At 65.3% G+C, this 50,754-nt stretch carries 45 protein-coding genes, 3 tRNA genes and 7 pseudogenes (1 of these 55 cut by a window edge); 33 read left to right on the top strand and 22 right to left on the bottom strand.

Going from position 1 to position 50,754, the window contains the following annotated elements:
* The 8 genes and pseudogenes from DC31_RS08110 to DC31_RS08140 form a co-directional block, all read left to right on the top strand.
* Nucleotides 1-472 (top strand): annotated as a pseudogene (locus DC31_RS08110) (acetate/propionate family kinase) (it extends 748 nt beyond the left edge of the window).
* A 73-nt stretch (nt 473-545) separates the two neighbouring features.
* Nucleotides 546-1,039: pseudogene (locus tag DC31_RS08115) on the top strand (NAD(P)-binding oxidoreductase).
* 108 nt (nt 1,040-1,147) lie between these two features.
* Nucleotides 1,148-1,894, top strand: a complete 747-nt coding sequence (locus tag DC31_RS08120; protein WP_036278778.1) for an HAD family hydrolase — start codon at nt 1,148-1,150, stop codon at nt 1,892-1,894.
* A pseudogene (locus tag DC31_RS08125) lies at nt 1,891-4,415 on the top strand (glycoside hydrolase family 65 protein). Before DC31_RS08120 ends, DC31_RS08125 begins: the two are co-directional and overlap by 4 nt.
* A gap of 54 nt (nt 4,416-4,469) precedes the next feature.
* Nucleotides 4,470-6,524, top strand: a complete 2,055-nt coding sequence (locus tag DC31_RS08130) for a DNA polymerase III subunit gamma and tau (protein WP_036278780.1) — start codon at nt 4,470-4,472, stop codon at nt 6,522-6,524.
* Entirely contained in the window at nt 6,524-7,117 is a 594-nt protein-coding gene (gene recR, locus DC31_RS08135) for a recombination mediator RecR (protein ID WP_036278781.1), read from the top strand. Before DC31_RS08130 ends, recR begins: the two co-directional genes overlap by 1 nt.
* Before the next feature lie 79 nt (nt 7,118-7,196).
* Nucleotides 7,197-7,376: pseudogene (locus DC31_RS19360) on the top strand (EamA family transporter); the annotation flags it as partial.
* A gap of 74 nt (nt 7,377-7,450) precedes the next feature.
* Entirely contained in the window at nt 7,451-8,125 is a 675-nt protein-coding gene (locus DC31_RS08140; RefSeq protein ID WP_235201399.1) for a DMT family transporter, read from the top strand.
* Here DC31_RS08140 and DC31_RS08145 read toward each other — a convergent pair.
* Complete coding sequence (locus DC31_RS08145) at nt 8,061-8,540, bottom strand: DUF2871 domain-containing protein (RefSeq protein ID WP_081813781.1); 480 nt, start codon at nt 8,538-8,540, stop codon at nt 8,061-8,063. The two genes, DC31_RS08140 and DC31_RS08145, sit on opposite strands and share 65 nt — an antisense overlap.
* A gap of 133 nt (nt 8,541-8,673) precedes the next feature.
* Here DC31_RS08145 and DC31_RS08150 point away from each other — a divergent pair, with 133 nt between their 5' ends.
* From DC31_RS08150 to DC31_RS08185, 9 genes and pseudogenes are all read left to right on the top strand, one after another.
* A complete protein-coding gene (locus DC31_RS08150; RefSeq protein ID WP_051606609.1) occupies nt 8,674-9,846 on the top strand; it encodes a sensor histidine kinase in 1,173 nt (390 codons plus the stop codon).
* Nucleotides 9,843-10,337 (top strand): response regulator transcription factor, encoded by a 495-nt coding sequence (locus tag DC31_RS19365; protein ID WP_327036843.1) that lies wholly within the window; start codon nt 9,843-9,845, stop codon nt 10,335-10,337. Before DC31_RS08150 ends, DC31_RS19365 begins: the two co-directional genes overlap by 4 nt.
* Before the next feature lie 29 nt (nt 10,338-10,366).
* Nucleotides 10,367-10,459, top strand: a complete 93-nt coding sequence (locus tag DC31_RS20265) for a hypothetical protein (RefSeq protein ID WP_327036844.1) — start codon at nt 10,367-10,369, stop codon at nt 10,457-10,459.
* A gap of 87 nt (nt 10,460-10,546) precedes the next feature.
* Complete coding sequence (locus DC31_RS08160) at nt 10,547-11,833, top strand: aspartate kinase (protein ID WP_036278942.1); 1,287 nt, start codon at nt 10,547-10,549, stop codon at nt 11,831-11,833.
* 33 nt (nt 11,834-11,866) lie between these two features.
* Nucleotides 11,867-12,936 (top strand): annotated as a pseudogene (locus DC31_RS08165) (aspartate-semialdehyde dehydrogenase).
* 90 nt (nt 12,937-13,026) lie between these two features.
* Nucleotides 13,027-14,454, top strand: coding sequence for a malate dehydrogenase (quinone) (gene mqo, locus DC31_RS08170; protein WP_235201410.1), 1,428 nt, complete (start codon nt 13,027-13,029; stop codon nt 14,452-14,454).
* Between the two features lie 9 nt (nt 14,455-14,463).
* Nucleotides 14,464-15,117: a thymidine kinase gene (locus tag DC31_RS08175; protein ID WP_036278785.1), complete on the top strand. Its 654-nt coding sequence runs from the start codon at nt 14,464-14,466 to the stop codon at nt 15,115-15,117.
* A 67-nt stretch (nt 15,118-15,184) separates the two neighbouring features.
* Complete coding sequence (locus DC31_RS08180) at nt 15,185-15,913, top strand: FadR/GntR family transcriptional regulator (RefSeq protein ID WP_036278787.1); 729 nt, start codon at nt 15,185-15,187, stop codon at nt 15,911-15,913.
* A 53-nt stretch (nt 15,914-15,966) separates the two neighbouring features.
* Complete coding sequence (locus tag DC31_RS08185) at nt 15,967-17,247, top strand: alpha-hydroxy acid oxidase (protein ID WP_036278789.1); 1,281 nt, start codon at nt 15,967-15,969, stop codon at nt 17,245-17,247.
* Nucleotides 17,248-17,261: 14 nt separating this feature from the next.
* Here DC31_RS08185 and DC31_RS08190 read toward each other — a convergent pair whose 3' ends face one another.
* From DC31_RS08190 to DC31_RS08205, 5 genes are all read right to left on the bottom strand, one after another.
* Entirely contained in the window at nt 17,262-18,017 is a 756-nt protein-coding gene (locus DC31_RS08190) for an HAD-IIB family hydrolase (RefSeq protein ID WP_152545373.1), read from the bottom strand.
* Between the two features lie 59 nt (nt 18,018-18,076).
* A tRNA-Pro gene (locus DC31_RS08195) sits at nt 18,077-18,150 on the bottom strand.
* 61 nt (nt 18,151-18,211) lie between these two features.
* A complete protein-coding gene (locus DC31_RS08200; protein ID WP_235201400.1) occupies nt 18,212-19,153 on the bottom strand; it encodes a metallophosphoesterase in 942 nt (313 codons plus the stop codon).
* A complete protein-coding gene (locus DC31_RS19370) occupies nt 19,150-19,890 on the bottom strand; it encodes a PASTA domain-containing protein (RefSeq protein ID WP_235201401.1) in 741 nt (246 codons plus the stop codon). The genes DC31_RS08200 and DC31_RS19370 overlap by 4 nt, the downstream gene beginning before the upstream one ends.
* Nucleotides 19,874-21,706, bottom strand: coding sequence for a transglycosylase domain-containing protein (locus DC31_RS08205; protein WP_235201402.1), 1,833 nt, complete (start codon nt 21,704-21,706; stop codon nt 19,874-19,876). Before DC31_RS08205 ends, DC31_RS19370 begins: the two co-directional genes overlap by 17 nt.
* Nucleotides 21,707-21,786: 80 nt before the next feature.
* Between DC31_RS08205 and DC31_RS08210 the strand changes: the two genes are divergently transcribed.
* Nucleotides 21,787-22,011, top strand: a complete 225-nt coding sequence (locus DC31_RS08210) for a DUF4177 domain-containing protein (protein ID WP_036278793.1) — start codon at nt 21,787-21,789, stop codon at nt 22,009-22,011.
* Nucleotides 22,008-22,466, top strand: a complete 459-nt coding sequence (locus tag DC31_RS08215) for a RidA family protein (protein ID WP_036278794.1) — start codon at nt 22,008-22,010, stop codon at nt 22,464-22,466. Before DC31_RS08210 ends, DC31_RS08215 begins: the two co-directional genes overlap by 4 nt.
* A 72-nt stretch (nt 22,467-22,538) precedes the next feature.
* Here DC31_RS08215 and acs read toward each other — a convergent pair whose 3' ends face one another.
* Nucleotides 22,539-24,506: an acetate--CoA ligase gene (gene acs / locus DC31_RS08220; protein ID WP_036278796.1), complete on the bottom strand. Its 1,968-nt coding sequence runs from the start codon at nt 24,504-24,506 to the stop codon at nt 22,539-22,541.
* A gap of 350 nt (nt 24,507-24,856) precedes the next feature.
* On the opposite strand from acs, the gene DC31_RS08225 reads away from it, so the two are divergent.
* From DC31_RS08225 to DC31_RS08285, 13 genes are all read left to right on the top strand, one after another.
* The gene (locus DC31_RS08225; protein WP_081813773.1) at nt 24,857-25,861 is read left to right on the top strand and encodes a TadA family conjugal transfer-associated ATPase; all 1,005 of its coding nucleotides are present in this window, start codon (nt 24,857-24,859) and stop codon (nt 25,859-25,861) included.
* On the top strand, nt 25,855-26,763 hold the full coding sequence (locus tag DC31_RS08230; RefSeq protein WP_235201403.1) for a type II secretion system F family protein: 909 nt from the start codon (nt 25,855-25,857) through the stop codon (nt 26,761-26,763). Before DC31_RS08225 ends, DC31_RS08230 begins: the two co-directional genes overlap by 7 nt.
* A gap of 28 nt (nt 26,764-26,791) precedes the next feature.
* Nucleotides 26,792-26,989, top strand: coding sequence for a DUF4244 domain-containing protein (locus tag DC31_RS08235; protein WP_036278797.1), 198 nt, complete (start codon nt 26,792-26,794; stop codon nt 26,987-26,989).
* A complete protein-coding gene (locus DC31_RS08240) occupies nt 26,986-27,339 on the top strand; it encodes a TadE family type IV pilus minor pilin (protein ID WP_036278798.1) in 354 nt (117 codons plus the stop codon). The genes DC31_RS08235 and DC31_RS08240 overlap by 4 nt, the downstream gene beginning before the upstream one ends.
* Nucleotides 27,339-27,668, top strand: coding sequence for a hypothetical protein (locus DC31_RS08245; protein ID WP_036278800.1), 330 nt, complete (start codon nt 27,339-27,341; stop codon nt 27,666-27,668). The genes DC31_RS08240 and DC31_RS08245 overlap by 1 nt, the downstream gene beginning before the upstream one ends.
* A gap of 89 nt (nt 27,669-27,757) precedes the next feature.
* Nucleotides 27,758-30,598: a type I DNA topoisomerase gene (gene topA / locus DC31_RS08250; protein WP_036278948.1), complete on the top strand. Its 2,841-nt coding sequence runs from the start codon at nt 27,758-27,760 to the stop codon at nt 30,596-30,598.
* Entirely contained in the window at nt 30,595-31,221 is a 627-nt protein-coding gene (gene tmk / locus DC31_RS08255; RefSeq protein ID WP_036278803.1) for a dTMP kinase, read from the top strand. Before topA ends, tmk begins: the two co-directional genes overlap by 4 nt.
* Before the next feature lie 40 nt (nt 31,222-31,261).
* Nucleotides 31,262-32,419 carry a DNA polymerase III subunit delta' gene (locus tag DC31_RS08260; protein ID WP_036278805.1) on the top strand — a complete coding sequence of 386 codons (1,158 nt, stop codon included), beginning with the start codon at nt 31,262-31,264 and terminating at the stop codon, nt 32,417-32,419.
* The gene (locus tag DC31_RS08265) at nt 32,416-33,981 is read left to right on the top strand and encodes an alpha/beta hydrolase (protein ID WP_036278807.1); all 1,566 of its coding nucleotides are present in this window, start codon (nt 32,416-32,418) and stop codon (nt 33,979-33,981) included. Before DC31_RS08260 ends, DC31_RS08265 begins: the two co-directional genes overlap by 4 nt.
* Nucleotides 33,982-34,044: 63 nt before the next feature.
* Nucleotides 34,045-34,120: transfer RNA gene (locus tag DC31_RS08270), tRNA-Thr, on the top strand.
* 62 nt (nt 34,121-34,182) lie between these two features.
* Entirely contained in the window at nt 34,183-34,782 is a 600-nt protein-coding gene (locus DC31_RS08275; RefSeq protein WP_036278809.1) for an isochorismatase family protein, read from the top strand.
* Entirely contained in the window at nt 34,779-35,318 is a 540-nt protein-coding gene (locus DC31_RS08280) for a DUF1697 domain-containing protein (RefSeq protein WP_036278811.1), read from the top strand. The genes DC31_RS08275 and DC31_RS08280 overlap by 4 nt, the downstream gene beginning before the upstream one ends.
* Nucleotides 35,315-35,779: a YigZ family protein gene (locus tag DC31_RS08285; RefSeq protein ID WP_036278813.1), complete on the top strand. Its 465-nt coding sequence runs from the start codon at nt 35,315-35,317 to the stop codon at nt 35,777-35,779. Before DC31_RS08280 ends, DC31_RS08285 begins: the two co-directional genes overlap by 4 nt.
* 18 nt (nt 35,780-35,797) lie before the next feature.
* Here the strand turns inward: DC31_RS08285 and DC31_RS08290 are convergent, their stop codons facing one another.
* Nucleotides 35,798-36,694, bottom strand: coding sequence for a L,D-transpeptidase (locus DC31_RS08290; protein WP_235201404.1), 897 nt, complete (start codon nt 36,692-36,694; stop codon nt 35,798-35,800).
* Between the two features lie 163 nt (nt 36,695-36,857).
* Here DC31_RS08290 and DC31_RS08295 point away from each other — a divergent pair.
* Nucleotides 36,858-36,930, top strand: a tRNA-Lys gene (locus tag DC31_RS08295).
* Between the two features lie 15 nt (nt 36,931-36,945).
* On the opposite strand, the gene DC31_RS08300 is transcribed toward DC31_RS08295, so the two are convergent.
* The 14 genes and pseudogenes from DC31_RS08300 to DC31_RS08355 all read right to left on the bottom strand — a co-directional run bounded on the left by DC31_RS08300 (nt 36,946) and on the right by DC31_RS08355 (nt 50,490).
* Complete coding sequence (locus DC31_RS08300; protein ID WP_235201405.1) at nt 36,946-38,154, bottom strand: recombinase family protein; 1,209 nt, start codon at nt 38,152-38,154, stop codon at nt 36,946-36,948.
* Nucleotides 38,094-38,588: a recombinase family protein gene (locus tag DC31_RS19375; protein WP_235201406.1), complete on the bottom strand. Its 495-nt coding sequence runs from the start codon at nt 38,586-38,588 to the stop codon at nt 38,094-38,096. Before DC31_RS19375 ends, DC31_RS08300 begins: the two co-directional genes overlap by 61 nt.
* Nucleotides 38,589-38,751: 163 nt before the next feature.
* Entirely contained in the window at nt 38,752-38,943 is a 192-nt protein-coding gene (locus tag DC31_RS08305) for a hypothetical protein (RefSeq protein ID WP_036278814.1), read from the bottom strand.
* Complete coding sequence (locus tag DC31_RS08310; RefSeq protein ID WP_036278816.1) at nt 38,940-39,545, bottom strand: hypothetical protein; 606 nt, start codon at nt 39,543-39,545, stop codon at nt 38,940-38,942. The genes DC31_RS08305 and DC31_RS08310 overlap by 4 nt, the downstream gene beginning before the upstream one ends.
* A gap of 9 nt (nt 39,546-39,554) precedes the next feature.
* Nucleotides 39,555-40,019 carry a single-stranded DNA-binding protein gene (locus tag DC31_RS08315; protein WP_036278818.1) on the bottom strand — a complete coding sequence of 155 codons (465 nt, stop codon included), beginning with the start codon at nt 40,017-40,019 and terminating at the stop codon, nt 39,555-39,557.
* Between the two features lie 50 nt (nt 40,020-40,069).
* The gene (locus DC31_RS08320) at nt 40,070-41,884 is read right to left on the bottom strand and encodes a type IV secretory system conjugative DNA transfer family protein (protein WP_036278820.1); all 1,815 of its coding nucleotides are present in this window, start codon (nt 41,882-41,884) and stop codon (nt 40,070-40,072) included.
* Nucleotides 41,881-42,474, bottom strand: a complete 594-nt coding sequence (locus DC31_RS08325) for a hypothetical protein (RefSeq protein WP_051606615.1) — start codon at nt 42,472-42,474, stop codon at nt 41,881-41,883. Before DC31_RS08325 ends, DC31_RS08320 begins: the two co-directional genes overlap by 4 nt.
* A gap of 157 nt (nt 42,475-42,631) precedes the next feature.
* Nucleotides 42,632-43,705 (bottom strand): hypothetical protein, encoded by a 1,074-nt coding sequence (locus DC31_RS08330; RefSeq protein ID WP_036278822.1) that lies wholly within the window; start codon nt 43,703-43,705, stop codon nt 42,632-42,634.
* Nucleotides 43,680-45,641 (bottom strand): hypothetical protein, encoded by a 1,962-nt coding sequence (locus DC31_RS08335; RefSeq protein WP_036278824.1) that lies wholly within the window; start codon nt 45,639-45,641, stop codon nt 43,680-43,682. Before DC31_RS08335 ends, DC31_RS08330 begins: the two co-directional genes overlap by 26 nt.
* A 69-nt stretch (nt 45,642-45,710) precedes the next feature.
* The gene (locus tag DC31_RS08340) at nt 45,711-46,724 is read right to left on the bottom strand and encodes a DNA-processing protein DprA (protein WP_036278952.1); all 1,014 of its coding nucleotides are present in this window, start codon (nt 46,722-46,724) and stop codon (nt 45,711-45,713) included.
* 180 nt (nt 46,725-46,904) lie between these two features.
* Nucleotides 46,905-48,349, bottom strand: a pseudogene (locus DC31_RS08345) (ATP-binding protein).
* Nucleotides 48,243-48,845: a hypothetical protein gene (locus DC31_RS19380; RefSeq protein WP_327036845.1), complete on the bottom strand. Its 603-nt coding sequence runs from the start codon at nt 48,843-48,845 to the stop codon at nt 48,243-48,245. The pseudogene DC31_RS08345 and the gene DC31_RS19380 overlap by 107 nt, the downstream one beginning before the upstream one ends.
* A 25-nt stretch (nt 48,846-48,870) precedes the next feature.
* A complete protein-coding gene (locus DC31_RS20270; RefSeq protein ID WP_051606620.1) occupies nt 48,871-49,155 on the bottom strand; it encodes a hypothetical protein in 285 nt (94 codons plus the stop codon).
* A 16-nt stretch (nt 49,156-49,171) separates the two neighbouring features.
* Nucleotides 49,172-50,490 (bottom strand): annotated as a pseudogene (locus DC31_RS08355) (SCO6880 family protein).
* Nucleotides 50,491-50,754 lie beyond the last annotated feature (264 nt).

The following is a 50,754-nucleotide window of genomic DNA, read 5'->3' on the forward strand; positions in this document are numbered from 1 at the left end:
CCGCTCCGGCGATATCGACCCGGCAGCGCTCGTACACATCTCTCGCGTCGCGGGCTACACGATCGATGAGATCGATGGCTTGCTGAATACACGCAGCGGTCTGAAGGGGCTCGCCGGACGCAGCGACATGCGTGACATCCTCGCCGGTGTCGATGCGGGCGAAGAAGCAGCGACCCTCGCATTCAACGTATACGTTCACCGCCTCCGCGCCTACGCTGGCGCGTACATCGCCCAGCTCGGCGGGGTCGATGTGATCTCGTTCACGGCCGGCGTCGGCGAAAACGCCGCACGGGTACGCGCAGACGCCATGGCAACTCTGGGGTTCCTCGGCGTGGAGATCGACCCAGCACGTAACGAAGCCCGCGGCCACGGCATCCGGCGCATCTCCGCAGAATCGTCATCCGTGGAGGTGCTCGTGGTGCCTACAGATGAGGAGCTCGAGATCGCCCGGCAGGCGCTCAGCCTCGTCTGAATCGGAGGACAGCATGAAGATCATCATCTTCGGGGCGACCGGCGGCGTCGGCCAGCATGCGATGCGGCGGGCGATGCAGGCAGACCATCAGGTGACGGCGTTCGTTCGCACACCTGAAAAACTCGAACTGCCGAGCACGACGCGGTCATCACCGCGCTCGCCTCGTCTCGTGCGCTGAAGAAGTCTGACGAACTTGAGCGCATGGCGCGAAATATTGTCAGCGGCATGCGAAAGGGCAGCGTGGACCGGGTCGCTTACTGCGGCTCGATGGGGGTCGATGACGAACTCACCGGTGTCATCGGAAAGGGCGTGGCTCTGGTCCTGCGCCACGCTCTCGCCGATCACCGTGCGGCGCTCGATCTTTATGAGTCCGCGAGGATGAACCTCACGGTCGCACGTCCGACCTCCTTGGGCAATGGCGCGTTTGTTCCGGATTACGTGGAGACATTCACGGGAATGCCAGCGATGGCGCGTCCGATTCCGCGTGCGTGCGTGGCGGATTTCCTGGTGAAAGCGCTCGAGCAACCCGAGATCTACGGCAACACCTCGGTGGGTCTCTCAATCTGAGAGGTGCGACCTTGGCCGGGGGCTTACCCCGGGGTGCGTTGCGCCATTACGCTTGCATGGTGGCACGGAGAGGTGCCGGATTCTTTGTTTCTCTCCCTGGAGGACTGCGTGCCTGAAACCCTGCCCGACCTTCGTACTTTCGATGGCATCCTTTTCGACCTCGATGGCGTGCTGACGCCGACCGCCGAGGTGCACATGCGTGCCTGGGCGGTCGTCTTCGATGACGTCTTCGCGAAGTGGGGCATTGAGCCCTCATACACAGATGCCGACTACTTCGCCTACGTCGACGGCAAGCGACGCTATGACGGTGTCGCGAGCCTGCTGCGCAACCGCAACGTCGAAATCCCCTGGGGCGACCCCTCGGATCCCGCGGAGGCCGAGACCGTGTGCGGCATCGGCAATCGGAAGAATGCGGCATTTGCTACTGCGCTTCGCGCGGGGGGCGTAGCCCCGTTCCCTGGCTCACTTGCGCTGCTGGGGGTGCTTCGCGGCGCGGGCGTGCCGATGGGTGTCGTATCGAGCTCTTCGAATGCCGAAGAAGTGCTGGCGACCGCCGGCATCCGTGAGTTCTTTACCGTCGTCGTCGACGGCAAGGTCGCTGCCCACGAAAACCTCGCCTCCAAGCCCGCGCCGGACATGTTCCGTGCCGGCGCCGAATTGCTGGGCGTTGACGTCACTCGGAGCGCTGCGGTGGAGGATGCTGTCGCCGGCGTTACCTCCGCAGCATCCGCCGGTTATGCCACTGTCGTCGGCGTCGACCGGGGCGCTGGCGCCGACATGCTTCGCGAGGCCGGTGCGACCTGTATCGTCGATGATCTTGCCCGTTTGCTTGTTGACCCTTCGGAGACCGCATGATCGATCGCGACCGTTTCCCCGTTGACCCGTGGCGTCTCACCGAGACGCACTACACCGAAGACGGTGTTTCCGAGACGCTGTTCGGCGTCGGGAACGGCTACCTCGGACTGCGTGGCAACCACATCGAGGGCCGCGGTGCGCACGAGCACGGCACCTTTATCAACGGACTGCACGAGACCTGGCAGATCCGCCACGCCGAGCAGGCGTACGGATTCGCCGAGGTCGGTCAGACGATCGTCAACGCCCCGGATGCGAAGATCATGCGCGTCTACGTCGACGATGAGCCCATCTCGTTCGACGAAGCAGAAGTAAACGAATACACGCGTACCCTCGACATGCGCACCGGCGTGCTCTCGCGCAGCTTCGTGTGGGACACACCATCCGGCAAGCGCATTCGGATGCGCGATGAACGCCTGGTGAGCTTCGAAGAGCGTCATCTCGCAATCCTGCGGCTCGAGGTCACCGTCGAAAACTCGGATGCGCCCGTCACGATCAGCTGCCAACTGCTGAACCGTCAGGACGGCGGCAACGTATACGGCGGTACACCGGAGGTCGCGAAGAAGACAGCGGGTGCGGCGGCGTTCGATCCTCGCAAGACGGAGAAGATCGCTGAGCGCGTCCTGCAGCCGGCCGAGTACTGGCAGGACGGGCTGCGATCCGCGTTGTCGTACCAGACCACCGACTCGGGGATGACGGTGGCAGTCATCGCCGACCACATCGTCGAGACCGACAATGAGTTCAGTGCACGCACGTTGATCGAACCGGACGTCGCGAAGAACGTCTTCCGGGTGCAGGCCAAGGCCGGCGTGCCGATCCGCATCACGAAACTGGTGAGCTATCACAGCTCGCGCGGTGTACCCGCACGCGAGCTCGTGGACCGCTGTCGTCGTTCGCTCGACCGGGTGCGCGTCGAAAGCGTCGATGCGCAGTTCGACCGTCAGCGCGAGTGGCTCGAGGCGTTCTGGGAGCGTTCGGATGTCGTCATTGAGGGGCATGACGACCTGCAGCAGGCGACTCGCTGGTGCCTATTCCAGCTCGCCCAGGCATCGGCTCGCGCGGATGGCACAGGGGTGCCAGCGAAGGGCGTCTCGGGTTCGGGCTATAGCGGCCACTACTTCTGGGACACCGAGATCTACGTGTTGCCGTTCCTCACTTACACGAGCCCGCAGTGGGCACGCAACGCGCTGCGGGCGCGCGTGCTCATGCTGCCCGCTTCGCGTCGACGTGCCTCGCAGCTCAATGAGGCGGGCGCCTGTTCCCCTGGCGCACCATCAACGGTGAAGAAGCGTCGGCCTATTACGCCGCCGGCACCGCGCAGTACCACATCAACGCCGACATCAGCTTCGCACTCGGCAAATACGTGCGCGCCACCGGCGATGAAGACTTCTTGCGCCGCGAAGGCGTCGACATCGCTGTGGAGACCGCGCGGCTGTGGGCGACCTTAGGGTTCTGGCGTACCTCGAACGGTCACACTCCCCATGGCGCGCATCCTGGCGAAGGGGATTCCTTCCACATCCACGGAGTCACGGGGCCCGACGAGTACACCACCGTCGTCAACGACAACCTCTTCACGAACGTCATGGCGCGGTACAACCTCCGTTACGCCGCACGGGTGGTACGCGAGATTCAGGAGAACAACCCGCGCGCCTATTCCAGCCTGGTAGAGCGCACCGGCCTCGGGGCTGGCGAGCCGGATGCCTGGGATCGTGCCGCCGAGGCGATGCACATTCCGTACAGCGAAAGCCTCGGCATCCACCCGCAGGATGCGATGTTCCTGGAGCGCGAGATCTGGGACCTCGAGAACACCCCGGATGCACAGCGCCCGCTGCTGCTGCATTTTCACCCGCTCGTGATTTACCGGTTCCAGGTGCTCAAGCAGGCGGATGTCGTGCTGGCGCTTTTCCTGCAGGGAAACCACTTCACCGCCGAAGAGAAGCGCGCAGACTTCGACTACTACGACCCGCTGACGACCGGAGACTCGACGCTGTCAGCCGTCGTGCAGTCGATTCTCGCGGCCGAGGTCGGATATCAGGACCTCGCGCGCGAGTACTTCGAGCAGTCGCTGTTCGTCGACCTCGGCGACCTGCATCACAACGCCTCCGACGGAGTGCATGTGGCCTCGGCCGGTGGCGTGTGGACGGCGCTCGTGTGCGGCTTCGGCGGCATGCGCGACCATGGCGGCGAACTGAGCTTCGACCCGCGCCTGCCCACGGACTGGCCATCGCTTTCGTACCCGCTCCAGTGGCACGGCACCACTCTGCAGGTGACTCTCACGCGCGACGAGTTGCGCGTCGTAGCGAAGGCCGGCAACCCCGTCACCTTCACCGTTCGCGGCGTCGAATACACCGCTTCGGAGGGCGAAGACGCAGTTGCCACGCTCGCAGATCAGGGGCCCGTGGTTTCGGGGCGACCGACTCTGCGCCAGTTCGAGGATGCTCGACGCGATGACGGCACTCGGCTCTCGGCATCCGTGCCGGTGGTGACGAGTACGTTCCCCGTGATCAGCGTCTTCGAGGACTGAGGTCGTGGCGGGTGTAACGGTCGAAGTGTCGGCGGTACGTCGTAGGCTGGTGAAGTGACCACAGCCCTCTACCGCCGCTACCGCCCCGAGAACTTCGGCGAGATGATCGGGCAGTCGCAGGTGACCGAACCGCTGATGACGGCGCTGCGCAGTGATCGAGTCGGGCACGCATATCTTTTCTCCGGTCCTCGCGGCTGTGGCAAGACGACTTCCGCACGTATCCTCGCGCGTTGCTTGAACTGCGCTGAGGGCCCGACAGACACCCCGTGCGGCGTGTGCCCGAGCTGTGTCGAGCTGGCGCGCGGCGGCGGCGGTTCGCTCGACGTGGTCGAAATCGACGCTGCCAGCCACAACGGCGTCGACGATGCTCGCGATCTGCGCGAGCGAGCGACTTTCGCCCCGAGCCGCGACCGCTTCAAGATTTTCATCCTCGACGAGGCGCACATGGTGACCCCGCAGGGCTTCAACGCGCTGTTGAAGCTCGTTGAAGAGCCGCCGCCGCACATCAAGTTCATCTTCGCGACCACCGAGCCAGATAAAGTGCTCGGCACTATTCGCTCGCGCACGCACCACTATCCGTTCCGCCTCGTGCCGCCCGCGGCGATGCTCGAATACGTCGAGAAGCTCTCCGCAGAAGAAGGCGTGAAGGTCGCGCAGGGCGTGCTCCCACTCGTCGTGCGCGCGGGGGGCGGCTCGCCTCGCGACACGCTCTCGCTGCTCGACCAGCTCATCGCCGGCTCTGACGGCGACTCCGTGGCATACGAACGGGCCGTCTCCCTGCTCGGCTACACGCACGGGGCGTTGTTGGATGAGATCGTCGACGCACTCGCAATTGGCGATGCGGCAGCAGCTTTCCCTGCGATCGATCGAGTCGTGCAGAGCGGGCAAGATCCTCGGCGCTTCGTCGACGACCTGCTCGAGCGCCTGCGCGACCTCATCGTGATCGCTGCTGTCGGTGACGGTGCATCCGCCGTGCTGCGCGGTCTCGCCGAAGACGAACTGACTCGCATGCGCGCGCAGGCCACGGCATATGGCGCCGCCCGACTCTCGCGCACGGCTGATGTCGTGAGCGCTGCGCTGGATGACATGACCGGGGCAACCTCGCCGCGCCTGCATCTCGAGCTCATGATCGCCCGAGTGCTGAACGCCGCGGGCGCTGCCGTACCCGTGCAGGCGCCAATTGCTCCTGCTCCTGCTGTTGTTCCTGCACCTGCGGTTCCTGCGCCGGCGACAGCGCCAGAACCTGCTCCTTTGGCAGAGCCAGAGCCCGCCCCGGTTCTCATCGCTGAGCCGACGCCCGCCCCAGTGGAAGAGCCTGCGCAGGCACCCGAACCGAGTGGGCCCGTCGACTTCGAACGAATCCGTTCGTCCTGGCCCGCCATCCTGAAGCGGCTCGAGGGCCTCAGCCGCACAACATGGCTGCTGGTCACGACCGTGCAGCCACTCGATTTCAACGCCGACACCGAGGTGCTCACGCTGGGTTTTGCCACGCCGGCAGACGTCACCAGGTTCAAGGGGCCGACACCAGGCCCGGGACCGTCCGATCACCTCCGCATGGTGATCGAGCACGAGGTCGGCGTGCGGGTGAAGTACCTCCCCGCACCGTTGCCGCCGGCGGCGTTATCCGAAGCGGCAGCTCCCGCTCCTGTCCGCACGGCACCCCGGAGTCCCGCGCCGCAACAGGCCGCGCCAACGGCATCCGTCTCGGAGTGGGCGGTCGCCTCGATCCCCACTTCCGACGAGGCGCCGACGCCGCAACCGCAGTTCCCAGTCGATGAGGAGCCCGCAGAGGTCGAGGCTGCCGCGTCTGCCCCGCAGCCGCCGAGCGACGGGGCGATCGACAACGACGCGCCTCCGCTCCCGGGCGATGATGATGCCCCCGACATCGACGAAGAGCCTCCCTACGATGCGCCAGCGTTGCAGAGCACACCTCAGGCCGTTGCACAGCAACCGACACCCGCGCTAGTCGCCGAAGTGCGCCCAGCGCCTTCGCTCGCTGAGCGCTCGTCCGGTGGCGTACAGCGCTACGGTGAAGCGGTGATCCGCCAGGTGCTCGGTGCGACGTTTGTGCGCGAAGAGCCCTATGAGCCGCCGACGAGGTTTGCCTGATGTACGACGGCATTGTTCAGGAACTCATTGATGAATTTGGTCGTCTCCCGGGGATCGGCCCGAAGTCGGCGCAGCGCATCACTTTTCACATTCTGCAGACGCCGACGTTCGACGTCGCCCGTCTTTCCGAGCTGCTCTCCGAGGTGCGTCTTCGTGTGCGCTTCTGCGAGATCTGCGGCAACGTCTCCGAACAAGATCGCTGCGCCATCTGCCGTGACCCACGGCGCAACCCGGCACTGATCTGCGTCGTCGAAGATGCGAAAGACGTCTCGGCTATCGAGCGCACCCGCGAGTTCCGTGGTCTCTACCATGTGCTCGGCGGCGCGATCAGCCCGATTGCCGGCGTCGGCCCGGACGACCTGCGCATCACGCAGCTGATGACGCGGCTCGCTGGCAACACCGTGCAAGAAGTCATTCTCGCCACGAACCCGAACCTTGAGGGTGAGGCGACCGCGAGCTACTTGAGTCGGCTGCTCACCACCATGCAGATCACGGTGTCGCGTCTGGCATCCGGACTGCCGGTCGGCGGCGACCTCGAATACGCCGACGAAGTCACCCTCGGTCGCGCCTTCGAAGGTCGGCGCACCCTGTGACGAGCGCTCCGTTCGCGCGCGTGTCGGTGTGAACGCGCAGGGTGGCTTCACACGGAGAGGGTGGATCCTCTTCGCCGTCATGGCGTTCGTGTGGGGTATTACCTACCTCTTCATAAAAGAAGCGGTGGATTCATTTACGCCGCCCGCGGTGGTGGCTGGACGCACCCTGCTCGGCGCGTGCCTGCTGTTGCCGTTCGCGATTCGCAGTGGTGCGCTGAAGGCCGCCTGGAAGTACTGGCCATGGGTTCTCGCGTTCGGATTGGTCGAGATGGCAGGGCCGTTCCTGCTTCTCAGCCACGCCGAGACGCAGTTGCCTCCGGGCTTACGGGACTGTTGGTTGCGACTGTCCCGCTGTTCGCCGTCATCATCGCCATGCTGCGAGGCGACCGGTCGGCGCTTGCCCCGGTGCGCCTGGGCGGGTTGCTTCTCGGCTTCGTCGGTGTCGCTGTCGTTGTTGTGGGCCCTGGTCTGTTTCCGCACGGTCAGGCCAGCATCTTCGCCATCGGCGAGGTCATGCTCACAGCCCTGCTGTATGCCATCGCCCCGTTCATCGTGGCGCACAAGCTCGCCCAGGTTCCCTCAATCGGCACGATCACGCTCGCGCTGTTTGCGACCGGGCTCGGCTATCTTCCGGCCGCTCTTCTCACCCAGCATGAGGTGCCAACTCTCAGATCAACGGTGTCGCTGGTGCTGTTGGGAGTTATCTGCACAGCCGTCGCGTTTGTGGCGTTCTTCGCGCTTATTCGCGAGGTCGGACCGGTTCGTGCACCGCTGTTCACCTACATCAACCCGGTGGTCGCGATCCTGCTCGGAGCACTGGTGCTCGCGGAGCCGATCACTCCAGGGCTGCTGATGGGATTCCCACTGATCATCATCGGATGCTGGTTCGCGGCGACGGGCGGGCGCCTGCGCCCCCGCCCGTCGCCGCCCTCAGCGTCCGATGTCACGCGTCCTGACGAGCCGCTTCCTGGCGAACCGGCTCGCGACGAATCGCCGTCCGCAGGCTGAGCAGCAGCAGTACGAACCCGGCACCGACCAGCATGTGTCCGAGTCCTGCGATTCCGGCGATCATCTTGGACGATTCCAGATCCTGCACCTGCAGCATCCCGTGCCAGATCAGCATGGCGCCTGTGAGTACGACTCCGGCGTTGTAGATCCAGAAGAACCAGCGGAACAGTCGGCTCGAGGACAGGACGAATACCTTCTCCAATGCGAGCACGATCAACAGCACGATCATCCCGAGGGTCAGGATATGAGTGTGGGCGAGACCCAGCTGTCCCATCAGACCTTCGGGGTAGCCATTGGCCTTCGTGAACTCACGATAGAAGAGTCCGACGGCGAGGCCGACGACGGTGTAGACGGCTACAGCGCGGAGGAGGAGCAGCTGGGCGGAGCGCTGCGCGGGAAGAGTTTCAACAGTCATGATTCCAGCCTGCGCAGTGACTCGTCGTGCAAGATCCATCGGATGATCGATCTTCGGTCGCCGCGATGTCGCGGCGACCGAGGGAGAATCGGAACATGTCCGCACCGTCGATCAACGACCCCGCGCGGGTCGGATGCTGAAATCGGCCCGCTTCGCCCTGCATCTCATCACGGTGCTGCTGGCTGTCGTGACAGCATTTCGTTCAGTGGCAGTGGGGGTGCCGTTGCTTCCGGCGATGCTCGCTCCCGGCATTTTCCTTGCTTGGTACGGTGCCGGGGCAACTTTCGCTCGTGGTCAATTTGCGCGCTGGTGGTTGTATGGCCTGGGCATCCTCTGGCTCGGGATGCTGATGGTCTCCCCAGAGTTCGTCTGGCTGTCGTTCCCGCTGCTGTTGCTCGCCGGTCACCTGTTGCGGGCATGGCCGTCGGTCGCTTTCGCGGTGCCGGTACTGGTCGCCGCGATCCTCGCCCCGATTCTGCATCAGGCGCCGATCTCGTTCGCGCACATCGCAGGACCTCTGCTGGGCGGCGGCTTCGCGCTGGCCATCTCGCTCGGCTACGACGCACTGCTGCGTGACGCCGTCGAACGTGATCGACTGATCTCCTCGTTGGTGCGCGCACAGAATGAGATGGCGACACTGCAGGAAGAGCTTGCGCTCACCCAGCGCGAAGCGGGTGCGACTCAGGAACGCACGCGGCTCGCACGTGATCTGCACGACACTATCGCTCAGGAATTGAGCTCGATGGTGTTATTTGCCCGTAGCGGAGAGCCCGAGCGGATGCCGCAGATCGAGTCGCTCGCGCAGCATTCGCTCACAGATCTTCGCCGCATCGTCGCGGCCCTTGCGCCGGCCGAGCTCGAGGGCTCCGCGCTCGCCGCAGCCATCGAGCGGATGCTGGACACTTTGCGTGCCGACACGCACGTCGAGGTCGAACTGCAGGTTGACCCGGCCCTCCCCGCGCTCCCCACCCCGGTAGAGGTGGTGTTTTTGCGCGTCGCGCAGTCCGCACTGGCGAATGTGCGACAACACGCTCATGCACACACCGTCACTGTGGCGTTGACTCTGGAAGGTGCAGTCGCCAAATTGTCAGTCACCGACGACGGCGTGGGCTTTTCGGAGGGCGACTCACATCGAACCGCGTCGTCCACCTCTTACGGGCTTTCGGCGATGCGATCGCGACTCCGTGAATTCGGTGGCGAACTGCTTGTGCGCACTGCGCCGGGCAACGGCACGACGCTCTCGGCATCGGTGCCAGTGACGCCCAGGATGAGCGCGGGCACTCCGACAGAAAAGAGCAACACATGAGCATCAGTGTTCTGCTGGTCGATGACCATCCCGTGGTGCGTGCGGGGCTCCGGGCGATCGTTGAGGGTCGGGGATTCACCGTCGTTGGTGAGGCGTCGACCGGCGAAGAAGCGCTTGTCGTGGCATCCGAACTTCACCCCAACGTCGTCTTATGCGATCTGCGCATGGGGGAGGGGATGGACGGCGTGGCCACCACCGCCGCGCTCAGGCGGATGCCGCAGGCGCCTGCCGTACTGATCCTCACGACCTTCGATCATGACGCGCAGATCATCCGTGCGGTCGAAGCGGGGGCTGCCGGCTATCTTCTGAAAGACGTCGACAACGACACCATCGCCCGTGCGATCGTCGATGCTGCCGCAGGTGCGATGGTGCTCACCCCAGGTGGCGACGAACGGTTGCTCGCCGCTCTCCGCGCACCGCGCGTCACCCTCACCGAGCGTGAGCGCGAGGTGCTGCTGTTAGTGGACGACGCGCCGCCAACAAGGAAATAGCCGCCCGCCTGTTCATCTCAGAGTCGACGGTGAAGACTCACATCGTGCATCTGCTTGAAAAGCTCGGGGTCACCAGCCGCACCGCCGCCGCGAGTGAGGCCCGTCGGCTCGGCGTGCTCTGAGCTTGTCGGGCACATGCCCAACGCGGCATGTGCTCCGAAAGTAGACTGTACGGTGGGCGGATCTGCCCGACATCCCTGGGAGTGAACTTGGCCCTCATTGTGCAGAAGTACGGCGGCTCGTCCGTGGCCGACGCCGAGAGCATCAAGCGCGTCGCGAAGCGCGTCGTCGACACCCGACGGGCAGGACACGACGTCGTTGTCGCGGTGAGCGCGATGGGTGACACGACTGACGAGCTGCTTGAGCTCGCGAGCGCGGTCGCGCCGATTCCGGCTCCCCGTGAGCTCGACATGCTGCTCTCCAGCGGTGAGCGCATCTCAATGGCGCTGCTCGCGATGGCGATCCACTCGATGGGCTTCGAAGCGCGCTCGTTCACGGGCAGCCAGGCTGGGATGATCACAGATGACCATCACGGTTCCGCGCGCATCGTCGACGTCACGCCGGTGCGGCTTCGTGAAGCACTCGATGAGGGCGCCATTGTCATCGTCGCCGGCTTCCAGGGTTTCAACCGTGACACCCGCGACATCACGACGCTCGGCCGCGGCGGTTCTGACACCACAGCCGTCGCCCTCGCCGCGGCGCTCAAAGCAGATGTGTGCGAGATCTACAGCGATGTTGATGGCATCTATACCGCCGACCCGCGAGTGATTCCGCGCGCGCAGAAGCTCGATCACGTCTCCAGCGAAGAGATGCTTGAGCTGGCAGCCAACGGAGCGAAGGTGCTCTACATCCGCGCCGTCGAGTTCGCACGTCGTCACGGCGTGCTCATCCACGCACGCTCGACTTTCTCGTCGAGCGAAGGCACATACGTTTTGGGCGAGGGCATGAAGAACCCCCGCGAAGCCGAGGGAGAAGTCATGGAAGAGCCGATCGTTGCGGGTGTTGCCACCGATCTGGGGCAGGCGAAGGTCACGGTCATCGGCGTGCCAGACGTGCCGGGCAAGGCCGCCGAGATCTTCAAGATCGTCGCGAAGTCGGGTGCCAACGTCGACATGATCGTCCAGAACGTTTCGGCCGCAGCCACCGGCCGCGCAGACATCTCGTTCACGCTTCCGAAGGGTGACGCAGCGGCCGCGCTCAAGGCGCTGGCCGCTGAGCAGAGCGACGTCGGCTTCGACAGCCTGATCCACGACGACCAGATCGGCAAGCTCTCCGTCGTCGGTGCGGGCATGCGCGTGCACTCTGGTGTGTCCGCGACCCTGTTCGAGGCGCTTTCGATTGCCGGAATCAACATCGAGATGATCTCGACATCCGAGATTCGTATCTCGGTGGTGCTGCGCGGTTCTGACCTCGCCGATGCTTCCCGCATCGTGCACACGGCGTACGGGCTCGACGGCGACGACGAGGCCGTCGTACACGCCGGAACTGGGCGATAGACTCTCTCAAACCCCTTCAGGAAGACTTCCCTCATGACCCGTATCTCCGATTCAGGACACTCCGTCGCCATCGTGGGCGCCACCGGCCAGGTAGGCTCTGTGATGCTCGAAATTCTGAGCGAGCGTTCGTTCCCGATTCGCGACCTCCGGCTGTTCTCATCGGCACGCTCGGCGGGGAAGGTCATTGAGTTCGCTGGCGTTGAGGTCGTTGTGGAGGATGCCGATACTGCGGATGTCACGGGCATCGAGATCGCTCTGTTCTCGGCCGGCGCGACAGCAAGCCGTGCGAACGCTCCGCGTTTCGCGGAGGTCGGCGCGGTCGTCATCGATAATTCCAGCGCGTGGCGAAATGACCCTGAGGTTCCGCTCGTGGTCAGTGAGGTGAACCCGCACGCCGTCGATGAGCGCCCCAAGGGCATCATCGCGAATCCGAACTGCACCACCATGGCGGCAATGCCCGTCTTGAAGGCGCTGGATGCCGAGGCAGGGCTCGAGCGTCTGATCGTCAGCACCTACCAGGCGGTCTCTGGCTCAGGCCTCGCTGGCGCCCAAGAGCTGCTCGGCCAGGTCGAGGCTGTTATCGCGCAGGGCGACACGCTCCGCCTCGTGCGCGACGGCTCGTCGGTCGAATTCCCGGCGCCGAACAACTACGTCGCGCCGATCGCATTCGACGTCATCCCCTTCGCGGGCAACCTCGTTGAGGACGGGCTGAACGAGACGGATGAAGAGAAGAAGCTGCGCAACGAGAGCCGTCGCATCCTCGAGCTCCCCGATCTCCGTGTCGCAGGCACCTGCGTGCGCGTCCCGGTGTTCACCGGTCACTCGCTGTCGATCAACGTCGAGTTCGCTCGCGACATCACCCCGCAGCGCGCTGCGGAAGTTCTTGCGGCAGCTCCTGGCGTGGTCGTTCATGAGGTGCGACGCCGCTGTACGCCGCAGGCAAGGACCCGAGCTTCGTCGGCCGGATCCGAGCCGATCAGTCTGCGCCCGAGGGCAAGGGCCTCGTGCTGTTCATCAGCAACGACAACCTTCGAAAGGGTGCGGCGCTGAACGCGGTGCAGATCGCCGAGATCGTCGGCGCACGCCTGACCGTCGCGGCCTAGAGCTGCCACGTGGTTCGCGCCAACGGGAGTGCGAACTAGACTGGTCGAGTGACTGAATCCGTCGACGTTGTCCTCATCGGTGGTGGCATTATGAGCGCCACACTGGGTACTCTGCTGCACGAACTGCAGCCAGACTGGAAGATTGTCGCCTTCGAGCGACTATCTGATGTGGCCCAAGAAAGCTCCAACCCGTGGAACAACGCGGGCACAGGGCATGCTGCCCTGTGCGAGCTGAACTACATGCCACAGGGGGATGGTCCACTCGACCCCGCCAAGGCTGTCTCGATCAACGAGCAGTTCCAGCAGAGCCGCCAGTTCTGGTCGTCGCTGGTAAACAAGCGCGTGCTCGATGAGCCGTCCACGTTCATCAATGCGACTCCACACATGACGTTCGTGCAGGGCGAGAAGGATGTCGCCTACCTCAAGGACCGCTACGAGGTTCTCAAGAAGCAGCCGCTGTTCGCCGGTATCGAGTACAGCGAAGACTCCCGCGTCATCAACAAGTGGGCACCGCTGCTCATGCAGAAGCGGCGCAAGGGCGAGCCGTTCGCGGCAACGAGAGTCCCCGCTGGCACCGATGTCGACTTCGGTGCCCTCACGCATCAGCTTTTCGATCACCTCTCCTCGAGTGGCGTCGAGCTGCGCACCAACCACGAGGTGCGCGATCTCAAGAAGCAGAAGGATGGCAGCTGGGATGTCTCCTACCGTCGCGTTCTCGGTCGTACCCCTGGCAAGGTGAACGCGAAGTTCGTCTTCGTGGGTGCGGGCGGCTGGGCGCTGAAGCTGCTGCAGCGCTCCGGCATCCCTGAGATCAAGGGTTACGGGGTCTTCCCGATCGGTGGGCAGTTCCTGAAGACTTCGAACCCCGCAGTGGTCTCGCAGCATAAGGCGAAGGTTTACTCGCAGGCATCTGTCGGTGCACCGCCGATGTCGGTGCCGCACCTCGACACCCGTGTTGTCGACGGTGAGGCGTCGCTTCTGTTCGGTCCGTTCGCCACGTTCAGCCCGAAGTTCCTGAAGCACGGTTCGATGCTCGACATCGTCACGCAGGTACGCCCGCACAACTTGTGGCCGATGCTGCGCGTCGCGTTCGCCAACCCCGACCTCATCACGTACCTCGTCAGCGAGCTGGTGAAGAATCATGCCAAGAAGGTCGACAGTCTCCGCACCTTCGTCCCGACCGCGAAGGACGAAGACTGGTCGCTCATCGATGCTGGCCAGCGCGCACAGGTTATGAAGAAGGACGCGAAGAAGGGCGGCGTGCTGCAGTTCGGCACCGAGGTCATCTCCTCTGCAGACGGCTCGATCTCCGGCCTTCTGGGCGCTTCACCCGGAGCATCCACGGCCGTGCCGATCATGCTGAATCTGCTGAAGACCTGCTTCCCCGAGCAGTACGCCGGCTGGGAGCCGACCCTACGCGAACTCATCCCGACGTATGGCCAGAACTTGAACGAGAACGAGGCAGTGGCACAGAAGTCGATGACGTCGACAGCTGCCACTCTCGGCATCGCGAAGTGACATCGCACCGTGGCGAAGCTTTACTTCCGCTACGGCGCGATGAACTCTGGCAAGTCAACGTCGCTACTGCAGGCCGCGTACAACTATGAAGAGCGCGGGCAGCGCGTGCTGCTCGCGAAGCCCGAGATTGACACAAAGGGCGCGGCTCAGGTCGAGAGTCGCCTCGGAATGACCCGCCAGGTCGACTTTCTGATTCCGGCCGACGGCGACGCGTACGCGCTGTTCCAGCATGAACGCGAGCGGATGCAGCGACACAACGACGATGGCCTGATCCCGGCTACGCCGGTCGACGTCGCCTGCCTGCTGGTTGACGAGGCGCAGTTTCTTACCCCGGAGCAAGTCGATGACCTTTTCCGCATCGCGGTCATCGACGGCATCCCGGTGATCGCATACGGGATCCGCAATGACTTCCTGACCCATGCTTTTCCAGGGTCTGCGCGACTGCTCGCGATCGCGCACTCGCTAGAGGAGCTCAAGACCATCTGCCGCTGCGGTCGCAAAGCGGTGTTCAACGGTCGAGTTATCAACGGTCGGTTCGTGTTCGACGGAGACCAGGTCGCGATCGACGAAGGTGCCACACGTGGTGCACCCGCTGACGTTGTCACCTACGAGTCGCTCTGCGGGCACTGCTATCTCGAGGAGTCCGGCGGTCGCCTGGGCTGAGTGGGACCCGCGCATTGCGTGGTCTGACCACACGCGATACGCTGTGGTCTGACCACAGGAGGATCGGATGCTGGAGACCACGACGCCTGCGCGAGCCTGGCGCGTTGTCCTGGAGCATATTGAGCGCGACCTCCTCGAGGGACGGTTGGGGCCTGGAGATCGCTTGCCCTCTGAGCGTGATCTCGCCGCCGACCTCGGAGTCGGGCGCTCCAGCGTCCGAGAGGCTGTGCGCGTACTCGAAGTCATGGGTCTCATCCGTACCGCAACGGGCTCAGGGCCCCAGTCGGGCGCGATCGTCATCGCCACGCCCTCCGGTGGCCTGTCGGTACTCCTGCGGCTGCAGGTGGCCGCCCAGGGCTTCCCGCTCGCAGATGTCATGCGCACCCGTCTCGTGCTCGAGGATGCTGTCACAGCATCCCTCGCGGACGACGATGCGCGCGACACCACGGATGTCCACCGCATGCTCGATGCGATGGATGCCGCAGATCTCACCGCGGAGGAGTTCCTCGTCCTCGACGCCCAACTGCATCTCGCGCTCGCCGAGTCCAGTGGAAACAGCGTCATCGCGGCGATGATGGCGGGCCTTCGCAGTGCCATCGAATCGTACGTTCTCACCGGCTCCCAGGCGATCGCTGATTGGCCCGCCATGGAGGCCAAACTCCGCGCCGAGCATCACGGGATCGTCGACGCGATCGACGTCGGCGACGCCGATCTCGCTCGCAAACTCGTGCGCGACCACATCACCGGCTACTACACGTCAGCCGGCCTCACCTCAGCCACCCACTCGTCCCATTGAACTTTGCCCGCCTGAACTATGCCCACCGAATCCGTCCCACCGAGAGGAACACCATGGTGAAGCGACAGTTGCCCCAGCCCGCCGAACTCTTTGAGCTGATGAAGTTCAAGAAACCAGAATTGGACGGCAGGAAGCGTCGCCTCGACGCGGCCCTCACGATCGATGACCTGCGCGTGATCGCCAAGCGCCGCACGCCAAAGGCCGCGTTCGACTACACCGATGGTGCCGCGGAAGGTGAACTGTCCCTCGCCCGCGCCCGCCAGGCGTTTCAGGATGTGGAGTTTCACCCCGACGTCCTCCGCCCCGCACCCGACGTTGACACGAGCATCGAGATCCTCGGTGGTCCGAGCGCTTTGCCGTTCGGGATCGCACCCACCGGCTTCACCCGCCTCATGCAGACCGAGGGGGAGGAAGCCGGAGCCGGCGCTGCGGCCGCCGCAGGAATCCCGTTCACGCTGTCCACGCTCGGAACGACGTCGATTGAGGGCGTGCAGGCTGCTGCCCTTCGAGAGCCTCAGGGCCCGGTTCCTGCGCGCAACTGGTTCCAGCTGTACGTCATGCGTGACCGTGAGATCTCTTACGAGCTCACCCGCCGCGCCGCAGCCGCCGGCTTCGACACGCTGCACTTCACCGTCGATACCCCGGTAGCGGGTGCCCGCCTGCGCGACAAGCGCAACGGGTTCAGCATCCCTCCGCAGTTGACGCTCGGCACGATCATCAATGCGATCCCTCGGCCGTGGTGGTGGTTCGATTTCCTCACCACACCGAAGCTCGAGTTCGCCTCGCTCAGCACCACCGGCGGCACCGTCGGTGAGTTGTTGGATGCTGCGATGGATCCGACGATCAGCTACGACGACCTCTCCGTTATCCGCGATATTTGGCCGGGAAAGATTGTCATCAAGGGCGTGCAGAACGTCGAGGACTCGATCAAGCTGCGTGACGCCGGAGTCGACGGCATCGTGCTGTCGAACCACGGAGGCCGTCAGCTCGACCGCGCACCGATCCCGTTCCACCTGCTTCCGAAGGTGCGCGAAGCCGTGGGCGACGACTTCACCGTCATGATCGATACCGGCATAATGAACGGCGCCGATATCGTGGCATCCGTCGCGCTCGGCGCCGATTTCACCCTGATCGGTCGTGCCTACCTCTACGGGCTGATGGCTGGTGGGCGTCAGGGCGTTGACCGCACGATCGAGATCCTGAGGTCTGAGATCGAGCGCACCATGCGTTTGCTGGGCGTCTCGTCACTGGCGGAGCTGGAGCCGGGCCACGTCACGCAGTTGCAGCGTCTGACGCCGATCGCGAAGGCGGCCTCGTCGGCCGTGGTGCGCTGAGCGCTGAGAAGCGTCTACAGCGTCGGAAGCAGCTCGTCGAGCTTGGTTGCGGTGTCTTCCCATCCAGACACCGCGACCGAGCGCACGCCGAGGGCCAGCACGGGATAATCGTTGCCGCCCTCATCGAGGCGGTCACCATAGAACAGCATGTCGCTGAGCGGGATGCCGGTGTGCTCAGTGAGAGCCGTCATTCCATGAGCCTTGTCAATACCCGCGCGGGTGATGTCGATCGAGGTCGAGCCGCCGGAGCGCACTTCGAGTCCTGGCAGGCGTGCGGCGACCGCATCGCGCAACAGTGCGCGCTTCGCGCCCGAAGGGTCCCATTGGTGCTTTACGTCGCCTGGCGCCTTCTGGCCGAGAGCGGAGAAGGTGATCTGCGACCCGCGATCCTCAAGGATTTCGCCCCAGGGGCTCTGCTCCCACAGCCCGAGCCGCTCGGCCTCTTCGTGGAGAGCTTGCAAAGCGGCGGTCTTCTCGTCGTCGGAGAGGTCATGCGCGTACACGGTTGCGAACTGCGTGCCGTCGTGACGAAGATAGCGAGTGCCGCAGGTGGGCAGAAGGTGCAGGCGAGCAAGTTCTGTGGCATCGGCATCGCCGAGCTGAGCGATGACCTGCGATCGGAACTGCTGTTCATTTCCGCCGGAGATGATCGCGACGTCGACGCGCTGCAACAGCGCCCGTAACTGTGCGGCAATGCGGGGATCGATCGCGGCCTTCGACGGTGCGAGAGTGTCATCGAGGTCGAACGCAACAAGACGCGGCATGTTCAGGATGTCTCCGTTTCGGATATGAGTAAGGCCGCCCAGAAGGCGGCCTTACTGTAACAACGTCGGGGTGACAGGATTTGAACCTGCGGCCTCTTCGTCCCGAACGAAGCGCGCTACCAAGCTGCGCCACACCCCGTTGCAACCGTTTGAGTCTACAGGGAAAAATCGGTCGCACCGAATCGAACCGACCATGTGGACTACGCGGGCGTGTCCCGTGCAGTCAGCGTGAGCAGTGTCGCCTCAGGGCGGCACGCGAAGCGAACCGGTGCGTATATCGAGTGCCCGCAACCGGCGCTGACATTCAGCGGGATGCTGCGACCGCTGTGGGTCCACGTGCTGAGTCCCTTTGCCTGCTTCAACGGAATGTCACAGTTTGCGACCAGAGTGCCGTAGCCGGGAAGACAGACCTGGCCGCCGTGGGTGTGTCCGCCGAAGATGGCCTGTGCACCGAGATCGGTGAAGGTATTGAGGACGCGCTGGTAGGGCGCGTGGGTGACACCGAGCAGTGGAGTGCTGGCATCCCGCTCCCCGAGGGCGGCGATCGCGCCGGGGACTGTGTCGAGCTCGTCCCAGTCGCGGTGGGCATCGTCGACCCCGAAAAGATCGACGGTGGTGTCGCCGATCGACAAGCGTGCGGCCGCGTTATTCAGCGCGCTCCAGCCGAGTTCGTCGGTGAAGTAGGCGTCGAGGCCGTCGGTGTCGAGGTGCTCTGGCTCGCTGTGTCTCTTCGACGGGCCGGAGAAATACCGCAGCGGGTTGCGGGGAGACGGCCCATAGACATCATTGGAGCCGTGTACGAAGACCCCGGGAACTCCAGCGAACGCGTCGAAGGAGCGTCGGATTCCCTGCAACCCATCACGGTGTCCGAGATTGTCCCCGGTGTTGATGACGAGGTCGGGCTCGAGGTCTGCGAGAGAGGCCAGCCAGTCCTGCTTGCGATGCTGCCATGGCGCCATGTGCGCGTCCGAGACGTGCAACACGCGAAGGGGCTTTGTGCCCGGTGCCAGGGCTGCGACAGACGCCTCACGCACCGTGAACAGGTAGCGCTCGATGCCGATGCCCCACACCGCGCACGCGACGCCCACGGCCCCCACCGCGCCGAGCGCGATGAGGGCCGGGTGAGCGTTACTCCGTGTCACTCGCTGCATTTCACAGCGACGGCTGTGGTCTTGTTCGCTGCCGTTCCCGCGGCCGGGGTGGTGCTGTCAACCTTGGCCGCAGGCTTTGCGCAATCCGCGTCCCAGCCGATGTTTGTAAAGCCCGCAGCCGCCAGCTTTTGCTGAGCGGCGTTGCGGGCATCGCCCACCACGTTGGGGACGGTGCCGCCCTGCCCGTTGCTCGGTGAAATCGTGATGGTCGCTGAACCTGCGACGCGACCGGCCGCCGGATCCTGGGCCGCCACGATATTCGCGGGCTGGTCGCTGTCGACCGGGGCGCCCACGTTGACACTGAAGCCTTCGGACTCGAGTGTCTGCGTAGCCTGCTCTACGGTCTGGCCGACCACGTTGGGCAAGTCGGTGAGCACCTGGCGGGTGAGGTCGTTGGCGGGCGAGGGGAAGTCGTCTCCGCCAAGAAGGTCATTCGCCGCGCGCTGTTGGTCTTGGGCGATGTAGTACCGCACATTCTGCAAGGCGTTGCCGTCGTAGTACTCATTCCAGAGGCTCGCCTGGCCGTCCCAACGTCCGACCCACACGGCAGTGGTGGCCTTCGTGCTGGACTCGATCATCATCGTCGAGTAGGTCTCATGCGTTCCGGTCTTGCCGATCAGTGGAATGCCGTCGTTGGTATCGGCCTGCGATCCAGTTCCGCCGTTGATGACACCCTGGAGGCATACGCCGCGGTGGCTGCAACATCGGGTGTCAGCACCTGAGTGCACGATCCTGCGGCACTGGCTGCTCCTCACCGGCCTGATTCACGACCCGGTCAATCGCACGGGGTGTGCAGTAGATGCCGTTATTCGCGATCGTCGCATACGCGCCCGCCATCGCCATCGGGGCGATGTTCTTGGACCCCAGAACGTCAAAGGGCACGTTCTGGTCCGTTGTCTTGCCGCCATTGGCGAGAGTGACGCCCATCCGGTCAGCGACACCGTTGATCTCACACAGATCGAGGATCTCAGCCATCGCCAAGAACCCGCTGTTGAGCGACTGTGCGGTGAACCTCATCGGTGTGCCGGTCCACCCGCGGTCGTTATTGAAGTTTCCGATCTCTTCGCTTCCGAACGGAACACTGCCGCCATCGCACTTCATCTTGGTGAAGAGGCGGTTGCGGCCGTTGATCGTCTCATTTACCGAGTGTCCCTGCTCGAGCCAGTCGACGAGCGTGAACAGCTTGTAGGTCGATCCCACCGGGAACCCATTGGAGCCACCGTGCGAGTGATCGCTGGCGAAGACCAAGGAGGTGTATGCCTGGTCGTCTGTGGAAGTCTCTTGGAAGACCGTGTTCTGCGTAATGGCGAGCACCCGACCGGTAGCGGGCTCGACCGTCACACCCGCGGCGCCGAGATGCTGGTTGTCGTAGTTCGCCGGAACACGTGACTGCAGGGCGGCGACCGCAGGATCTTGGATCCGCAGGTCGAGCGAGGTGTAGATGTCGAGGCCGTCGCGCTGCAGGGCTTTGGAACGCTCCTGCGCGGTGTCACCGAAGGCGGGATCGCTGAGGACGATCGTCTTCACGTACTGGCAGAAATAGCCGTTGTTGCCGGCTGCAGCACAGCCCTGTGACGGGTACGTGATCGCAGGAGCGATCGGCGTAGCGATGGCCTCGTCGTGCTGAGCCTGGGTGATCTTGCCATCTTCGAGCATGCGGTTGAGCACGTAATTGCGGCGAACCAGAGTCAGCGAATAGCCATCTTCGGCGGAGTTGATGGCAGCGCCGTCTTTATCAGTCGCGGTTCCACCTGCCCGGTCGATGCGGTAGGTATTCGGGTTCTGCACGATACCGGCGAGGGTCGCGGCTTGCACGACGGTGAGGTTCGCGGCGGTCGTGCTGAAGTAGTAGTTCGCTGCGGCTTCGATGCCGTAGACGGTGCCACCGAAGCTGGCGATGTTCAGGTAACCCAGCAGGATGTCGTTCTTCGAATAATCCTTCTCGATCTGAATCGCATAGCGCATCTCCTGCAGCTTGCGCTCGATCCCGTCGCTGCCCGATCGCGTTGGTCGCATCGAGCCAGCACTGCGCAATCGCATCGTCGTAGCCCTCTTGGCCGGCAGCACGCCCTGCTCGCACTGCTGCACGAGCACGTTCTTCACATACTGCTGGCTGATCGTCGATGCGCCGCGCGAGGATGAGCCGGTCACGTTATCGACCAAGGCCTTGACCGTCGCGCCGAGGTTGATTCCGCCGTGCTCGTAGAAGCCCTTGTCCTCACTGGACAGGATGGCGTCATAGACGACCGGAGAGACCTGGTCGAAGTTGACCTGCGTACGATTCTGATCGAAGAACGAGGCAATCGGTACCGGGTTTCCGTCATAGCCGATGGCATAAAACGTGCTCGGTTCCATCGGAGCGTCGGGCTTGAGGTACGAGGGAAGGTTCTCAAACAGGCTGAGCGCCTGAGACCCTGCAGCGCCGGCGACGGCGAGAGCGGGGGTGACGGTTGCAGTCACGAGGACCCCGGCGACAGCGCTGAGCCCGACCAGTCCGAGGAGACCGCCGAGCACACCTTTCACCGTGCGATTCTTCTGAGGCATACGCTAGATCGTAGGGGAGTTCCCTGAATACCGCCTTTGACGCGCGGTCGTGCCGGGCGTCGCTGATGTGCAGGAGTGCCATGACCACCTGGGAGTATCTGACCACCCCGCTGCTGATTCACAACACCGCCGCGATCCTGAACAACTGGGGAAAGCAGGGCTGGGAGCTTGTGCAGGTCATCACCGGACCTGAGGGCGGCCTCGTCGCCTACTTCAAGCGGCCCACCGCTCAGGACGGCTCGAACACTGCCGGGCTTGCCGCCGCTGAGCAGGCCGCACGCCAGTTCGACGGAGGTCAGGCATGAGCGTCGTTGACCGCTTGAGCGAACTCGGGATTGTGTTGCCCGAGGTTGCAGCTCCGGTTGCGGCCTACGTCCCCGCTGTGGTTCACGGCGGCCTCGTCTACACCTCCGGCCAACTGCCGTTCGCAGCGGGTTCGCTGCCTGCGACCGGCAAGGTGGGTGCCGAGGTCACCGCTGCGGATGCGAAGATCTATGCCCGCACCTGCGCGCTGAACGCGTTGGCCGCTGCGGCCGCCGCCGCAGGCGGAGTGGAGAAGATCGGCGGTGTGCTGCGCGTCGGCGGCTTCGTGGCATCCGCCCCGACATTCACCGGCCAGCCCGGCGTGATCAATGGAGCCAGCGACGTGCTCGGTGAGATCTTTGGGGATGCCGGCGCTCACGCCCGCGCCGCAGTCGGCGTTGCGGTGCTGCCACTAGACAGCCCCGTCGAAGTCGATGTGATTTTCATCCTCGCGTAAACTCTTTGAATACGGAAAGTCCCCCTGAATGCATCAGTTCAGCGGGACTTTCCGTACTTCAGCGAGCTCTACCTACTTCACCTGCGCGGAGATGATGCTCATCACGGCAGTATCGGCGAGCGTCGTCGTGTCGCCGACCTCGCGGCCCTCTGCGACATCGCGCAGCAGACGCCGCATGATCTTGCCCGAGCGAGTCTTCGGCAGCTCACCGACGATGTAGACGTCGCGGGGACGGGCGATCGCGCCGATCTGCTCGCCGACCCACTGCCGTAGCTGTGTTGCAAGCCCCGCCGGATCGTGCGCGGAGAGATAGCTCTCCTTGATGATCACAAAAGCGACAACCGCCTGGCCTGTCGTCTCATCGGATGCTCCGACCACAGCAGCCTCGGCTGTCGCTTCGTGCGCGACCAGCGAGGATTCGATCTCCGCGGTAGACAGTCGGTGACCGGAGACATTCATGACGTCATCCACACGTCCGAGCAGCCACACGTCGCCGTCCTCGTCGAGGCGCGCCCCGTCGCCTGCGAAGTAGTAGCCCTGCTTTTCGAACTTGTCCCAGTAGGTCTCTTTGTAGCGCTCAGGGTCGCCCCAGATGCCTCGCAGCATGCTCGGCCACGGTTCGGTGACCACCAGTAGGCCGCCACTGCCATTGCCGACCTCTTCGCCGGTCTCATCGACGACGTCGAGCGAGATGCCGGGGATCGGAACCTGGGCGGAGCCGGGTTTGGTCGAGGTGATACCGGGGAGGGCTGACACCATGATCGCGCCGGTCTCGGTCTGCCACCAGGTGTCAACGATCGGGACGTTGTTCGCGCCGATGACCTCGCGGTACCACATCCAGGCTTCGGGGTTGATGGGCTCACCCACCGAGCCGAGCAGCCGAATAGATGACAGATCGAACTTGCGCGGCACGCTGCGTCCGGTCTTCATGAACGAGCGGATGGCGGTTGGCGCGGTGTAGAAGATCGTCACGCCATACTTCTCGATGATCTCCCACCACCGGCCGGGATGCGGCGTGTCTGGAGTGCCCTCGTACATCACCTGCGTCGCGCCGTTTGCCAGCGGGCCGTAGGTGACGTAGCTGTGCCCGGTGATCCAGCCGATGTCGGCGGTGCACCAGAAGACGTCGGTGTCGGGCTTCAGGTCGAACACGCTTTTGTGCGTGTACGCCACCTGGGTGAGGTAGCCGCCGGAGGTGTGCAGAATGCCCTTCGGCTTCCCCGTGGTGCCGGAGGTATAAAGGATGAAGAGCGGGTTCTCCGCGGGGAAGCCCTGGGGCTCGTGATCTGCGGATGCCGCCGGCACCACCTCGTGCCACCACAGATCGCGCCCCTCGACCCAGTCGACCTCGTTCTCTCCGCGCTTGACGACGAGCACATGCTCAACGGTCTGCTGCTCGCCGTCTCCGCGGTCGCTGAGGGCCTGGTCGACCGCCGGCTTGAGGGCGGAAACGCGGCCCTTGCGGTATCCGCCGTCTGCGGTGATGACGACCTTCGCACCGGCATCGTCGATGCGCGAGCGCAGGCTGTCGGCGCTGAAGCCGCCGAAGACGACGGAGTGGATCGCGCCGAGCCGCGCGACTGCGAGCATGGCGGCAATCGCTTCGGGAATCATCGGGAGGTAGATCGCGACCCGGTCGCCGTGGCCGACTCCGAGGCCTGCCAGCACGTTCGCGGTGCGCTTGACCTCGTCGGTGAGTTCGGCGTAGGTGATGCGTCGTGAGTCGCCCGGTTCGCCTTCCCAAAGAATGGCGACGCGGTCGCCGTTACCTGCCTCGACATGACGGTCGAGGCAGTTGTACGCCACATTGAGTTCCCCGTCGTCGAACCATTTCGCGAACGGCGGGGCCGACCAGTCCAGGACACGCGTGAACGGCTTGCTCCAGTGCAACAGCTCACGAGCCTGTTCGCCCCAGAACGCCTCGCGGTCGGCGGCGGCGCGTTCGTAGAGCTCTGGTTGTGCGACAGCTGCTGCGACGAATTCTTCCGTGGGTGGGAATCGTCGGGTCTCGTCGAGGAGATGATCGATCTGGCTGCTCATGGCGTGCGCTCCTTTGCGGCGGGACGAGGGCACGCGGGGAGCGCGACCGTGACAGGGCGAATCTAGCCTTCCGCTCGTATCGTCAATACTGCCGAAAGTTGGTAGTGATTCCGGTTTTGCGCGGACTGGTGCCTTGCGTACACTCGACGACAGCCGAATTTCTATTCTGGCCTTGGCGTGCCCGTTTCCCCCGCGTGGTGCGCCTGTGGGCGGCATCTCATTCCCCCCGTGAGGTGCCGCCTTTCTGTCGCTCCGCAGTCGTTCTGCACGGTTTAACGGATGCCGTCACTTGCGAACAGCACACGTTAAACGGCCACCCGCGGCCGCCGTGCGGCGCATAGTTTCGTGGCATGCCAGAGCCGTTCATCATCCGGCCGCGTGACGCCGCGGCCCCTGCGCCGGGAGCCCAGACGCTTCTCAGCGACGTGGATGCCGCGTTCGGGCCGATCGCTGCGCACTGCGCCGACCCGCGCGTCACCGACATCTTCGTGAACGGCGCCGACGGACTGTTTCTCGATCGCGGGGACGGTGTGGAGCGGGTTTCGGGGTGGGCGGCGTCCGAGCGGGAAGTGCGTGACCTCGCCGTCGCGCTCGTCGGTGCAGGCGGTCGCCACCTAGACGATCAGTCGCCTTGCGTCGATGTGCGTCTGGCATCCGGCATCCGGGTGCACGCGGTGCTCGCGCCGATTTCGACCGCGGGCACTGCCGTGTCCGTGCGCATTCCGCGCGTGGGTGCTTCTGACCTCGATGCGCTCGCCGCACTCGGCGCTTTTGACGCACCACAACAGGCGTGGCTCGAGCAACTCGTCGCCCAGCGTGCCAACGTCTTGATCACGGGTGGCACCGGCACTGGCAAGACGACGCTGCTCGCCGCCCTCCTGCACGCTGTCCCCGACACGGAGCGCATCGTCACGATCGAGGATGTCGCAGAGCTACGTCCCTCACACCCTCACCACGTCGCTCTGGAGGCGCGGCAAGCCAATCTCGAGGGTGCGGGTTCCATCACGCTGGCGCGTCTCGTCAGGGAGTCATTGCGAATGCGTCCCGACCGGCTCGTCGTCGGCGAGTGTCGCGGTGAAGAGGTACGCGAGCTGTTGTCAGCGTTGAACACCGGACACGACGGCGGCGCGGGCACGCTGCACGCGAGCGGGATTGTTGATGTTCCCGCCCGTCTGGAGGCGCTGGGTGCGCTCGCTGGTATGGATGCCACGGCACTCGCTCGTCAGGCCGTGAGCGCCTTCACTGTGGTCGTGCACCTCGCCCGTGGTGCGGACGGCGTGCGTCGAATCGCCAAGGCCGGGCGCTTTCTTCTGCGTGCCGACCGCCTGGATATCGAGGAGGTTCAGCCGTGGTGAAGCTGGGGTGGATGAAGCGGCAGACGCCTGCGGGTGCCGGCGCCGAAGAAGCCGCCGTCGCGGTGCGGACCCTTGCTGTGCTGCTCCAAGCGGGGGCTGTGCCGCTCAATGCCTGGCGGCACCTGGCTGAGTCCGGCGATGTGCATGCCGAGCGGGTGGTCGAGCGGTGTGCGGAAGGCGTGCCACTCGTCGCCGCGATCGAAGCGGAGGAGGGGGCCTGGGCAGACGTCGCCGCCGCGTGGGACGTTGCCACGACTGTGGGTGCCCCGCTCGCCGAGGTGCTGCGATCGCTTGCGGAGACTATGCGTGACACGGCCTCCGCGGCCGACGATGTACGCATCGCACTCGCCGAGCCTGCCGGAACCGCGCGGCTCTTGCTGTGGATGCCGTTTGCGGGGCTTCTGCTCGGCTTCGCGCTCGGGTTCGACACGGTGAGTGTCCTGGTCGGGAACCCCATCGGCACAGGGTGTCTGGTGGCAGGACTGCTGCTGGTGCTCGCCGCGCGCGGGTGGACGAGAAAACTTCTGCGTCATGCGCAACCAGCCACTGAGACGCCGGGCATGCATGCCGAGCTCGTTGCTGTCGCACTCTCCGGCGGAGCCTCGATCGAGCGTTCGCTGCGACTCGTCGACGACAGTCCCGCCCGCGACCGTGTGAGCGACACCCACACCAGGGGAGTGCTGGAACTGTCGCGCGCGGCGGGCGTACCGGCCGGGGAGCTGCTGCGTGCGTCCGCGGCCCAAGAGCGTCATGACGCCAGGGTGCGAGGCCGCGTTCGCGCGGCGAAGCTCTCCTCTCAACTGCTCATCCCGCTGGGCGTGTGCACGCTCCCCGCTTTTTTGCTGCTCGGCGTCGCGCCGCTGATGCTCGCTGTCCTGTCCTCGACCCCGCTGCCGATCTAGCGGCAGCACAACAGAAAGAAGGAACACCATGAACACCATTCCCACCCTCACCAGGCGGCACGCTGCGTCGCTGTTCGCCGACGAATCCGGCGCTGCCACGGCAGAATACGCAATTACGACGATGGCAGCGGTCGCCTTTGCTGGATTGCTGGTTGTCATCATGAGATCGGACGAGGTTCGTGGCATCCTCACCGATCTTGTGCGCCGGGCGCTCTCGGTGTCGTGAAGCAACCGAGACGTAACGCTGACGCCGAGCGCGGATCTGTCGCCGCCGAGCTCGCGCTCGCTCTCCCCGCAGTAGTGCTCACGCTGCTGCTCGGGGCGGGCGCGCTCGGCGCCGCGGCGAAACAGGTGTCGCTGCAAGATGCCGCGGCCGACGCCGCACGCCTGCTCAGTCGTGGCGAGAGCACCGCGGCTGCCTACGCGGTGGTCGCGGCATCCGTCAGCAACGCCCACGCGTCCAGCGAATCACGCGGAGACCTGGTGTGCGTCACCGTGGGACTCAGCGTCTCGATCGGGCAGTTCATCAGCATCCCGCTGTCGGCGTCCAGCTGTGCGCTGAGCGGAGGTCGCTGATGGCTGGCACTGCGCTTTCAGCCAGCGTTCTGGTGGTGGCCGCATCGCTGTCACTGGGGCTCGCTGCCGTCGGCGGCGCCGCGGTCACCGCACAGCGCGCCGCGGCAGCAGCCGATGCGGCGGCGTTGGCGACGGCCGATGCGGCATCGGGCGCGATCGTCACCGGTGAAGCGCCCTGTGCGCTCGCCGCGAGAGTAGCCTCGGCATCCGGCGCCGCCCTCACCGCCTGCACTCTTGAAGGCCCGGTGGCAACGATGCAGGTCGAGTCGGTCTACGCTGGTCTTGCTGCCGTCTCCCGAGCCCGTGCTGGGCCACCCGAGGGATTCTGACGGCTCTACCTACGGTTTCACCCACGGCTCTGCTGTGAACGCACCACGAGCGTGGTGTGTATGGTGTGCTTCGAAGAAAGGACGCACCCTTGGCTGAAGGAAAGAAGCTCGTCATCGTCGAGTCTCCGACGAAGATGCGGTCGATTCAGGGGTACCTCGGTGATGATTACGAGGTACTCAGCTCTGTCGGCCACATTCGCGACCTCGCTGATAAGAAGGACATCCCCGCCGCCGATAAGGCCGCATACGGGAAGTACTCGATCGACATCGACAACGGCTTCGATCCTTACTATGTCGTCTCTGATCGCAAGACGAAGACCGTAGCCGAACTCAAGCGCGCACTGAAGCACGCCGATGAAGTTCTGCTCGCGACTGATGAGGACCGCGAAGGCGAGGCGATCGCCTGGCACCTGCTGGAGACGCTCAAGCCCAAGGTTCCCGTCAAGCGGATGGTCTTCCACGAGATCACCAAAGAGGCCATTCAAGCTGCCGTCGGCAACACACGTGAGCTCGACCTCGCGCTTGTCGACGCACAGGAGACCCGTCGCATTCTCGACCGCCTGTACGGCTGGGATGTCTCGCCCGTGCTCTGGTACAAGGTCAAGACTGGTCTCTCCGCGGGGCGCGTGCAGTCCGCTGCCACCCGCATGATCGTCGAGCGCGAGCGTGAGCGCATGGCGTTCGCCTCAGCCGAGTACTGGGATGTCGAAGCGAATGCCTCCTCCGGCTCGGCGTTCCGCGTCCGCTTGGTGCGCGTTGACGGCGGCCAGCTTGCTCGCGGCACCGACTTCGATGACCTCGGAAAGCTGAAGAAGGCCGTCGTCGTCCTCGACGAGAAAAAGGCTTCTGCCCTCGCGCACGCTGTCGATGCGGCCGGTGTCGGCAGCGTCACCAAGGTCGAGGCGAAGCCCGGCACTCGCAGCCCCTATGCGCCGTTCACCACCTCCACCCTTCAGCAGGAGGCCGGACGCAAGCTCTCGATGAGCGCGAAGCAGGCGATGAGCGTCGCCCAGCGCTTGTACGAAAAGGGTTTCATCACCTATATGCGTACCGACTCCGTCGCCCTCAGCACCCAGGCGGTGCAGGCGGCGCGGAGCCAGGCAGTCTCCCTCTACGGCGACAGCGCGGTGCCGCTGAAGCCTCGCGTGTACAAGTCCAAGAGCAAGAACGCCCAGGAAGCGCACGAGGCGATCCGTCCCTCCGGTGAGACCTTCCGCAAGCCTTCATCCGTCTCCGGCGAGCTCGACCGCGAAGAGCAGCGGGTCTACGACCTCATCTGGAAGCGCACCGTTGCCAGCCAGATGGCCGACGCGAAGTACGAAACTACCACCGTCACGATCTCGGTCGATGCTGCTGGTCAGGTCGCCGAGTTCACGGCATCCGGTACGGTCTACACCTTCAAGGGCTTCCTCGAAGCCTATGAAGAAGGTCGCGATGAGAAGCGCGGCGACGCTGACGCCGACTCGAATCAGTCGCTTCCCGCTGTCGCGGTTGGCGATGCGCTCACGATGTCGGATGCTGAGGCGAAGGGGCACAAGACCACCCCGAAACCGCGTTATACCGAGGCCTCGCTCGTCAAGGCACTCGAGGAGCACGGCATCGGCCGCCCCTCCACGTTCGCGAGCATCATCGGCACGGTCATTGACCGCGGCTACGCCACCAAGCGCGGCCAGGCACTTGTGCCGACGTGGATGGCGTTCAGCGTGGTGCGTTTGCTGGAAGAGCACTTCGCGCACCTCATCGACTACGACTTCACGGCAGGCCTTGAGGACGACCTCGATGCCATCGCCCGCGGTGAACAGAAGCGCGTCGAATGGCTGAAGTCGTTCTACTTCGGCTCTGAATCGCACGTCGGGCTCCGGCAGGTCGTCGACAACCTCGGAGAGATCGATGCCCGCGCGCTGAACTCCACACCCATTACCGACACGGCCACGCTGCGTTTCGGCAAGTACGGCCCGTACCTCGAGGTCATCGACCCCGAGAAACCGGACGAGCGCGGACGCATCGTCAACGTGCCGGAAGAACTCGCGCCAGACGAACTGACCGCCGCAAAGGCGCAGGAGCTCATCGACGCTCCCGTCGCGGGCGACCGTGTGCTCGGGGAGAACCCGGAGAACGGGCGGATCATCGTCGTCAAGGACGGCCGCTACGGTCCATACGTGCAGGAGAACCTGCCCGAGGATGACGCCGCAGTCGATGCCGCAGTCGACGAGAATACCGGCGAGGTCATCGAAGCGCCGAAAAAGAAGAAGACTGCCAAGAAAGATGCGCCGAAGCCACGGACCGGTTCGCTTTTCCGCTCAATGTCAGTCGAGACGATCGACCTGGAGACGGCGCTGCAGCTGCTCAGCCTTCCGCGCATCGTCGGCAACGACCCCGAAACGGGTGACGAGATCACTGCGCAGAACGGTCGTTACGGACCGTATCTGAAGAAGGGCACTGACTCGCGATCTCTCGAAGGTGAGCAGCAGATCTTCGATGTGACGCTCGAGCAGGCACTCGAGATCTACCAGCAGCCGAAGTACGGCGCAGGGTCGCGCCGTGCCTCCAGCGCGCTCGCCGAGTTCGAGGCTGACCCGGTCAGCGGCAAGCCGATTCGCATCCGTGACGGACGCTTTGGCGCCTATGTCACCGATAGCGTGACCAACGTGACGATCCCGCGCGGTCAGAAGCCCGAAGACATCACCTTCGAGATCGCTGTGCAGATGCTCGCCGATAAGCGTGCCAAGGGTCCCGCGCCGAAGCGCGGCGCAGCAAAGAAAGCACCTGCCAAGAAGGCGCCCGCGAAGAAGGCACCTGCGAAGAAGGCTCCCGCAAAGAAAGCCCCCGCAAAGACAGACGCACAGAAGGCTGCTGCCCGTTCGGCCGCAGCCAAGAAGGCGGCAGCGACTCGGGCCGCAAACGCAGCGAAGAAAACGACGGGCTCGTGACAGCGCGCCCCGGCATCTGGATCACACTCGAGGGCGGCGACGGCTCGGGGAAAACCACCCAGGCCGAGATGCTCGAGAAGTGGCTGTCTGATGCCGGGCACAAAGTGTTGCGTACGCGTGAGCCCGGCGGTAGCGACGTGGGGCAGCTGATTCGCGAGATCGTGTTGCATCACCGCGGTGACATCGCCCCCCGCGCCGAAGCACTCCTCTACGCCGCCGATCGTGCACACCACGTCGCGACGGTCGTACGGCCTGCGCTGGAGCGCGGCGAAATCGTGCTGCAGGATCGCTACCTTGACTCGTCCGTCGCCTATCAGGGTGCCGGCCGCGTCCTCGATGCCGTTGAAGTGCGGGACCTGTCGTTGTGGGCAGCCGAGGGCGCGCTACCCGACCTCACTCTGTTGCTCGACCTCGATCCATCGGCCGCTCGCGTCCGTCTGGATTCGGCAGACAAGCCGTTCGATCGTCTGGAAGCAGAGAAGGCCGAATTCCACACCCGCGTGCGGGAGTCGTTCCTCGCTCTCGCTGCGGCCGAGCCAGAGCGCTTCCTGGTGCTGGATGCCGCGGCATCCGCCGATTCGGTGGCATCCGTCATCCGTGACCGTGTCGCATCCCTCATCTGACAGGGCGGGTGCTGTCGCACCCTCCAGTTAGGCTGAGAACATGACCGCACCCACGCTCGCTCCGTTCCCGTGGACGGACGTCTGGGGGCAAGATGACGCGGTCGAGGCGCTGCGGCATGCGGCATCCGATCCGGCTGCGCTCTCGCATGCCTGGCTGATCACCGGTCCTCCTGGCTCTGGCCGCTCAACGCTCGCGTACGCTTTCGCGGCCGCCCTGATCGCCGACAGCCCCGACGATGAGCACACGATGCGTCAGGTGCTTGCCGGCACCCACCCGGACGTCACGGCGCTCCGCACCGACAAAGTCATCATCACGATCAAAGAGGCGCGTGCGCTGGTCGAGCGCTCATACTTCGCGCCGTCCGCTGGTCGTTACCGCGTGATCGTCGTGGAAGACGCCGACCGCATGGTCGAGCGCACCTCGAACGTGCTGCTGAAGGCTCTCGAAGAGCCACCAGAGAACACCGTGTGGATTCTCTGCGCACCCAGTGAAGCCGACCTTCTGCCCACGATCCGCTCGCGGGTGCGGCCGTTACGGTTGCGCGAGCCTGATGTCGCTGATGTCACGCGCTTGATCATGCAGCGCACTGGCGCAGACGAGGTCACCGCAGAGCAGGCTGCACGACACTCTCAGCGCCATATCGGCATGGCTCAGCGCTTGGCGACAGACGACGCGGCCAGGCGGCGCCGTGATGTTACGCTGCGCTCGGTGCTCGCGATTCGCGGCGTCGGCAGTGCGGTCGAGGTCGCCGGAGCAATCATCCAGGCCGCCACAGAAGACGCGAAGACTCTGACCGCAGAGCGCGATGCCTCTGAACGTGCATCGCTGCTGCGCACCGTCGGCGTGGCAGAGGGCCAGGCGGTCCCACCTGCATTGCGCGCACAGATTTCCGCACTGGAGGACGACCAGAAGAAGCGCGCGACACGCAGCCTGCGCGACGGCATCGACCGCGTACTCACCGACCTGCAGTCGATGTTTCGTGACGTCGTGATGCTGCAGTACGGTCGTGGCGACGATCTCATCAACCGTGAGTTGCAAGATGATCTGAGTGCCCTGGCTGCCGCATGGCCGGTGGCACGTACGCTGGTGGTTCTCGACCATCTTGCCGAGACCAGAGAGTCTTTGGAGCGAAACGTTGCTCCGACACTCGCTCTGGAAAGTTTGCTCGTGACAGTCGCGAGCGGGAGGAAACCGTGAACATTCGACAGACTTCTCGCCTGCGACGGCTTGCCGCGATTACGGCGGGTCTGGCCGCAGCGTCGGTGGCGCTGAGCGGATGCCTGTACTCGGCAATTCCTGAGGGCACGGGGCCGCGGCCCGCGACGACGAACGCCCCCGACACCGAGGGTGTTTCTGCTGATCTGCTCCCGTACTACGAGCAGACGCTCGACTGGACCGCCTGTGACTCGCAAGCTGCTGGCTTTGACTGCACGTACGTCACAGCGCCGCTGGACTGGGAGAATCCGAGCGACGGCGATATCAGGCTCTCCGTTGTTCGCCACCAGGCAACCGGTACCCCGATGGGGTCCCTGTTGACCAATCCGGGCGGCCCCGGTGGGAGCGGGGTGGACTTCATCCTGAACAGCCTCGACTATGCGGTCAGCGGCGACCTCATCGACAGCTACGACGTGATCGGGTTCGATCCGCGTGGCGTCGGCGATTCCACCGCAGTGAGCTGTTTCGATGCCACCGAGATGGACTCGTACCTCTACGACATTCCCGTCGCTCCGCGAGGAACCGACGAGTGGGAGGCTGAGCTCACCGAGCGCAATAAGGCCTTCGCTGACGCATGTGACGCCAACAGCGACGGCATCCTGCCGTTCATCACGACGATCAACTCCGCGCGCGACATGGATCTGATCCGCGGGGTGCTCGGCGATAAGCAGCTCAACTACCTCGGCTACTCGTACGGAACCTTCCTCGGCGCGACGTACGCGAACCTTTACCCGGAGCGGGCGGGCAGGCTCGTGCTTGACGGCGCGATCGACCCTGCCGTCCCGAGCCTCGATGTCGGAACCACGCAGGCAATCGGCTTCGAGTCGGCTCTTCGCGCCTACATGCAGAACTGCCTCGATTCCGAGTCCTGCCCCTTCAACGGCACGGTCGACGAGGCCATGGCTGATCTTGGAGCCCTCCTCGCGAGTGTTGATCGCACGCCGCTGAAGAACGACGACGGGCGCATGCTCGGCGCAGACGCGCTGATGACAGGCATTATCGTCACGCTGTACTCGCAAGACAGCTGGGGAGTTCTCACGCAGGCGCTTGATGATGCGCTTCAGGGCGACCCCTACACCGCGTTTTACCTCGCGGACGCGTACAACGGCCGTGAGGACGGCGTCTACCTAGACAACTCCAGCGAAGCGTTCCGTGCCTACAACTGCATGGACTACCCGCTGGAGGACGACCAGGCAGCGCAAGACGCGTCGACAGCAAAAATCGAGGCTGGCGCCCCCACGATCGCTCCCTACTGGTCGGGCCCCGATTCCTGCGAGGTATGGCCGTACGCGCCGACCGGTACCCGCGGTGAGATCCATGCCAAGGGTGCAGGCCCGATTCTCGTCGTCGGCACGACGAATGACCCGGCAACGCCCTACGAATGGTCGGTGTCGCTGGCCAAGCAGTTGGAAGAGGGCGTCCTCATCACTCGCGTCGGTGAGGGTCACACCGGCTACAACAAGGGCAACACTTGTGTCGACGCTGCGGTTGACGCTTACTTCCTCGATGACGTCGTTCCGGACGCTGACCTCGAGTGCAAGTGAGCTGGTTCGCGGCACGGCTTCGGACAGGGTAATATCGTTGATCGTGCCGCTCTCGTAGCGCACGCCGCCTTAGCTCAGTCGGTAGAGCATTTCACTCGTAATGAAAAGGTCGTCAGTTCGATTCTGACAGGCGGCTCCACTGGCCCCGTGATGTGAGAACATCACGGGGCTTTCCTGTTCATCAAAGCGTACGCTCGAAGCATGACCCGGGCACTCCTCATCGTCGACGTGCAAAATGACTTCACCGAGGGCGGCGCACTCGCCGTCGAAGGCGGGGATGCTGTGGCATCCGCTGTTTCCGCTCATCTGGCTGCCCATTCTGCCGACTACAACGTCATCGCCGCCTCACGCGACTGGCACGATGCGGACAGCGATAACGGCGGGCACTTTGCCGAAGAGCCCGACTTCGTCGATACCTGGCCCGCGCACTGCGTCGCTGGCACGGAGGGTGGCGAATACGATCCTCTTCTGGTCACGGATGCCGTGACGCACCATGTGCGCAAAGGGCAGGGTGTGCCGGCCTATTCGATGTTCGAGGGTGTGACAGATGATGGCGCCACGGTTGCTGCGGTACTGAGCGAGCGGGGGGTCCTCACAGCCGACGTGGTCGGGATTGCGACCGACCACTGCGTGCGTGCCACCGCGCTCGATGCGATCGCGCATGGCGTTCGGGTGCGCATCTTGACTGATCTCATCGCCGGGGTTGGTGCCGAGCCCAGTGAGGCTGCGCTCGCCGAACTCGCGCACGCTGGCGCGGAACTGATGACGAGCGCGGCCGCTTTCGAAAGTGATAGCGAGTGAGCCGCAGCGTCCTGCTGCTGCGGGCGGTGAACGTCGGCGGAAACAATCGAGTGCCGATGGCGCGGCTGCGTGAGGTACTGGCATCCGAGACTTCGCTCACCGGCCTCTCCACGTTCATCGCGAGCGGCAACATCATCTGCGATGACCCAGCGGATGCCGCGGCATCCTGCGCCACCGTGCGCGAGGTGATTTCGAAAGAGTTCGGGGTGGATACTCCTGTCATCCATCGAACGCACGCGCAGCTCGTGGCATCAGAGGCGGCGCAGCCGTTCACGGATGCCAGCGACAAGCTCGTGCACGCGATGTTCCTCGTGGGAGCGCCAGTTGGCGGTTCCGTCGAGGCGCTCGAGCACCGGCTGCTGCCGGGAGAGCACCTCGCGCTCATCGGACGCGATCTGTGGATCGAGTTCAGCGAGGCAGGCGTGCATTCAACGAAGCTCACCAAGGCGGTGCTGGACAAAGCTCTCGGCACCGCTGGCACGGCGCGCAACCTTCGAACCACGCGCACGCTCATCGAGTTGACGGCTGAGGCATGACGCGGAGCTACCCGTCCACGATCGCCGGCGCTGTCGATCACGAGTTGGTCATCAAGAAGTCGCGTTTCATCGCGCATGTTGCGCCGGTCGCATCCTCGGAGGAAGCGGATGATGTCATTGCCGCGGTGAAGCGCCGCGGATGGGATGCCAGGCACCACTGCGCGGCGGTATCGGAGGCGTTGGACCGCGCGACACTCGTCGATCGGCATGTGCTGGCATCCGTTCGGGTCACGGTGGACCACGCCGATGCGGGGCGCTTCGACAATCTGCTTCGTGAGTGGGTACCCGGTCACGGTGCTGTGCTGGGTGAGCCTTCGTATGCGACGCACGCGCAGTTCGAGGTGTGGGTACCGCCGGCTGAGCTGCCAGCGCTTGCTGCCCAGGTGGCAGAGTCGTCCGCCGGTGCGGTCGGTGTGGAGGCGACTGGCGTCGAGCGTCTGGTGGGTGTTCGACGCACCTAGCCGTGCGTCGAATTTCTGTTACTCGCTTATGTACACGGTCGTGCCCGGTGTGAGCTGAGCGAGTCTCTCGATCACATCGGAATCCACACGGAGGCAGCCGTTGGAGATCGCACCGGAACGATCGTCGTGGTAATGGAACGCGGTCACCGCTGCCGCAGAGCCGCCGAAATCCGCCAGCGTCGGGGACTGCGCCGATAGGTACACGAGCGGAAAGCCACGCGTGTAGGAATCGTCGGAGGTACGCGTCGTCATGATGAATGATCGGCCGAGCGGGGTAGGTGTACCGTCTGCTCCGGATGCGAAATCGGAGGCTACTCGCTCCCGGTTGCCCGCGGAGACGATGTCGATAGTTCGCTGCGACAGCGAGACTTCGATATGTGGGTCGTTCGGCGAGAGCGTGACGTCGGAGATTCGCATCCATCCGACCGTCTGTGCAGGATTTGCTTCGGGAGGCAGGCCGCTGCGTCCCACGAGTAGCACCTTGATCCAGTGGTCCTGCTTCTCGATCACCGGAACGATCGTGCCCTCGTACTGCTGTGTCTGGGGAAGATACGCGACGGGCGCTCCCTGTGGGTCGGCGAATACCGCTGCGCCAGCGACGCCGGGAACGGCAACGAGGCTCGCGGTCGCGCCGTACGGGTCATCATCGATGGGCAAGGCATTGTTCACCGAGAAAACATCGACGATCGGGAGCGATGCGAGGTCGTATATCTCGGTGTTTTCGGGGAAGCCGGCCGGTGTGGGGATCGGCGTGGGACTGGGTGTCGGACGCTCGAGAGCGGTAGCAGACGCGATCCGGGGGCCATCGGTCTTCGTCATCAGCGCGACGCCGAGCGCGACGGCGCCGCCGATGATCATCGCGACGAGCGCGAAGATCAAGGCTCGTTGCGATCGACTCCCCACCAGTGCGTTCACATGTCCATCGTGCGGGTCGCGGCGCGCGATCGCAACCTGAGTGGTCCGAGAGTGGTGGGCACTCCGGCGTCGAACCCGTTGTTGGCGTTCCGCGCGGAACTTGACGACGAATGCGGGTCCGTGACACAGACCACCCTCCGGGACGAAGTAGGCTTTACTGCGCGGGCCTGTAGCTCAGTTGGCAGAGCATCGGACTTTTAATCCGCGGGTCGCGGGTTCGAGCCCCGCCGGGCCCACCCAAGTGTCGATGTTCAACACGCGACGTCCGCAGGTATGACATCTTCCCCCGCGGCAGCGCTGGCCTCGTAGGCCAGCGCTGCCGCGTGGATTGCCGGGTCGAGCAGCGTGTCGAACGGTTCACCCGGTTCCGCTTCCACCCGGTCGGCGTTCTCGATTTCGTAGACATGGATGCGCTCGAAGAATGCTTGGTTGCAGATGCGTCGGAGTGAGTCGTCAATGCTCATGTAGATCGCGTGCATGTCACCGGCAAGGGCGAGGCAGTCTTCAAGGTGCGCTTTGGCCTGGTCGTACTCGATCTGCCCCGCGTCGATCTGCGCGTCGAGGAACGCGAGCCGGCGCGCGATGCCGTCTTGTTCTTCTTTGAGGAGGTCCAGCGGGACGGCTCCGGCGTGGTGGGCGTGGAGCAGGCTGCGGCGTTCGTCGCGGAGCCGGTCGCGCTCGACGGCGTGGGTGTGGCGTTCTGCTTTGTTCGCGGCGTGGAGGTCATCGAACTGGCGCACGAGCATGTGCCGCAGCGCGGTGACGATGTGCTCGGGTATCTGCACGCGCCGGTAGTAGTCCTCGACCTGTCGTTCGATGTGCTCGATCGGCATGGCCTGACGGACACAGTTCGTACGCTTAGAGTGCCGGCCTGCGCAGATGAAGTACGGGTAGACGATGCCCTTGCCGTTCTTCGCATGGGTGACCATCAGGCGGGAACCGCAGTCGCCGCAGTAGACGGAGCCTTTCAGGTAGTGCTCGTGGGTTTGGGTCTTCTCCCCGGATACCTGGTGCGCGGTGAGGACGTTCTGCACCCGGTACCAGAGTTCCGCGCTAACGAGCGGTTCGTGGAGTCCGTCGTAGCGGGCGCCGCGGAAGATCACGTCGCCCTTGTAGTACGGGTTGGAGAGCATCTGCTGGATCGTAGACAGCCCCGGAGCCTTCGCAGGCCGTTTCGGGGTCGGCACGGTCGTAAGGCCGCGGTCGACAAGTTCGCCGTGCAGCATCGAGGTCGAGTAGTTCCCCGTCGCGTACGCCTCGAACGCCCACCGCACCAGAGCGGCACGGTCAGGGTCTGGGATCACGGTGGGAATGTCGCGGCCGAGCTCGTCGCGCTTGTGGACGTTGAGGTAGCCGATGGGGGCACGACCCACGGTGCCGCCGGTGGCGGCTTTCTGGGTCATGCCCTTGGCGACCTCGTTGGCGAGGTTGCGGGAGTAGAACTCCGCGATCGTGGACATGATGCCGTGCAACAGCATCCCCGACGCGTCTCATCAATGTTCTCCGTCGCAGATACCAGGATCACGCCTGCATCTTTGAGCGCGAGGTGGATCGCCACATCGTCGGCACGGTTGCGGGCGAGCCGATCGACCTTGTGGACGATGCAGTACGCCACCTGGTGCGTCTTGACGTACTCGATCATCCGCATCAGCTCTGGCCTGTCGGCCTTGCGCGCGGACTCACCCGCGTCGATGAACTCCTCCACAACGATCGCGTTCAGATCGCGAGCCTTGCGCAGGTTCGCATCGCGTTGCGCGGGGATGGAGAATCCCTCGTCACGGCCGCCACGCTCTGCCTGCTCCTTGGTGGAGACGCGCAGGTAGGAGACGGCAAGAGTGGTGGTCTCACCGAGCCGGTCGATACTGGTGGGTGGCGCCGGGGGTGCCAGAGTCATGAGTCGTGTTTCCTCTCACCGAAAGGGTGGGAGCCAACGCGACGGCGAAGCGTCACGCGGTGCGACTCGTAAACGGGAAACACGTCCGCCGGAAAGAAACCGGGGTAAGCCACAAGGGCAAAGAGACTGCGCACCCGGCCTGGTGAGGCCGTGGCGTCGGGTTCTATTCTACGTCGTCGGGCTCAGAACGCCCAGGATCGACGGCATCCGGCGTGGTCTCGCCGTTCGTCTTCGATCTGCTGACCGCCATGCCGAGGAACACCTGCGCGAGCTTGTGCAGGTCAGGTTGACTGCGCGGCACTGCTTCGACGGTGAAGCGTCGATCCTCACCCCGCCTGCGCTCACGCCTGCTCATGGCACTTCTCCCGTGCTCAGGACGAGACCTGCGATGAACTGATCCTCGGCACGCCGTCGCGCTTCCACATCGGCGTGCATGTATTCCACGAAGTCTTCCTCGCGGTTGGGGATGACGATGTCTTCGATGGGGTCGGTGTCGGGTTCTCCGGGCCAGGCGATGCGGCGGGTGGGGCGGTCGGTGGTCAGGCGTGTGCCGCAGGCTGCGGTCCAGTGCCGGAGGCGTTCTTGGGCTTCGGTGAAGTCGCGATGCCAGACGAGCATGGCGCTGCCCTTCGCTTCGGGGTGGATCGCGCACAGCCAGTGGATGTGCAACGCGGACAGTTCCCACACCAATGCCGGGTGGCGGTGCCAGAACGGCGGGACGACGGCGACGGGGAGTCCGTAAGTGTGGCGCAGCCAGTGCACCCATTCGTTCAGTGCCAGCCATTCTTCCTCCGCGGCATCGGCGTTGAGGAGATTCCAGTTCACCGGCCCCGGCGGGCCCGCTGCGTCGTCGTCAGCGGCGGGTGCGTCGGTGTCGGGGTCGTAGCTCTCATCGAACTCGTCCTCCGCCGCCTCTCCCGCGTCAACCTCGCCGGTGTCGGGCAGTTCATCGACCATGATTCGCTCTCACCGTCCGACCGCGGCGGCACCAGCGGACGCGCGACGCGGGCCATCCGTGGACAGTGCGGTGTCCTCGAGTCCGGTATCCAGTGAGTCGGCTTCCGGTGTGCGTCGGGGCCGGTCGACGGTGTAGCGGGTGCGGGCGAGGTCGTGGCCCAGTTTCTTCGCGACGAACTCTTCGACCTTGACGGTCTGGCCGTTGTCGTCGGTGCGGTCGTATTGATGTGTGTAGCCCTCGGCGATGAACTTGTCGCCTTTGGCGAAGCGCTGGTGGGCGCGTTCGGCGGTCTTCCGGAACGCGACGAGGTCGTGGAAGGTGGTCTCGGTCTGCGTGAACGAGCCGTCGTCTTCACGGCGGTAGTGTTCCTGCCCGATCTTGACGAACAGCCGCGCGTCACCTTTCTCGGTGAACGACAGGTGCGGTTCGGAAGCGATGAACCCGGACAGGGACTCTTGCGTGTGGATAGCCATTGGACACTCCTCGTGATGACGACACCCCGCACTTCGGGGTGCTCTGTCACTCAGGTGCGCCCACCCGCCCCCTCACCACTGTCAGGCGCCGGGATGCCGGCTTGCAGCAGCGCCTCCACCAACCGTCGCTGACCCTGCAGTTCGCTCGCGTCCTTGCGGCGGGTCCAGGGCCGGAGTTTCGCGACGATCGGCGGTGCGGCGCGCAGCAGGATCAGTCCGGTGCCGAATGGGAGGGTGCGGATCACGTCGGGCGGCATGATCGACACTCTGCGGATGGAGCGCTGTGCGGTGCGGGAACCTTGGTCGCCGATCGTGGTGGAGTCGGTGATCTCGTCTCGTTCTCCGATGAGGGTGGTGAGGTCTTGGAGGTCGCGGCTGTTGGATGCGCCGCCGAGGATGATTTTCACGATGCTGGCGTCCCAGATCGCGCCGGCCGCGTTATCGGACCACTTCTCCCGCGCCTGCGCGAGCGACTGCAGCACCGGCATCGTCGTGATTCCCGTACCCCCTCCTTCTGCCATCAGTGTCGGCAGGGACGGGAGCGGGGCAAGGTTTCCGATCTCATCCAGCGCGAGCAGCAGGGGTGGGTCGAGGCGGGCTGACGGTGAGCGTGCGGCGAGGCGTCGGGCGGCTTCGACGAGGTCTTCCACAAACGCCGACACCAGCGCGGCACTGTTGTTCGCCCCCGCACCCGTCGCGAGCAGATACACGGTGCCGCGCTTGCGCAGAAACTCCTCCGGGTCGAACCGCTCGTTTGGTCCGGGGCTGACGGCGTCGAGGACGCGGGGGTCGGCGAGGGCGGCGAGGGAGAGGGACACGCCTTGCCAGATGGAGTCGCGGGTTCTGGGGTCGGAGTCGATCATCGCCTGCAACGAATCCGCCCACCCTGTCGCGGCTTTCGGGTTCGCGGTGAGGATCGCGACCGCATCGGATGCTGCGGCCGGGTCGAGGGTCCACCGGAACAATTCGGCAGGGGTGCGCTGGTCGAGGGCGGCGGCGTGGAGGAGGGCTTGGAGTGCGGTGCGGGTTTTCCCTTCCCAGAAGTCCCCGCCTTCGACACCGCCGGCGGAGAGGCCGGTGCCGGCGGCAAGGCCGGTGGCGCGGATCATCGCCGTCAACGGGTCCTCACACCCCCGGATTGGTGACCACCGGAGTCCTGCGGGGACGCCTTCGGCGAGGTGCTGCGGATCGAACACCGCCACCGGTCGCCCTCCCGCGCTTCGCGCCTTCAAGGTGGCGGTGAGGTTGTCGGGGCGGGTGGAGGTGGTGACGACGGCGCCGGGGGCGTCGAGGATCGCGTTGATGACCACATGCAGCCCCTTCCCGGAGCGGGGTGGCCCGATCAGCAGGATCGAGTCCTCCACGCTCGCCCACACGTCAACGTTCCGTGATGCGCCGAGGAGGTAGCCGACATCGGTGACGGCAGGGTGCTGGATAGAGGGTCGGAGTTGCCCGGCCCGACGCAGCAATGCTTTCTCCGATGCAGCGGTCGTGACATCGGTGCGGGTGGCGATGCCGACGATCCGGTACGGGTCGACCTTCGTCTGCCGCGAATGCTCACGGAAGAACCGCCACACCCACCACCCCGCACTCCCGACCGCGACGATGAGGATGCCGGTGACGATCCAGTACGCCACCGGGTGCAGCCCGTCGGCACCGAGCGCGCTGCCGGGGTCGGCGGGGTTCAGGAGCACGCCGAGGCCGGCATCGATCCCGCCGGTCGGCTGCGTGGCCCTGGTGACCCAGGCGGTGATCGTGCCTGCGACGCGGAGGATGACGGCGAGGACGGCGGCGGTGATGAGGGCGATGATGCCGAGGTTCGCCAGCTCATCCCCAAGCGCACCACTCTGCCGCGGAGCGCTCATTGGATTCTGCCAATGGTGAGTGTGCCGGAGACGCGGCCGAGGAGGATCACTTCACCTGTCACTGCAAGCGCGGCTTGTTCTGTGGTGAGGAGGGTGCGGGCGGTGCCGTCACCGCTGGCGTCGGTGTGGGCGTGGATGATCGCGACGGCGACATCCTCACCCGGCACGAACCCCGACCCTGTCGCCTGATGCAGCACCGGCTGCGCGGCACGGACCGGAGGCGACACCACAGCAGCCAGTGCTGGTGCTGGTTCTTCCCAGGGATTCAGGGTCGGGCGTCGCGGGGTGGGGTGATGATGTCGGTGAACGTCGACCCGTATGCCTCGTGCACCTGCACCCGCAGCGGCGACCGGTACTGGGCGATGAGGCGTCGAGGATTGTCGGGAACGCGTCGCGCCGCCAGCCGGAGCGAACGGCTCCGGCAGATACGCCACCCCGTCCACCGTGACCGTCATCGCACCATCACCGGTGATGGTGAACTCCACCACCGGCACGACGACCGGGCCGCCTGGTTCGGGCGTCGGCGGCTTCGCCGTGCGTGGGGGTTGGTGGTCGGGGTGGGTGCGGCGGTAGCGGGGCTTCGGCGTCACAGGGCGGTTCCTCTCCGTGGAGTGCAGTGGTGTCGCCATGCAGGTGCGCTCGCACTGCCCCGGAACGCAGGTGGGAGGGCACGAACCTGGGGGTGGTTCGTGCCCTCCCGTGCCGACCCGCCACGTGTGGGGGTGCCGGCGGGTCAGCAGCCTGTGGTTAGTCCTCCTTTGCTCCCTCGAACTGGGCCTTGAACTCCTCGAACGGCAGGTCCTCGTCACGGACGTATCCGGCGCGTTCGCGGGCGATGGCGAGGCGGCGCCCGAACAGCAGCACCCCTCCGGTCGCCGCGGCCATCAGCCCTCCGGCGAGGCCGAGCGGCCACCAGTCGCCGCCGCCGGTGTGCGCGAGCTCACCCGGCACATCGGGCTTCCCTGGCTCGTCCGGGGTGTCGGTGACGGTGGTGGTCTCATACGGTGCGCCGCAGACGCCACGGTGCAGGATCGTGCCGTCCTGGTCGGTGACGGTCTCCACCCAGTAGTATGTGCCTGCCTTCTCGAAGATCACCTCGTCAGAGGCATATTCACCCGGCCCATCCAGATCGATCACCTTCGAGGTGAACACCAACTCGTCCGGGGTGCAGGTAGCGGTGTCAGTGTCCTGGCGGTACGCCTCGAACAGCAGGCGTGCCCCGTCGGGGACGGTGCCGGTGACGGTCGCGACATCATGCGCCGGGTCACCGAGCTTTACGGTTGGGACGGCGTTAGTCTTCACGATCAGCTCCTCCGGGTGCTCTTTGACCACGGTCGTCTCGCCCGGTGCCCCGCAGGTGCCCTCGGTGATGATCTCGCCGTCAGTGTTGTAGAGGGTTTCGATCCAGTACACGTTCCCCGCCGTCTCGACGGTGGTGGTGCCGGACTGGTAGACACCCGCCTGGGTGACGGGGATCTCCTCGCTGACGTAGAAGGGGGTCTCGCACACCGGATCGGTGTCCGCCGGGTGCGGCCCGTAGGCGCGGAACACGAGGTAGGCGCCGTCGGGAATGGTCGCGCCCTGCACCAGCGCCGTGTCCGAGAAGGGTGCGCCGACGAACGCTTCCGGTGTCGCCTGCGTCACCACCGACACCGGAACCTCCGTATTGGTGGGTGGGACGTAGAACCGTTCCAGCACATCCGCCGGAGACGACGCATACGGCTGCACGCGGTCGTCGCCGGTGAAGGTGGTGACGAGGACGTAGAAGCCGGGCTCGGTCGGCACGATCTTGTCCTCATCCGTGTACCCGAGCTTGTACACCCCATTCCTCGCCGCGTCGTAAGCTCCGCCAACACAGGTGCGCCAGTGAGGTCGAGATCATCGGTGAGTTCCGCATCCGACGCGAACGGGCCGTAGACCGTGTGATGCAGTTCATCGCGTCCGCGCCCCAGTAGCCGTCGCCGGTGAAATCGCCGTGGTTCGCAGGAAACCCTGTGACGGTGATCACATCGAAGGCGCGTCCGCCGGGGTGCACGTTGTACTCCCGCATCAGCGAGGTCACCGTGACCGGCCACCGCACCGACGTCGTCTCCACGGTGATCCCGTAGTCGTCCTGCCAGTCGCTCGCGAGGTAGTCGCGCACCCACTCCGGCTGCGACGACTTCTTCACCTCCCACACCCATGTCACGAACCCGCCCGTCGGCGCGATCACCGGCGGGGACGTGTAGATGCCGGGGCCGTCTGCGGTGATCGTCACGGTGCCGAGCGGCACTGCGTTCGGGTCGATGTCGGCGCTCTGCGCCGGGGGCAGGGTGCCGGGCACTTGGTAGGCGGTGCCCTCGAACACCACCGGAATGTGCGCGCCGTCCTTCTTCAACCAGGCACCGTTGCTGCTCGACACCGTGATCGTGTCCGTGAGTGCATCACCGGGGACGGCGAGACGCTGATCCGCTTCCGAAACAGCCTCAGGCTGGAACGGCACCACCGAGGTTTCAGTGACCCGGCCGAAGCGATCGGTGAACGAGTCGGTGAGGTACTTCGCGTTCTCACCGTGCGCGGTCTTGTCGATGCTCCACACCCACGTATAGAACCCCGACTCCGGAGCAACGATCGTGCCCGGCGACGTATACGACCCCGCACCGGTGAGCGTCATCGTCTCGGTGCCTGTGACGGGTGCTCCGGCAGGTGGGGTGTCGGCTTCGGTTGGCTGCTCATCGAACGGCCCATACAGGGTTCCGGTCGCGGTCACCTCAATCGGGTTCCCGTGGAGGTGAATCCAGGTGCCCTTCGACACCGACACGGTGAGCCCGTCCACGAACGCTTCACCCTCAGCGACGTAGCGGGAGGCGACCTGGGTGGTGATCTCCGGCTGGAAATCCAGCTCGATCACCGGCGACTCCACCCGCGCCGACAACCCGGTAGAAGATCCCGCGACGGCCGCGATCAGACGCTGCGCGCCCGGGGTCGTGTAGAGGTCAAGCGCGGCACCGTACCCCGCCGCGGCGATGTTCATGGAAGCACCGACACGGTACGACGGCACGCCGTCTGCGGGGGTGCCGGTGATCGGATGTGTCCCGGCGCCGATCGTGCGCGCCGGTGAACCGTCAGCGAAGATCGCATCCGACAGGGTCGCCGTGCCGGTGAGCCCTGCGGGGTGGGTTTCGACGGTGAGGGTGCCGGCGTACTGATCCGCCATGTCCAGTGACAGGGACAGTGAGGGGTCGGTGACGGCGTAGACGGCGGCGTTCTGGCGCATCATGTCCAGGTTCGCGAGGATCGTCCCCCGCTCGGACGCGGGCGCCCGCCCGACGTAGTAGATGTCGCCGGACATGCCGTGGGAGTTGTAGGTGCCGGCACTCGTGATCGACCATACGAACAGAGCGACCGCCGCAGTCGTATTCGGATCGCCTGACTGCCCCCATCGATCCAGCACATAGTTCAGCTCCGCGAGCTGCTGCCGGGACAGCGAGTCCAGCGACGTGATCGTTTCCGGCCCGTAGGTCTGCGCGAACGGTGAATCGGCATCGAGGTCCGCGCAGTACGCCTGCCGGCCATCAACGTCGGTGTTGTAGGCGCCGAGGAACCCGTTCCCGATGTCGTACCCGACACCGAGACTGCCCGCATGAGCCGCCGGCGCATTCAGTGCGAGCGACCCTGCCAGCAGGAACAGGGCCAGCAGCACTGAGAGCCAGCGCCGCACCCCCGTTCTGGGTGGCGCAGCCTCCGGCTGCGTGATGTGGGCGAGTGATCCTGACACGAGATACCTCCTGGTGTTGTCCATCAGCGACGCGAGCCGGCCGCCTTCACACCAGGTGCACCACCCGCCTCACCGGTCCAAGCCCGGCCCCTCACGCTGAGCAGAGGGAGTCGGGGTGTCGAGGGGGTCGACCTCAAGCCCCGCGGTGCTACGTACGGCCCGATGAGCTCCATCCCGCACCCCGTCGAGGAGGCCGCGCACATCGTCGTAGCCGGTGATGACCGTGGCGAGGCCGTCCCGCAAGAGTCGGTGACAGCCTGACGACGCTGCGCTGGTGATCGGGCCAGGGATCGCCCCGACGGGGCGGCCGAGCTCTGCGGCGCGGGCGGCGGTGTGGAGGGTGCCGGAACGGTAGCCGGCCTCCGCAATGAGGACGGTGCCGGAGAGCGCGGCGAGGAGCCTGCCTCGTTGCAGGAACCGCCACTTCGTCGGCGCCGCGCCCGGCGGCAACTCCGACAGCAACAGGCCGTCTTTGCCGACATGGGTCAGCAGATCAGTGTGCCCTGCCGGATACGGCCGGTCCAGGCCGCCTGCAAGCACGGCGACCGTCGCACCGCCCGATGCGAGCGCGGAACGGTGCGCGGCACCATCGATCCCATACGCGCCGCCGGAGAGCACCAGCCGGGAGTCGGCGACCGCCGACTGCACCAGCTCCGTGGTGATGTGCTCCCCATACCCGGTGGACGCCCGAGCGCCGGTGATGGTGAGGCGATCCCACAGCGGGCCGGTCAGCAGCCCTGCGTTGCCTTTCGTCCACAGCGCCACCGGTGCACGATCGCCAAGCGCGTCGATCCCGGCCGGCCATTCGGCATCGCCGGGGATCAGCACCCTCATTCCGTGCCGCTCCGTCTCAGCAAGCACCCCCTGGATTTGTGCGGCGTCGAGACGCGGTGCGAGGGGTCGCTGCCACGTGTCACCATCCGGCCCGGGCGGGACTTCATCGGCGAGGAGACGGGCGACGGTTTCGGATGCGCCGACGGTGCGGATCATCCTCCCCGTCACCGCGTCGCCTGGTTCGGACGCGATACCGAGGATGATCCTCGCGGTGCGCTCCTCTGCTGCCAGCTCGTTGATCGTGTCCATCAGTGCTGCTCCCTCGTTCATGGCGAATCAATCGAGGGATAGGTGCGAACCAGCACGCCGAAACAGTCACCAAGAGCAGGCCAGCGTGCGGGGAACATACACCCTCACAACGCCCCACCAATCGGCTGAGACTGGCGGAATGACGCGGAATCAGGGTTCAGGAATCCTGAACGTGAGTGTTTAGCCCTTCATTCGTGCTGTGGTGTCGAACGCGGCGAGCTCGGCGGGGTGGAGCTGGTGCTGGACGACGAAGGAGCGTTCTTTGATGCGCCAGAGTCCTTGTCCGGTGCCGAGGCCGGGGAGGAGTTTCTGTTCGGTGCCGGTGAGTCCGAGGGCTGCGGCGGTGGCTCCGAGTTGGTCGGGTTCTTGTCGGTAGATGATCCTGGTCTCCGCGTTCGCCAGCAGGCTGTTCGCGAGTGCGCGCATCGCGGAGCCGGAGTCGCCAACGTTGTCGAGGTCGGTGAGCTTGTGGAAGATCAGCATGTTCGCGATCCCGTAATGCCGCGCCAACCGCCATTGCGCGTCCATGCGGCGCAAGAGCGCTGGGTAGGCCATGAGCCGCCAGGCTTCGTCGTAGATCACCCACCGGTGCCCGCCGTTCGGGTCCATCAGCGCCGACTCCATCCACGCCGATGAGCAGGTCATCAGCACGGAGATCAGCGTCGAGTTCTCCGCGACGCGGGACAAGTCCAGGCTGACCATCGGCAGCGATGGATCGAACCGCACGGTCGATGGCCCATCGAACAGCCCCGCAAGATCACCCGCCACGAGGCGACGGAGGGCGTGGCCGACGAGACGGCCGTCCTCCGCCAGCCGTCCATCCGTGTCGGTCGCGGGGTCGGGGTTCAGGATGCGGTTGACGACCATCGGCAGGATTGGCACGTCAGCGGTGCGGACGGTGTCTTGGAGGGCGAGGTCGATCGCGGTGTGCTCCAACGGTGACAGCACCCGATCCAGCACGGTCTCTGCGAGCGCGCCGATGAGTTCCCGGCGGCGGGACGCGACTTGCGCCGCCCATTCCGCATCGCTCACCCCCGAAGGGCGGTGGCCCTCATCAAGGGGGTTGAGCCGGTTACGGAGCCCATGCCCGAGCACGATCGCCCGCCCACCAACCGCCTCCGCAACCGCGGTATGTTCGCCCTTCGGGTCACCGGGCACATACACGCGGCGACCAAACGGGATCGACCTCGTGTAGAGGGACTTGGCAAGAGAAGACTTCCCGGAGCCGACGATGCCGGCCAGGACGATGTTGGGGGCGGTGATGAGGCCGCGGGCGTAGAGGGTCCACGGGTCGTAGACGAACGAACCGCCCGAGTACAGGTCCTGGCCGATGAACACGCCGTCGCGCCGAGGCCGCCTTCCGCGAGAAACGGGTACGCGCCCGCGAGCGTCGCCGACGTGTCCTGATGCCGCGGCAACCGAAACCGCCCCGGCGTCCGCAACGCCGCCGCCCCTGGTTCGCCGGCGGCGGGGAGGTAGGTGGTGTTACGGCGTTCCGCACGCTCCGCCGCCAGCCGTTCACGCTCCGCCGACTGCTCGGCGCGACGGGCGCTGGTTTCGATCCTGGTGGCGGCGTGCTTGCGTGCCTTCCGCTGCCTGCGGCGTTCCCCGGCCGGCTCGACCAACGCCGCCGTATGCAACTTCTGCTGGTCGGTCATAGTGCTCGCCCCCGCGACATTGAAGACGACTGCGACGCGCGAACCAGTCATCCTCCTCGACCACCGGTGCGTGCCTGCGCGACGGTGGACGGCTCGGCATTGTCCGCGCCGACGGAGCTTGAGCATCCGGCTCTCGTGTCTCCGGGAGCGCACGGAACAGAGAGACGTGCCCGTGGTCATGGTTGTACGTCAGCGTGTAGATGCCGTTGGTGGTGGTGCGGTCGAGTGGGCCGGTGGGGATGGTGTCGTAGACGTATCCGTTGACGAGCGCAGCCTGTATGGTCTCCTCACCCATGTCGAACCCGGCCAGGTGCTCGATCGCCGCATCAGCACCGTCGCGGTCGATGATCGCGAGCACCTCGTCGGCTTCCTGCCCTTGCAGGAACACCAGACTCACCCACCGCGACACCGGGCCTGGTTCTCGAGCCGCGGGATGCCAGGCGATCCGTCCCGAGGCAGCCATCGCCGCATCCACTCGCTCATGCACGTCATCCAGCAACGCCGCCGCCTGCTGCAGCTCGGCGGCCGCGGCGAGCGCGTAGGTTGCGCCGGCGGTCTGATCCCCGGCGTCGTCGTGCGCGCACCCGGTTCGTCACGTGGGTGGTGGCGAGCTGGTCGAGCACTTGCCGGAGGGATCGCACCCCGGCGAGCAGATCACCCAGCACCGCATAGGTGTCAGCGGGGTCCTCGAACACGCGGGAGGCGTGCGCGAGCCCACGGAGCGCTTCGGACGCTTCGACAGCGTCCGTGGTCGGGTTCTGGAAGGTCGGCATGACGGGCTCCTGTCGTTCAGACGGTGCGGCACAGCGGCAACGCTGCGACGGTGAAGGCTTGCGCTTGCTGCCCAACGAGACGCCGGGTCTCGCAGGAGGCTTGGATCGCGGCCTGCTCGATCGCTGCGACGGCAGTGTCGAGTTCTTCCGGGGACGGGGCGGAGACGGAGATGAGGCCGGTGTAGCGGAGGACGCCGTGGCCGGCGGTGAGGTCGGCTTCCTGTTGGAGTACGTCGCCGTATTCGGCGGTTTGGGAGGCGTCTTCGATCTGCCCCATCTTCTGCCGCTGCGCAGCTCCGAGATCAGCTCGGTCTTCTTCTTCCTGATATCCCGCGCCGCCTGATCCGACCGGATCGGTGTGCACACTAGCGAGAACGAACGTTGAATCCCCGACGACAACAACACCGGGGCGAGGAACCCCGGATACACCTGCGACCTCGGCCATTCCGACACCCACAGCACCGCATGGAACGCGGAATCCGACCTGAGCCGATCCCAGGACTCGGTGACCGCGACCGGCCCCGCGGTCGCAAGCGTGCGCCCGATGTCGGTGTTCCGTTCGAGGATCGCGGCCGTGGCGGGGTCATAAGCGGATCGGAGGATCACTGCGACCTGTGGAGGGGTGAGCCACCCGGTGATCGTGAGCTCCGCCGCCCGCAACGCCGTCACGAGGGTGGTCATCTCCTGTCGTAGGACGGCAGCTGCTCCCTTGATGCCGCCGCCGTTGGTGCGGACCTGGCGGGCTGAGGCTTTGAGGTCGAGGGCGAGGCTGATGGTGGTGGCGTGGCGTTCCCCGGCGGGTCCGGCACGGTCGATGAGCTCGCGGTACACGGTGGAGGCCCAAGACTCGTCGTCAGTGCCGTGGCGTTGCCACCACTCGATCAGTCCGGAACCTCCATCGGGGAGGGTGCGTTCGCACACTTGAAGGCGGGCGATCCTCCCGGAACGGCAGGCGGTGGCGAGCACGCGCCCCCAGGTGGCGACGCGGCGTTCCTGCTCGCCGGGGTCGAGGAGCACGAACGCGGGATGTGAGATGCCGACGATCGCGGTGAGGGTCTGGGCATGGGGGTCGTGGATCATCGCCGCCCCCGTCTCCGGGTCCTCCCACTCCCGCAGCGACGCCGCATCACCAGGAAGAGCGAGCGTGCCCGCAGGACGGGGTTTCACGACCCGCCGCTGGAACACCGTCTGCCGTGCATGCGTGCGGGCAACCCACTGGAAGGTGACGGGCACCCACTCGATGAGCTTCCGACCCCCGACCGGGGTCCAGGCGAGCGCTGCACAGAGCAGCCAGATGGGTGCGGTCCAGGCCAGCAGCGTCCCGCCCCCCGGCATAGAGGGCGCCGACGATGGAAAGCACGCCGACGGCGTGGACGATGAGTTGCGGGAGGGAGAGGCCGAGGAGGATGCCGCGGCGGGTGAGGCGGGAGAACTGCACGGCCCGCAACCCAAACCCCGCACTGCTCGTGTTCTGCTGAGTCGACATCGGTCACTCCTTCCCGGCAGTCGGCTTCGATGAGGGCGCAGGCGGAGGCGTCGAGGGCGTCGGTCGCGCCGGTGGTGCGGTCGGGGTGTGGCTCGGTGCGGGCGGTGGCGGTG

This window comes from Microbacterium sp. CH12i (assembly GCF_000685355.1).
Classification (GTDB): domain Bacteria; phylum Actinomycetota; class Actinomycetes; order Actinomycetales; family Microbacteriaceae; genus Microbacterium.

What these genes read in the sequence shown, in the direction of transcription:
- recR (WP_036278781.1), top strand. Translation starts at nt 6,524, where the DNA reads ATGTACGACGGCATTGTTCAGGAACTCATTGATGAATTTGGTCGTCTC.
- DC31_RS08145 (WP_081813781.1), bottom strand. Translation starts at nt 8,540, where the DNA reads ATGACTGTTGAAACTCTTCCCGCGCAGCGCTCCGCCCAGCTGCTCCTC.
- DC31_RS08150 (WP_051606609.1), top strand. Translation starts at nt 8,674, where the DNA reads ATGCTGAAATCGGCCCGCTTCGCCCTGCATCTCATCACGGTGCTGCTG.
- DC31_RS19365 (WP_327036843.1), top strand. Translation starts at nt 9,843, where the DNA reads ATGAGCATCAGTGTTCTGCTGGTCGATGACCATCCCGTGGTGCGTGCG.
- mqo (WP_235201410.1), top strand. Translation starts at nt 13,027, where the DNA reads ATGAGCGCCACACTGGGTACTCTGCTGCACGAACTGCAGCCAGACTGG.
- DC31_RS08180 (WP_036278787.1), top strand. Translation starts at nt 15,185, where the DNA reads ATGCTGGAGACCACGACGCCTGCGCGAGCCTGGCGCGTTGTCCTGGAG.
- DC31_RS08185 (WP_036278789.1), top strand. Translation starts at nt 15,967, where the DNA reads ATGGTGAAGCGACAGTTGCCCCAGCCCGCCGAACTCTTTGAGCTGATG.
- DC31_RS08205 (WP_235201402.1), bottom strand. Translation starts at nt 21,706, where the DNA reads ATGCCTCAGAAGAATCGCACGGTGAAAGGTGTGCTCGGCGGTCTCCTC.
- DC31_RS08210 (WP_036278793.1), top strand. Translation starts at nt 21,787, where the DNA reads ATGACCACCTGGGAGTATCTGACCACCCCGCTGCTGATTCACAACACC.
- DC31_RS08215 (WP_036278794.1), top strand. Translation starts at nt 22,008, where the DNA reads ATGAGCGTCGTTGACCGCTTGAGCGAACTCGGGATTGTGTTGCCCGAG.
- acs (WP_036278796.1), bottom strand. Translation starts at nt 24,506, where the DNA reads ATGAGCAGCCAGATCGATCATCTCCTCGACGAGACCCGACGATTCCCA.
- DC31_RS08225 (WP_081813773.1), top strand. Translation starts at nt 24,857, where the DNA reads ATGCCAGAGCCGTTCATCATCCGGCCGCGTGACGCCGCGGCCCCTGCG.
- DC31_RS08235 (WP_036278797.1), top strand. Translation starts at nt 26,792, where the DNA reads ATGAACACCATTCCCACCCTCACCAGGCGGCACGCTGCGTCGCTGTTC.
- DC31_RS08245 (WP_036278800.1), top strand. Translation starts at nt 27,339, where the DNA reads ATGGCTGGCACTGCGCTTTCAGCCAGCGTTCTGGTGGTGGCCGCATCG.
- DC31_RS08260 (WP_036278805.1), top strand. Translation starts at nt 31,262, where the DNA reads ATGACCGCACCCACGCTCGCTCCGTTCCCGTGGACGGACGTCTGGGGG.
- DC31_RS08275 (WP_036278809.1), top strand. Translation starts at nt 34,183, where the DNA reads ATGACCCGGGCACTCCTCATCGTCGACGTGCAAAATGACTTCACCGAG.
- DC31_RS08285 (WP_036278813.1), top strand. Translation starts at nt 35,315, where the DNA reads ATGACGCGGAGCTACCCGTCCACGATCGCCGGCGCTGTCGATCACGAG.
- DC31_RS08300 (WP_235201405.1), bottom strand. Translation starts at nt 38,154, where the DNA reads ATGTCCACGATCGCGGAGTTCTACTCCCGCAACCTCGCCAACGAGGTC.
- DC31_RS19375 (WP_235201406.1), bottom strand. Translation starts at nt 38,588, where the DNA reads ATGACTCTGGCACCCCCGGCGCCACCCACCAGTATCGACCGGCTCGGT.
- DC31_RS08305 (WP_036278814.1), bottom strand. Translation starts at nt 38,943, where the DNA reads ATGAGCAGGCGTGAGCGCAGGCGGGGTGAGGATCGACGCTTCACCGTC.
- DC31_RS08310 (WP_036278816.1), bottom strand. Translation starts at nt 39,545, where the DNA reads ATGGTCGATGAACTGCCCGACACCGGCGAGGTTGACGCGGGAGAGGCG.
- DC31_RS08315 (WP_036278818.1), bottom strand. Translation starts at nt 40,019, where the DNA reads ATGGCTATCCACACGCAAGAGTCCCTGTCCGGGTTCATCGCTTCCGAA.
- DC31_RS08320 (WP_036278820.1), bottom strand. Translation starts at nt 41,884, where the DNA reads ATGAGCGCTCCGCGGCAGAGTGGTGCGCTTGGGGATGAGCTGGCGAAC.
- DC31_RS08340 (WP_036278952.1), bottom strand. Translation starts at nt 46,724, where the DNA reads ATGGACACGATCAACGAGCTGGCAGCAGAGGAGCGCACCGCGAGGATC.
- DC31_RS19380 (WP_327036845.1), bottom strand. Translation starts at nt 48,845, where the DNA reads ATGGCTGCCTCGGGACGGATCGCCTGGCATCCCGCGGCTCGAGAACCA.
- DC31_RS20270 (WP_051606620.1), bottom strand. Translation starts at nt 49,155, where the DNA reads ATGCCGACCTTCCAGAACCCGACCACGGACGCTGTCGAAGCGTCCGAA.